This window comes from Escherichia sp. WS1450, from assembly GCF_046487395.1.
Classification (GTDB): domain Bacteria; phylum Pseudomonadota; class Gammaproteobacteria; order Enterobacterales; family Enterobacteriaceae; genus Escherichia; species Escherichia coli.
Map to the genome: position 1 here is coordinate 1 of NZ_JBJQJO010000017.1, position 57,671 is coordinate 57,671.

Consider the following 57,671-nt stretch of genomic DNA (forward strand, 5'->3'; position numbering starts at 1 on the left):
TTACAATAGCGTCAGGCCTCACCATTATAACGGAGGGCTGACGCCGGAAGAGTCAGAGAACAGATACCATTTTTACTGTAAAACCGTGGCCAGTATTACTTGACCACTACAGTTGATTACTATGCGCCGGCGTTCCGCTTTGAAGACGAAGATGATAATCCGTGGATCCCTTATCGCCAGATGAGTGAAACACCATTGCCAGAAAATCATTTACTGGATGCGCGGTTACGTAAAGAAAAAGAAGATGCAATTAATCAGATAAATCATGTCCGTAACGTACTACAACAAATCAAACAAGAGGCAAACCATCTTCTGAACCACTAATAAGTTTTAACTCATACGCAGTTAATAAAACCATTCGATATGAATGGTCGGTATCTTATTGCCTTTAAAACAGTGATTTTAAAAATCGCTTAGGGGATGTTATGCTCACGAAAAAGAAATGGGCGTTATTTAGTCTATTAACATTGTGTGGCGGTACAATTTATAAATTACCGTCGCTGAAAGATGCGTTTTATATCCCGATGCAGGAATATTTCCATTTGACCAATGGTCAAATTGGTAATGCTATGTCGGTAAACTCATTTGTCACGACAGTGGGCTTTTTTCTGTCTATTTATTTTGCCGATAAACTACCGCGCAGATACACCATGTCATTCTCACTCATTGCGACAGGATTACTGGGTGTTTATTTGACGACAATGCCGGGGTATTGGGGCATCCTCTTTGTCTGGGCGCTATTTGGCGTTACTTGCGACATGATGAACTGGCCGGTCTTGCTCAAGTCGGTAAGTCGATTGGGCAATAGCGAACAACAAGGTCGGTTGTTTGGCTTCTTCGAAACAGGGCGTGGCATTGTCGATACCGTGGTGGCATTTTCTGCGTTGGCAGTATTTACCTGGTTTGGCAGTGGCTTATTGGGTTTTAAAGCAGGCATCTGGTTCTATTCCCTTATTGTGATTGCCGTAGGCATTATCATTTTCTTTGTTCTGAATGACAAAGAAGAGGCACCGTCCGTTGAGGTGAAAAAAGAAGACGGAGCATCGAAAAACACCAGTATGACCTCGGTGCTGAAAGACAAAACTATCTGGCTTATCGCTTTCAACGTCTTCTTCGTTTACGCGGTTTACTGTGGCCTGACATTCTTCATTCCATTCCTGAAAAACATCTATCTATTGCCCGTTGCGCTGGTGGGGGCTTACGGCATCATTAACCAATACTGTCTGAAAATGATTGGTGGACCGATTGGTGGCATGATTTCAGATAAGATCCTGAAATCGCCGAGTAAATATCTATGCTACACCTTTATCATCAGTACCGCTGCGCTCGTACTGTTGATTATGCTGCCGCACGAAAGTATGCCGGTATATTTAGGGATGGCATGTACGCTGGGCTTTGGCGCGATAGTCTTTACACAGCGAGCCGTATTTTTTGCACCTATCGGCGAAGCAAAAATTGCTGAAAATAAAACAGGCGCGGCGATGGCGTTGGGTAGCTTTATTGGTTACGCCCCGGCGATGTTCTGCTTCAGTCTGTATGGCTACATTCTGGATTTAAATCCGGGGATTATTGGCTACAAAATCGTGTTTGGCATTATGGCCTGCTTCGCATTCTGTGGTGCGGTGGTTTCCGTAATGCTGGTTAAGCGTATTAGCCAACGTAAGAAAGAGATGCTGGCGGCTGAAGCTTAATTAATGGCCGGATGTGCTTAATCCGGCCAACGAAAACCGTATCAACCGTAGGCCGGATAAGGCGTTTACGCCGCATCCGGCAGTTTCACATCAGAAGAAATACTTCGTCCCGATACGAATCTGGTTTTGCTCGCGGTGGTACGGTTCGACATTACGATCTAACCAGCGTAATTCGAAATAAGGCAGCCAGTGTTCATTAATGCGATAACGGAAGGTGTTAGTGATTTCCCAGTGATGATCTTTTCCATTGCTGCTATTAAAGTCATTTACTCGCATGAAGTAATGTGGTTCAAATGTATAGGAGAATTTCTCGGTGATTTTAAAATTCCAGTAGGTGCCAACTTCATAGGTGTCGTTATTATCCAATTCGCCGTTCAAATCTGTAGAGCTGTAATTATTATGGTTATAGCGATTACGCACCGTCAGGTTAAACCACGGAGTAAATTTGTAGTTAACATCCAGATAAACGGCACCACCCGAACCGATACTCTTGTCATTAATTAAGCCACCGGGCTGGATGGTTAATTTATCGGTTGGTTTAAATAAAGGATACCAACCTTCAATTTCATTATAGCCATGTTTGAGTTCATCTTCTCGCTGAAAGGTGTAGGTATTGGTTAACATAATACCCGCGCCCATATCGAAGTTATAACCCACGCGTAGCATAACTTCGCCCTGATCGGAGGCGAGATTATATGCCTCCCTGTTTTCGACGTATGCGCCAGCAAATACCGAGGCAGAGGTCAGAGAGGATAATAGAATTATTGCATTAATCTTTTTCATAATAAGTCCATTTTTAAACGTAGGGAGGCCGCCACCCACCAGGATGGAAATAGCGGCTATTGACATTTATAACGTTACGGAAGCCGTTTTTTCTTCTGTCGCCATCTCTTTATTTTTGCGTTGGTTGATTTCCTCAATAATCAATGCAAACCGTTTTTCATTGAGTGTGTAAAAGAATCCCATCGTTAATGCAGCAATAATTGCCAGCGCACAAGGCCAGATAAAAATGAGCTGACGCAAACCCTGTAATGTCGCATCACTTTGCGCGATGTTGGGAACATAACCGATTTGCGTCAGCATAATGCCTGGCAAGAAGCCAGCAAGTGCGGCAGAAATTTTACGAAAGAAGGTATAACCGGTATAAACAGAACCTTCGGCACGAATACCGGTTTTCCATTCACCGTAATCTACGGTATCTGGTACCAGCGCCCAGTTCAGGCTGTTCACAAAGGCCGTGCCAAAAAAGGCGACACAAGAGAACATGACGAAAGTGAAAGAGTTACTTCCCCAGAAATAATTCAGGATATCACCAACCGCCCATAGCACCATGCCAGCTAAATAAACCTGTTTTTTACCAAAACATTTTACAGTTAATGGCACCAGTAATACGCCGACGAGGATACATCCCATACTGAAAAATCCCATCCACGACAATAAATTAATATCATTCAGCACATATTGGGTGTAATAGACCTGAATCGCCAGTTTGATATTAAATGCCGCCAGGGTACACAGGTTAGCAATGCACAAAACCAGCAATGGCGGATTACGAAATATCGCGCAAAAAGATTTGAGAATACTGGCTTTATGTCCGGTTGGCGTCGTGTCCACATAATGCTCTTTGACGCCTCTGTAGCACAGCATCATAAAAATAAAGCCACCAATGGAGAACATCAGTGCCGCGCAGGCATAACCGACGGTGGAGTCAGAAAAAAGCGACTGCAACGGAATAAACGCCACGGTACAAATCAATAGCCCTATGGTTGCACCACCCTGGCGGTAAGCCGCGAGCTGCGCGCGCTCATTGGGGTTTTTGGTAATTGCCGGGATCATCGCACCATACGAGCAGTTCATCAGACTGTATGAAAGTCCAAACATCATAAACAGTGCTGTGGCAATCGTCGTTTTAACCGGCAAACTAAAGGTGGTGGCGATAAACTGGAGCGTTGCAATTAACGCCGCCGGAACCGCTGCGTATAAAATAAACGGCCTGAACTTTCCTTTAGGCCCAATATTTTTCCGCGAATCGAGTAAAAATCCGGTGAGCATATCGGTAAACGCGGTAAAAAACTTCGCCACCAGAAAGATAATCCCGCCATAGTAAGCAGGCATCCCTAATTCATCGGTATAAAATTTGAGGAGATACAGAGTACCGATGCAGAGCATTAAATTCGAACCGACGTCGCCCATACCATAGGCGATTTTTTCCCGCAGATTCAGTCTTAATGTCAGTGGATTATGGTCAGACATAATCACTCCTTATAACGCCCCGCAGGGCGTTGTTTATTATAATTACGCCGTGCGTTTACGGGCTTCTATCTCTTCAACAATGCGGACGTACATCTTCTCGTTCAGACTGTAGAAGCAACCCATCGCCACAATGGTGACTACTGCCAGTGCGCTTGGGTAGATGAAGATCAGCTGGCGCAACCCTTCAATGGTGTGGTCAGCCTGTGCGACGTTCGGCACATAGCCGATTTGCGTCAGCATCCAGCCGGGGAAGAAACCAGCCAGCGCCTGAGAAACTTTGCGAAAGAAGGTGAAACCGGTGTAGACCGTCCCTTCCGAACGCACGCCGGTGCGCCATTCGCCATATTCCACGGTGTCGGAAACCAGCGCCCAGTTCAGGCTGTTAACAAACGCTGAGCCGAAGAATGCCAGGCAGGAGAACGTCACGAAGCTGACCGAACCGCCGCCAAAGAAATAGTTGAGCAGATCGCCAAGCACCCAAATCAGCAGGCCGCCGATATAGACCTTCTTCTTACCAAAACGTCTGACTGCGCCAGGCATCAGGAACACGCCGATGAAAATACAGCCCATGCTGAAAAATCCCATATATGACAACAGGATGGGATCGTTAAGCACGTACTGGGTGTAATAAACCTGAATGGCGAGCTTGACGTTAAACGCCCCTAAGGTGCAGAGGTTAGCAATACACAGAATGAACAGCGGGCGGTTACCGGCAATTGCGCGGAATGATTGCAACAGGCCAGGCTTTTGCGCCGGATTAGCAGGTTGGGTTTCGACATAACGCTCTTTCACGCCCGAGTAGCAGATCCACATAAACAGCAGGCCGAACAGTGAAAACAGCGTGGCGGCGAAGATATAGCCAAGTTGCTGATTCCCCTCGATAAGATTCATCACTGGTACGAATCCCACCGTACACAGCAGCAGGCCCAGCGTAGCGCCGCCCTGACGCCATGCCGCCAGTGAGGCGCGTTCGTTGGGGTTTTTGGTGATAGCGGGGACCATTGCGCCGTAGGAGCAGTTCATCATGCTGAAAAACAGTCCGTAAAGCATAAACAGAATAGTGGCCATCACCGTTTTACCGGTGACATCAAACGGTGTGCCGACAAAGTTGGCGATCGCCAGTAAGGTGACCGGGAATGACGCATACAGAATAAAAGGACGGAACTTACCTTTTGGACCGATCTTGCGTCGGGAATCCAACATGATGCCGGTTCCCATATCGGTAAAGGCGGTAAAGAATTTCGAGATCAAAAAGATAATGCCGCCATAGGTACCAGGTAGCCCCAGAACGTCGGTATAAAACTTCAAAAGATAAAGCGTACCAATATCCAGCAGGATGTTAGAGGCCAGATCGCCGATACCGTAAGAGAGTTTCTCTTTAAAGGGCAGGCGTAAAGTTGCTGGATCTTCCGTTGTGATGTGACTCATCGATGTTCTCCCTTTGCCCATGAGTTTCCCCACGGGCGGATGTGATTAGATGCTTTTTAACGACGCGAACAGTGCCGCCCATTCGCTATCGGCGCGATAAAAGACCGGCGGCTTGCCGATGGGCGCATTAACGGTAACTTCCCCGCCCCGGAACGCTTCACCCGTCCAGACGTGAACCCAGTTATCCTCCGGCAGATAGAGCGTCCAGTCGCTACGGCCTTCTTCATGCACCGGAGCGACCAGAATGTCGCGACCTAACAGGTACTGATATTTCAGGGTGTAAGTGTGCGCATCGTCTTCGTAATGCAGGAACAGCGGGCGCATGACCGGCAGACCGGACTTCGCATTCAGCGCGACGGCCTCTTTCAGATAAGGTTTCAGGGTGGTGAAGACGGTGGTCATACGGGCGAAATGGGCGATGGTTTCCGCGTCGCCGTCAAACTGCCAGTTGTCGCCAGGACGGTTACCTTCGTGGGTGCGCATCATCGGCGTGAAGGCGCTGAAATCGCACCAGCGCAGCAGCAGCTCTTTGCTGCGCTTCATCTCAAACAGGGTGGTGTAACCGCCAATGTCGCTGTGATGCAGGCCATGTCCGGTCATTGCCAGCGACAGCGCCGCCGGGACAACCGACGCCAGGCCATCGTCGAGACTCCAGTCGACGTTCTGGTCGCCCGCCCACATCATGGTGGAGTATTTCTGGCTACCGGTAGAACCGGCGCGCATAAAGAAAAGGATCTCGCCAAGCTTGCCCGTTTCTTCAAGGGCTTCGTAGTTACATTTCGCCCACAGTGCGGGCCAGGCGTTATGCATAATTTCCGCGCTGACGCCGTTATGCAGGTAAGTGTCGGTGGGCAGATACTCGCCGAAGTCAGCCATCCAGCCGCCGCAGCCGAGTTCAATCATGTTCTTTTTGATCACTTCCTTGAACCAGGCGTAGGCTTCCGGATTAGTGAGATCGACAACGCCGCCGTAAAACTCGCCAAACTCCACCAGATAGTCACCGCCAGAGGCATCTTTTGCCAGATAGCCGTGTTGTGCCGCTTCTTCGCAGAGATCTTTATCGCTGGCTACATACGGGTTGATATAGGCCAGGAACTGCACGCCCTCCTGGTTCCACTGCTTAATACGTGAGTCCAGTTGCGGGTAGTTTTCGCTGTTCCACTTCCAGTTCCACATTACGCGTTTGCCAAAAGAGGTCATACGGATCCCAGACCAGTCCTGCGCCCAGATGCCGTTGACCTTCACGCCCGCGTTACGCATGGTGTCCAGTTTCTTCTGGCACACTTCCGTCCCGCCCTGAATGCCGAGCGTTACCCCGTCATAAATCCAGTCGGGCAGTTCTGGCTGGCGTCCCAGCAGGGCAGTTAATTTTTCCAGCAGGGAGATATATGTGTCAGCGCATTCAAAACGTAGCGTAGCTTTGTCTTCCCACAGCGCCAGTTCATGGTATTCCGGGGCGCTAAAGTCGAAGTTCATGTAGCAACTGTTATCAACATGGCAGTAATACTTCTGCGTGCTGACAAACGTAGGCTGTGGGAAGAAAGTCCAGTAATAGTCGCCGCCCGCATTTTCTTTGCAGTCGGCCTGCCAGGTGACATAGGTTTGTTTGTTGCGACCAACGCCTTGTTCACTGGTCCATAGCGGGAACGGTTTGCCGCGCAGATCGAAGTAGGAAAACTGTTCGCCGCAGCCGTAGATATGGTCCTCTGGTTGAGCGGCAAGGCGCAGCCAGATGCGGTTGTGGTTAAGGTTGTCGTTTTGTAGTTCCAGCAATAAACGGCCCTGATCGTCGGCAGAGATATTCAGCGTGGCGCTAATGTCAGAACCACGGCTGAAATGGATTAACCAACCATCCGGTGACTGGCTGACGATGGCGTCGGTAAGCGCAATTTTCTCCTGTAGTTTATCTTTAATGCTGAAATTGCCGCGGAACATATCGATATCCGCAATACCTGAACCAATCCATAAACAAGGATTATCTTTGCTATGGGTTAAAATAAGACGCTGTTGAAAATGTAGGATAAAACTGTCGTTATTCTGATGAAACTGAAAATCTGGTAATTGTGGGCGTGGCGTATCCATAAATAATCTCCATAGAGTATAAAGCTAATATTTCATGCCATCCTGTTGTTACAGGTTTCATTAATTAAAAAATGTGTGCGGGTATAAATTAAAACCCGCATAAGTGATTATTTACTTTCTTCAGCCCGGCGGATTGCCGCCACTTTTTTACCAAATGCCAGTTGCAGTATAACTAACAAGGTAAAAGGAGGCAGAAGCGCGGCAGCAGCGGGAATTCCCAGCGCGCCTTTTATCAACATAGAACCGGAGGCAATCAGCAACAAAAAGACCATCACACGGAACACTTTGACTGAAATGCGTTTATGCACATATTGTCCAACCAGTGAACCGAGGATCATGGTGGGAATACAAAACAGCACCAGTTTAAAGATAGAAACAGTCAAAATTCCGCTGGTCGCCAGCCCGCCGATCACCGCGATGTTGTTTGCGGTGAAGAAAGCGTTCAGAGTGCCACGAAATGCCGCCGGGCCTAAGTTACGCAGCATACCGTAGATAACCATCGGCGGTCCGTTGGTTGAGAACGCCGCGCCTAATGCGCCAGCTACTGCGCCTATAGGTGCGGCGATCCAGTTACGGTCATAAATCGGCAGGCGTGGAATAAACATACTATAAAACGAGTAGAGGATAAGGAATCCGCCTAAGCCCACTTTCATAAAATGGTCGGGTAAATATGACAGCGCATATAAACCGACGGGTATTCCCAGAAACGAGAAAATAATCAGTACCATTGCCGATCGCCAATCCGTTTCTTTACGTGACAGCCAGGTGGCGTACAAGGCGGTCGCGGTGCCGACAATCACCGAGAGCGGAGTTGCCATTTTTACGGGGAGCATTAACGTGACGAGCGGCATAGTGGTTAAACCACCGCCAAATCCCGCGCATATCCCCACAAAGGTATAAAGAAACATTAACGCGATAACGATACATACCACGCTTGTTTCCACCATGGCCCCATCCGGCGAAAATAACGTAAAAAAGTCCATAATATTTCCTGTTGTGTAAATACAACCCTAAACAATGATCTCGTTCTTTTCTTAATAAAATTAATTGTGCTGCCCGTGAATATTAAAAAACAGGCGGTGCGTTTTTCCTGGTTCCAGTAATAATAAGTCGATACCTGAATTAAAGGCGTTAGGCGGGCAACTCATAGGTTCAACTGCCAGTCCCTGACGCTGTAATTTTTCACCGCTATAAACCTGCACCCAGGGTTGATCGGAACAGAGGCTCACCGAAAGCAAATGCTGTGGATGGGTAATGGTCATTTCCCACAGGTCATTAGCGGTTTTAAAGGTATGGTCTATTTTTGTCGCGGCTATTTTTGTCGCCCGCGTGAAATTTAAATTCAGCTCATCAACGTGGTGAAGCGTTGTCGGATTTGCGTGCTCATCGACGGCATAAACCTGTTCTGCCGGAAGCTGGATAAGATAGTCATCAACAGATGTTAAGTTGCAGGTTAAATAAGGATGAATACCCACACCATAAGGTGCGGTCACAGTACCAATATTCTGGCTTGCGATCTCAACGGAAAGGCCCGTGCGAGCGTTGAGCGAATAAACAACCTGCGAAGCCAGCATAAATGGATAGCCGTAACTGGGCGGCAGAAAAGCTGTCAGGGTAACGCTGGTGGCGGTTAATTCGCTAATTTGCCAGTCACGCCAGGCAAGCAGCCCGTGAATAGCGGCTTTTGAACTATGTTCATTAATGGGTAACTGATAGTCCTGCCCCTGATAGCGGTAACAGCCGTTGGCGATCCGGTTCGGCCACGGAATAAGCACTTTACCCAGATGCGCCAGCGGCATCTCTTCGGGTTTGTGCGGGATGACTAAATGACAACCCTGAAAGGTTAATTCAGCCAGACCAGCACCAACCGTCACGATAGTCGCGTGATAATCCCCCGCGGCAAGTGAAACGGTTTGTCCACTGCAATGCATGTTGGTGATTTGCATACGAGGCACCTTTATTGAATAACGACATACCCGGCATGTAGCCTGATATGCCGTTATTTCAGCTCAGTTATTTCGCGTTAACGTCCAGCAGGCCTGCGGCAACAGCCGGTGCCAGACCAGGGGCTAACGGGATACGCGGGATCACCAGGCAATGCAGCAGGTGATAAATATCCTGTTTACCGTCCCAGACTTTGGTTGTGACCTTATTGTCCGCGTCCAGCTCCTGCCACCATGAACCATTTTCATAGTCCATCAGATACTTAATGCAGTAGTCCCACCATGTCTGATACCAGGTTTCGTACTGGCGATCGCCGGTGACGGTGTAGAGCGCGTAAGCCGTACCCATCGCCTCGACGATAGGCCAACGCACACGTTCGCGGACCACCGGTTTGCCTTCCCAGTCAACGGTATAAACAATCCCGTCCGCGCCATCGGGTGCCCAGGCATCGCGCACGGTGGCGTTAAACAGACCTTTGGCATCTTCTAGCAGCCAGGCAGGCGGCTGTTCGCAGCGGGCTTCAAGTGCGGCGTGGATGTGCAGCATTAAACGGCCCCATTCGATCCAGTGGCCCGGAGTACCTCCGAACGCGCGGAAGCGGTGCGCCGGGTTATCTTTGTTGTAATCCGGCAGCGGATTCCACTGGGTATCGAAGTGTTCGTTAACGCGGTAATGATTATTTCTGGCGACGTCGTGGATAATCACGGAAGCCACGCGAATGGCGCGATCCAGCCATTTTTTGTCGTGCGTTACGTCATAAACAATCAGGAAGGCTTCCACCGCGTGCATGTTGGCATTGCCGCCGCGGTACTCTTCGGTTTTGCTGAAGGCTTCGTCCCACGACTCCAGGCACATCTGCTCTTCTTCACTCCAGAAATATTTTTCAATAATTTCAATGGTGTAATCGAGCAGCTTGCGTGCTTCCGGGTGACCGGTAGTGACGGCACTGGCGGCACCCAGCAGAGCAAAGAAGTGTTGATAGCCTTGTTTGGAGGCATCCACCACGCCCTCGTCATTCACACAGGCATACCAGCCGCCATATTTTTTATCGCGCAGTGCGCCGTTCATGGCTTTGATACCGTGATCAACCAACGAGTAAGCGCCAGGTCGACCCATCGCCGCAGCAACGGAATAAACGTGCAACATACGAGCGGTGATCCACAGATGGGTGCCCATCTCTTCTTTGATTTGCCCTTTATTGCCTAACCAGCCAAATCCGGTCGGTACTACGGAATTTTTACCAAAATCAAAGATGCGGTCGGTTTCCTGTTCCAGCCAACGGTTGTGACTTAAGGTGTTAAACCATTTCATTTTTGTATCCCCATCTTAGCGGCGTTTAGCCATCATTTCGTCGACGATATCGCCAAGTTGTTGTAATTTCGGTGCGCAAACGTCACGCAGCATCAGCTCGTTGTCTGGTAAACCGACGACCGATGCCCAGACGGCACGACCAGCCAGGAAGCCCGATGCACCCGCTGTCATTGCCACGCGTACGGCACGCGGGAACAGTTTTTCGTCGACACCGGAAGAAAGTATCACCCACGGCATATTGATATGGTCATTCAGACGTTGTGAAGCACTGAGAAGCTCTTGTTGCGGACCTTTACCGTAAAGCGGCATTTCAACTTTGTAGAGGTCAGCGCCACTGTCGCCCAGCTCTTTGGCAGCATCGATGATCGCTTGTTCGCGATCGAATTTATCGCCACGACGTGGTGGGCGAACAACCGGCTCAATGATGCTCACCAGACCGTTTGAATGGCACAGTTCGTTGAACTCTTTCACCATATTCAGGCGTTGCTGCGCATCTTCATCGCTACGCCACAGCACCAGCAGTTTTAAGGCTTTGCCACCGTCTTGTTTGATTTGTAGCGGATTGATTTTGCGGTCAATGACCACGCTATCTACCGGAATACCGTTGCCAGGAATGAACTCATCGGCGGCGACAATCATGGCGCAACTTTTGGCAATCGCGTTTTGCTCAACCACCTGGCGGTAACAGAATTGCTGATCCACCAGAATCGCCGAGGCATAAGGCGAGAGGGCCTTTGCAGCGTTAACTTTGAAATCAGTTAAAACGCTATCGGCTACTGGAGCGGGTGCCCCAGCCGCGGCAAACATCATGCGCATGGCTTCGCGTTGATCGACCGCCAGCATGGCAAAACCGCCCGATGCGCGTGTAATGTCGTTGATGGTGTACTTATTCATTCATTTATTCCTTTATCCAGTCGTTACATTTTTACTTTGGCAGTCATCCCGGCACTGACACGGACCTGTTCCAGAATGGCGGACCAGTCCTGGCGACCGCGACCCGCTGCGCGCGCCTGGCTATAAACCTCCCGTGAGGCGGCCCCCAGCGGCATTGGCACATGCAGCTGGTTGGCGACATCAAGGGCGATACCAAGATCCTTATGGGCAAGATCGATCATGAAGGCGGGAGAAAGATCCCCGCTGAGGACTTTGTTTGGCCAGGAAGTGGTGAAGTGGCCTTTACCGGCGGCGGTGCCGCTCATCACCTTGACGGCAACATCGAAGGGAAGATTCAGGGCTTCGCACAAAACAGCGGCTTCTGCCGAAAGCGCATTGAGCGCGATGCTCATGTAGTTGTTGATGAGCTTAACGCGGATCCCCATGCCCGGACCGCCCGCGTTGATCAACTCACTGCCCATCGCCATCAGGATCGGTGTGGCGCGTTCAACTTGTTCAGCGGTGCCGCCAGCCAGCAGTAACAGAGTACCGGTAATGGCATTTGCAGAAGTACGGCCTACCGGAACATCCATCATGCTGAAGCCTTTGGCTTGCATATCGGCAATCAATTTATCGGTTTGCAGCGGATGGATGGTCGACATATCGATGACCAGCGCATCGGTAGATAAGCTTTCGCAAACGCCGTTTTCACCGAACAACACGCTGCGCACCAGATCGCCATTCGGCAACATGGTAATGATAAATTCGGCATCTTTAGCGGCCTGCGCCGGGTTGGCGGCGGGAGTCGCACCTTTGTCTACCAGATGCCGCACAGCTTCGGCGTTCACATCAAAGACGCGAAGTTGATGCCCTTGCTGCAATAAATTGCTCGCCATTGGCGAACCCATTTGTCCTAAACCGATAAACGCGATTGCTGCCATAACCCTCTCCTGAATACAGTGATGTCACTTTTTGTCATTTATGACATATTTTGCTTGTCTGTTTTTGATCGTATTTGTAATTTATCGTCAAAAAATTGACAGCCGTCACTTTTTAAACAATTGGTGAAATTAAAATGAACGCATCCCAAAATGCTTAAGGAATGACCATGATTCGTGTTGCTTGTGTAGGTATTACCGTGATGGATCGTATTTATTACGTGGAAGGATTACCGACGGAGAGCGGTAAATACGTGGCGAGAAATTATACGGAAGTTGGTGGCGGGCCAGCGGCGACGGCAGCGGTTGCGGCGGCAAGGCTGGGGGCGCAGGTCGATTTTATTGGTCGCGTCGGTGATGACGACACGGGCAACAGCCTGCTGGCAGAGCTGGAATCCTGGGGCGTTAACACCCGTTACACCAAACGGTATAACCAGGCGAAATCTTCGCAATCCGCCATCATGGTGGATGCCAAAGGCGAGCGGATAATCATTAACTACCCCAGCCCGGACCTGCTACCTGACGCAGAGTGGTTGGAGGAAATTGATTTCTCTCAGTGGGATGTTGTGCTGGCAGATGTACGCTGGCACGACGGTGCTAAAAAAGCCTTCACTCTGGCCCGGCAGGCGGGCGTGATGACCGTTCTGGACGGGGACATTACGCCGCAGGACATCAGCGAGCTGGTGGCATTAAGCGATCACGCGGCCTTTTCAGAACCGGGTCTGGCGCGCTTAACGGGCGTGAAAGAGATGGCCAGTGCGCTAAAACAGGCACAAACGCTCACAAATGGTCATGTCTATGTGACCCAGGGCAGCGCAGGCTGTGACTGGCTGGAAAATGGCGGACGTCAACATCAACCGGCCTTCAAAGTTGATGTGGTAGATACCACCGGTGCGGGTGATGTTTTTCACGGCGCATTGGCGGTGGCGCTGGCAACAGATGGGGATTTAGCGGAGTCAGTCCGCTTCGCCAGCGGTGTAGCGGCGTTGAAATGCACGCGTCCCGGTGGACGAGCCGGGATCCCTGACTGTGATCAAACCCGATCTTTTTTGTCACTTTTTGTATAAAATGCCCGGGTGATGGTTTTTCGAGGAATTTTCATGAGCCTTACCGAACTAACCGGTAACCCGCGGCACGACCAACTCCTCATGCTGATCGCCGAGCGTGGGTATATGAATATTGATGAGCTGGCAAATCTGCTGGATGTCTCCACGCAGACGGTCCGCCGGGATATTCGTAAATTAAGCGAGCAAGGACTGATTACGCGCCATCACGGTGGCGCGGGTCGGGCTTCCAGCGTCGTTAATACGGCGTTCGAGCAGCGTGAGGTTTCGCAAACCGAAGAAAAAAAAGCGATTGCCGAAGCGGTGGCAGATTATATTCCTGATGGTTCAACAATATTTATCACCATTGGTACGACCGTTGAGCATGTTGCCCGGGCGTTACTTAACCACAATCATTTGCGGATAATCACCAACAGCCTGCGTGTGGCGCATATTCTTTACCACAACCCGCGCTTTGAAGTGATGGTGCCCGGCGGTACGTTGCGCTCTCATAATAGCGGGATCATTGGCCCTTCAGCGGCGTCCTTTGTGGCTGATTTTCGTGCTGATTATCTGGTAACAAGCGTTGGGGCGATTGAGAGCGATGGCGCGTTGATGGAGTTTGATGTTAACGAAGCTAACGTGGTGAAAACGATGATGGCGCACGCGAGAAATATCCTGCTGGTCGCCGATCACACTAAGTATCATGCTTCGGCGGCGGTTGAAATTGGTAACGTGGCACAGGTTACCGCGCTCTTTACCGACGAGCTGCCGCCCGCTGCGCTAAAATCACGCTTACAAGACAGCCAAATTGAAATCATCCTTCCCCAGGAAGACGCGTAGAATTTTGTGACCGTTGACCTTGCTTCATACCTGACCACATAGCCAAACCCATCCTTTCCCGCTACAGTTAATTTCTTGTGGCGCGAAAGGAGGCAAAAATGCTCTATATCTTTGATTTAGGTAATGTGATTGTCGATATCGACTTTAACCGTGTGCTGGGAGCCTGGAGCGATTTAACGCGTGTTCCACTGGCTACGCTTAAGAAGAGTTTCCACATGGGCGAGGCGTTTCATCAGCATGAGCGTGGGGAAATTAGCGACGAAGCGTTCGCAGAGGCGCTGTGTCATGAGATGGCTCTACCGCTAAGCTACGAGCAGTTCTCTCACGGCTGGCAGGCGGTGTTTGTTGCGCTGCGCCCGGAAGTGATCGCCATCATGCATAAACTGCGTGAGCAGGGGCATCGCGTGGTGGTGCTTTCCAATACTAACCGCCTGCATACTACCTTCTGGCCGGAGGAATACCCGGAAATTCGTGATGCTGCTGACCATATCTATCTGTCGCAAGATCTGGGGATGCGCAAACCTGAAGCACGAATTTACCAGCATGTTTTGCAGGCGGAAGGTTTTTCACCCAGCGATACGGTCTTTTTCGACGATAACGCCGATAATATAGAAGGAGCTAATCAGCTAGGCATTACCAGTATTCTGGTGAAAGATAAAACCACCATCCCGGACTATTTCGCGAAGGTGTTATGCTAAAAACCATTCAGGACAAAGCCAGGCACCGTACCCGTCCACTATGGGCCTGGCTAAAACTACTCTGGCAACGCATTGATGAGGACAACATGACAACCCTGGCAGGTAACCTTGCCTATGTGTCGTTGCTCTCATTAGTGCCGCTGGTTGCCGTTGTTTTTGCGCTTTTCGCCGCTTTTCCCATGTTTTCCGACGTCAGCATTCAGTTGCGTCACTTTATTTTTGCCAACTTTCTGCCTGCTACTGGCGATGTTATTCAGCGGTATATCGAACAATTTGTTGCCAATTCCAACAAGATGACCGCCGTTGGCGCGTGCGGGCTGATCGTCACCGCGTTATTGTTGATGTACTCCATCGATAGCGCGTTGAATACCATCTGGCGCAGTAAACGAGCGCGACCAAAAATTTACTCGTTTGCCGTGTACTGGATGATTTTAACGCTGGGGCCGCTGCTGGCAGGGGCCAGTCTGGCGATCAGTTCCTATTTGCTCTCCCTGCGCTGGGCGAGCGATCTCAATACTGTCATCGACAACGTGCTGCGTATTTTTCCGCTGCTGTTGTCGTGGATCTCCTTCTGGTTGCTGTACAGCATTGTTCCTACCATCCGCGTACCTAACCGCGACGCGATTGTCGGCGCGTTTGTCGCTGCACTCCTGTTCGAAGCAGGAAAGAAAGGTTTCGCGCTTTATATCACCATGTTCCCGTCATATCAGCTCATTTACGGCGTGCTGGCGGTGATCCCCATTCTCTTTGTCTGGGTCTACTGGACATGGTGTATCGTCTTGCTTGGCGCGGAAATTACTGTCACTCTCGGGGAATACCGCAAATTAAAACAAGCAGCTGAACAAGAAGAAGACGACGAACCATGATTGCATTAATTCAACGCGTAACCCGTGCCAGCGTCACCGTGGAGGGAGAAGTGACGGGCGAAATTGGCGCGGGACTTTTGGTGTTATTGGGTGTCGAAAAGGATGACGACGAACAGAAAGCAAACCGTCTGTGCGAGCGTGTGCTCGGCTATCGCATCTTTAGCGATGCCGAAGGCAAGATGAACCTCAACGTGCAACAGGCGGGCGGCAGTGTGCTGGTGGTTTCCCAGTTTACCCTCGCCGCAGATACCGAACGGGGGATGCGTCCAAGTTTCTCCAAAGGTGCATCACCGGATCGCGCAGAGGCGTTATATGACTATTTCGTCGAACGCTGCCGTCAGCAAGAGATGAACACGCAAACAGGACGCTTCGCTGCCGATATGCAGGTATCGCTGGTCAATGATGGCCCCGTGACATTCTGGTTGCAGGTATGAGCCAGCTTCCAGGGTTGTCACGGGAAACAAGAGAGAGTATCGCTATGTATCACCTTCGGGTTCCACAAACAGAAGAAGAATTAGAGCGTTACTATCAGTTTCGCTGGGAAATGTTGCGTAAGCCCCTGCATCAACCAAAAGGTTCGGAACGCGACGCGTGGGATGCGATGGCGCATCACCAGATGGTCGTCGACGAGCAGGGTAATCTGGTGGCGGTAGGCCGACTGTATATTAATGCCGACAATGAAGCGTCCATTCGCTTTATGGCCGTTCATCCCGACGTGCAGGACAAAGGGTTAGGAACGCTGATGGCGATGACCCTGGAGTCGGTGGCGCGTCAGGAAGGCGTTAAGCGCGTGACCTGTAGCGCCCGTGAAGACGCGGTGGAGTTTTTCGCCAAGCTGGGGTTTGTCAATCAAGGGGAGATCACCACGCCAACCACCACGCCGATTCGCCATTTTTTGATGATAAAACCTGTCGCCACTCTGGATGACATTCTGCATCGCGGCGACTGGTGCGCGCAGCTGCAACAGGCGTGGTACGAACATATCCCGCTAAGTGAAAAAATGGGCGTGCGCATTCAGCAATATACCGGGCAAAAATTTATCACCACCATGCCGGAAACCGGCAATCAGAATCCGCACCACACGTTGTTTGCCGGGAGTTTATTCTCACTGGCGACGCTCACCGGTTGGGGGCTTATCTGGCTGATGCTGCGTGAACGGCACCTCGGCGGAACGATTATTCTTGCGGATGCGCATATCCGCTACAGCAAGCCGATTAGCGGTAAACCTCATGCGGTAGCCGACCTCGGTGCCTTAAGCGGCGATCTCGACCGTCTGGCGCGCGGGCGCAAAGCGCGGGTACAAATGCAGGTCGAAATCTTTGGCGACGAGACGCTGGGTGCAGTGTTTGAAGGCACGTATATCGTTCTGCCCGCGAAGCCATTTGGCCCGTATGAAGAGGGCGGGAACGAAGAAGAGTAGCTGATGGAGAGGGGCGGTGCTGCCTCTCTCATTCTTTCAGGTCATTTACTTCAGTCTCTGACTATTCCGGTTATATTGAATAAGAACTCTATAAATTTTTATTCTTCGTTGGCACCATACGTGTCTTGCTACATCACTGTTCAGGAGCATTTAAATATTATTTGTAGAGCTGAGTGGCAATTATCGCTGATAATGCTTAATTCATCATCTTAGTTCATGTTTGAGCGATTTTTGATAGTCAAAACCCCCTCTGGTGCCATACTTTTCTCATAAATATTTTTAAAATCTATAGCTAACAAACATTATGCAAAGATAATGGATTGGCGTCATTGTCAGTATCATTCATTTACTGCTTCTGGATGTTGTAAATAATTATGTGGCATGTTTGCTCTTAAACCGTAGGAAGGAGGCTGTAATGGTTGCCAATATTAATCTCATTAAACAAGAAAGTTATTCTATTGTTAATTTAGAAAAACAACTAATGAGTAATGAATCACCGAAGCAAACGCTATTAAATGATTTTTCACATCGCCTTAAAATGGAAGGTGAGGAGCAACTGTGCGATTGTGTTAACGAACTTAAACTCGGGTTGTCGAGTAATAATAAATATGACCTGTTTAAAAATAAAGAAACCTCACTGTGGAAACGCAAAGTACCAGAAAGTGCAGCGCTGGCAATGACGGGAACAGTATATAAATTATTTGGTAGTCGCTTACTCAACGCCCGCAATCAGTTAGATAAAAATCTCCTCGAAATGGCTATGCAAATGGTTTATGGCAAAGATATGGTGACAAAGTCCGGGGATATATTGATTGATATACAATTAAATAAGGATGGCAGCCTCCAGAGTAAGCACTACACATTTGATGTAGGTGAAGTTATAAACAGTTATAATATTGACCTCTTTGTGAATGCTTCGAGTATTAATCAAACTTACTTACATGATAAAAATCCTGGTGACGTTATTAGCCTGTATGGCACTTTAGATAACATTCCTCTTGTAGTTAAGGAATGCACGGGTAAAAATCATCAAATTAACGTTAAAGCCAAATTGCCACAAGAACGAAGTGAAAAAGTTGAGGATATGTGTGAAAGAATGAGAGGTGGCATCTCTATGTTTAACCACACTACAAAAACAGCTGGTAATATAGAGCATAATTTGCAGCTAAGTTTTCTCGTGGATTCACGACCGTCGATCACAAATAAATACTCAGCCAAAGATGTAGGGGAAGATATACTTGCATTGCCCGTCAACGTATATCATGCAGATTTTAAAATTAAAATCAATAACGCAGTAGAGAAGGCTTCGTCAATTGTGTTATGTGCTGTGCAAAAAAATCTCCATGCAGCAAGGAAGGTTCTTAGCGGGATAATAGGAAATGTGCCAAAAAATAATAAACCAAAAACAATCATTTTTGATTTACGTTTTCTTAGTGCAATTAAGCAGAAAGTTTTTTTGGGCAGTGAAAAACCGTTGTTTGTAAAGCATACCGCAATGATGAGGGAGGCATGTAAGGAATTACCGCAGTCAGTGGAATATGTTCCTTTAGCCTGTGAAGCGCATAGCCATCGCAGCGTCGCCCTTGCCAAAACCGTAGCTGCGCCCATCATGGCGACAGGCGTGGGATCGGCTTTAATGTATGCAACATCATCAGGACCGTATTATGCGCAAAGTCTTTCTGGTTCTCCGGATATCGAGATGATAAAAAATCGCATGGCTCAATTGTTTACCCAGTTGGATGCTTCTGTGCGCAACAAATATCGCCCGGCTTTTGATAAATGGAATGAGCTGGTAGATAAATTAAATCACGAAAGAAATACAGTTCCGTTTGCGTGTTTGACCACCATTTTATCGACGGCGATAAATGAAACTCCTGAGGGGGATACGAATGTTGCCGTTGTGATGGGGTGTAAATCTGCGAAAGATCGCACGATATCCATTGTCCTTGGCAACTCGATGTTGCAAACACTCTTTGAAAAACGCCTCGCCGATGATGGAGAAATAGAAAATCTTTTTGATCAACAGGGATATTTTAACTGCGATTCATTAACAGCCAAAGAATTAATGATGTTAAAAGACCTTTTTGATATTCGAGTTCTTCATCTCTCTAACAAATTTAATGTTGGGTTGCAAGGTAATATCAACACGGATGTTTTACAAGATTCGTTTTTTAAAAATGTCGATTTCATTCATGAATCTAGCTCGTATACCGTAGGGATGGGAGTCTGACGGGTAAAACTCATTAGGATTATCAGAATTCGGACAATGCATTGCAAAAATGACATTCAAAGAGAGATGTGTGCAGGCGCTTAGCCGCGAGGGGCATAGCGAAGCCATACAGAAAGCACTAGCATTCAGAACTCCTGTGAAAGCGGCATAGTGGCCGCCTGTGCAGGAGTTTTGCTATGACCCGTATCGTGCTGACCGTTGCCACCCTATGATGCGATTAAAAAAACTCATCGTCGCGCCGATGATTGACGACAATGCTAGCGGATGATGTCAGGGGTGTTCCGGAAGGAATTCCTTGTTTCCCGAACTGTTACCCACAAAATTATAACGACGAGCAAGTAAAGACCGGTTGGTGGCAGCATTGAACGGTCTGTGATGGATGTTAAATTTCACCTTAAATCCTGGTGCTGTTAGGATGCTGACGTTTTTCGGGTACACCATTCAGATTATGCAAATAAAGATCCAATCAAAAAATAAATATCCCTGAATATAATATATTCATAGCACCCATAACTCATCTTGGGCGATAACTAAACCATTTTTGAGTAATAAATGAAACAACTGCAACGCTCTTATTATTTCTGGAAAACGCCTCGCAAAAACAAAACAACATGCAAAAATCCGCTTTTTTTAAATGATTTTCCGGCGTAATTTTCGCACATACATTAATGAGTAATATATGTAAGGTGGTGGTAATGGCGATGAATACGGTTTTTCTTCATTTATCAGAAGAGGCAATTAAACGGCTGAACAAGCTTCGGGGCTGGCGTAAGGTTTCACGATCTGCAATTTTACGCGAAGCGGTAGAGCAATATCTGGAGCGTCAGCAATTCCCGGTGCGTAAAGCAAAGGGTGGCAGGCAAAAGGGGGAGGTAGTTGGTGTTGATGATCAGTGTAAGGAGCATAAGGAATGACAAAAATTTTTCATTCTTGAATATAAAAAAACAGATGCCCTTATTCTGGTATTAATACAAGGCTGTTTTACTTGAACTTATAATAACTGCAACTGTTACATCATATCTGGAAAACGCCTCGCAAAAATAAAAAATGATGCGTAAATGAGCTTTCTTTAAAGATTCGGCAAGGGTACTTTTCTCTCCATAGATTCAAAAATGATATTGGCGAGATATTTATGAACTCTCTGGCAGGTATAGATATGGGCAGAATTTTACTCGATTTATCGAATGAGTTGTTTAAGCAACTTGATGATCTCGAGGTGCAGCGTAATCTTCCTCGTGCGGAGCTATTACGGGAAGCGGTAGATCAATACCTGGTAAATCAATCGCAAACAGCAAGAGCCAGTGCTTTTGGCATCTGGCAAGGGAGTGAGGAAGATGGTGTCGAATACCAGCGTAAGCTGCGCGAGGAATGGTAATGGCAAAAAGATTTGGCTATTTGATATCGATATTGTTATCGATTTGTTCAGTGTGAAAATTGAGGCAAAACAGGCACTGGCAGCATAGCTTGAGGTGGTAACGCGGAATAAGAGAGATGGTGTCGTCACACCCTATGAACTGTAATCCGGGCGACCTGCGCCACCCGGAAAACGTCAGAGATTACTCCCCTTCACCCGGGAACAGGAACGGGTTGATGGAACTGCGGGCGTAGCCTTCTTGCTCCATTCGCGCGTCCAGTACCAGAGAGGCGAGGTCATCTGCCACGGCTTCAACTTTCGGTTCTTTTTCCTGATAAAGAATCTTCAGGTAAGTGCCGCAGTCATCGCAGCTTTCGGCTTTAATCGCGGCCTGTTCGTCATCCAGCGACCAGTAATGCAGTTTGCCGCTCTGTTCACAGTTGCTGCATTTTACGCGCACCACGTGCCATTCGGTTTCACACAGGTTGCAGTGCAGGTAACGCAGCCCCTGAGTGGTGCCAATTTGCACCATGCTGGACACCGGCATAGAGCCACATACCGGGCAATATTGACGTTGTTCGCCGTATTCAGCGCGGGCTTTGCCGGGGATCAGATTAGCCATCTGCGCCCAGTAGAGCGACAGCGCAGCCCAGATAAACGGCGCTTTATCGCTACTGACGGATGAGAAATCAGAGGCAAACAGTGCGCTGGCCATATCTTCCAGCTCCTGGGTCGATGCCTTCTCCAGATTCTCAATCACTGCCAGCGCCGGGCCGCTCATTTCAGGTTTCAGCTCAGCAATCAGCGCCATCAGCAGCTTTTGCCAGTGCTTATCACGCGGCAGAACGTGAATATCCAGCGGGGGCTTGCCCTGTGCGCTGGCTTCTTTAATGCGTGCAGTCAGATCCATCTCCAGCGGATGGTCGTACAGCACCACTTCCTGGGCGTGGGCGATAAGCGCAGCAAAGCGCAGGTAATCACCCAGCGGATTATTTTCTGCCAGCTCGCGCAGACGCTCGGCGCGGCGGTTGTATAAATTCTTGAGCCGAGGGAACAATAACGGCGGAATCATATCCGCCGTACGTTTCTCGCTCGAACCCAGCTCATCTTGCGGGATTATGCGAATACTCATTCAGCTTTCTTTTCCGTTGTCTTGCGGACCTCACGGTACCAGCGCGGGTGATGTTTCTTCGCCCAGGCGCTGGTAACCCATCCTTCCACCATGGCGGTAATCGTGCCTTTTACCCAAAGGGCGGCGTAGATATGCACCATGATAACCACAATTAACGCCACTGCGGCAAATGAATGCAGCATTAACGCGAATCGGATCACCGGGATTGAGAAAGCAGGCGCAAAATAAGGACGCCAGATAATCACGCCGCTCACCAGCAGCAGAACCAGGAAAATAATCGCCGCCCAGAAAACGCATTTCTGACCGAAGTTATAACGCCCGGTGTCACCTACTTCCTCGTTGACGACGATCTTACGAATATTCTTCGCCCAAAAGATATCATCCCGATTGATTAGGTTGTGATGCCAGTAACGGAAAAACATGATGATGAACGAGGCAAACATAACCACGCCGACAAACGGGTGCAGAATTCGCGCCAGCTGCGGTGTGCCCATGATTTGCATCAACCAGTTGAAGGACGGGAACAAAAAGCCAAGCCCGCTCACCGCCGCCAGGATGAAGCAGAAGGCGGTGATCCAGTGGTTGATACGTTCCGGCGCGGTGTAGCGCACGATGGTGTCACGTCGTTTCATTTGCGCTCCTCGTCTTTCTCTTCGTGCAGATTATTCTCTTCCTCATCCGCACGGTTCGGACCGACACCCACGTAGTGGAAGATACTGGCTGCGAAGGTAGCCGCAAAGCCAACAGCTGCGAGCGGTTTCCAGATGCCTTTCCAGAATTTCACGGTTTCGCTGATTTCCGGGTTCTCCGGCAAGCCATGATACAGATTTGGCTTGTCAGCATGGTGCAGCACGTACATAACGTGTGTACCACCAACGCCTGCCGGATCGTACAGACCCGCATTGTCGTAACCGCGAGTTTTCAGCTCCGCCACGCGCTCGCTCGCCAGCGTTTTCATCGACTCTTTCGTACCGAAGTGAATCGCGCCCGTTGGGCAGGTCTTCACGCAGGCCGGTTCTTGCCCAACCACCACGCGGTCAACGCACAGCGTACATTTGTAGACGCGGTTGTCTTCCGGGTTGAGGCGCGGAATGTCGAACGGACAGCCCGCAATGCAATAACCGCAGCCGATGCACTGCTCGGACTGGAAGTCGACGATACCGTTGGCATACTGAATAATTGCTCCTTCCGCCGGGCACGCTTTCAGGCAGCCTGGATCGGAACAGTGCATACAGCCGTCTTTGCGGATCAGCCATTCCAGTTTGTCGTTCTGTTCCACTTCCGAGAAGCGCATCACCGTCCACGATTTGGCACTTAAATCATTGGGGTTGTCGTACACCCCAATGTTATTGCCGACGGTATCGCGAATGTCGTTCCACTCTGAACACGCCACCTGACAGGCTTTACAGCCGATACAGGTGGTGACGTCGATGAGTTTCGCCACTTCTTCCTGGAAGTCCCGCGCCTGAGGCGCGGGGGTCAGACCGTTAGTCGCGGAACGACGAATGATATCTTGAGATTGATAAGCCATATGTCGTCTCCGTTACACCTTTTCCACATTCACAAGGAAGGACTTAAACTCTGGCGTCTGCGTGTTCGCATCACCAACGAATGGCGTTAACGTATTGGCAATAAAGCCTTTTTTCGCAACACCTTCATAGCCCCAGTGAATCGGAATACCGATGGTATCGATATCTTTGCCGTTCGCTTTCAGCGTGCGAATACGTTTGGTCACCACCGCTTTGGCTTTGATATAGCCACGGTTGGAGGAGACTTTCACGGTATCGCCCTGGGCAATGCCAAGTTTATTCGCCAGCGACTCCCCGATTTCCACAAACTGCTCTGGTTGCAAAATCGCGTTCAACAGCGCGTGTTTGGTCCAGTAGTGGAAGTGCTCGGTCAGACGATAGGTGGTTCCGACATACGGGAACTTATCGGCTTTACCCAATGCTTCGGCGTCGTCTTTAAAGATTCGCGCAGCCGGGTTCGAGATAACGTTTGGATGCAGCGGGTTAGTTCCCAGCGGCGTTTCAAACGGCTCGTAGTGTTCCGGGAACGGACCTTCCGCCATCTTATCGAGGGCAAACAGACGCCCCATGCCTTCCTGCTGCATGATAAACGGCCCAACACCGCTGCCCGGAGGCGCTGCGCTGTAGTCCGGAATATCCCAGCCGGTCCACTTAGTGCCGTCCCATTTCAGCAACTGACGCTTCGGATCCCACGGGTTACCCTGCGGATCTGCGGAGGCGCGGTTATACAGAATGCGGCGGTTAAGCGGCCATGCCCATGCCCAGCCCAGCGTGTTACCGAGGCCAGACGGATCGGCGTTATCACGGCGTGCCATCTGGTTGCCCTCTGGCGTCCAGCTACCGGCGAAAATCCAGCAGCCACAGGAGGTGGTACCGTCATCGCGCAGTTGGGCGAACGAGCTAAGTTGTTGGCCTTTCTTGACGATAACCGCCCCGGTTGCCGGATCGGTAATATCGGCCAGCGCCTTACCGTTGCTCTCCATCGCCACTTCTTCTGAAGATGGCTCATGCGGAATGGCGTAGTTCCAGGTCATGTTCAGCACCTGGTCCGGGTTCGCGCCACCCTGTTCGGCATACATCTTGCGCAAGCGCAGGAAGATACCGGAGAGGATCTCGCCATCAGTCAGCGCAATCCCTGGGGCGTCCGCACCTTTCCAGTGCCACTGTAACCAGCGACCGGAGTTAACGATTGAACCGTTCTCTTCTGCGAAGCAGGTCGATGGCAGACGGAACACTTCGGTCTGGATCTTCGACGAGTCAACTTCGTTCAGCTCACCGTGGTTCTGCCAGAAGTTAGAGGTTTCAGTGTTCAGCGGGTCGATGGTGACGAGGAACTTCAGTTTCGACAGACAACCGATCACTTTGTTTTTGTTCGGGAATGAGGCAACAGGGTTAAAGCCCTGGCAGATATAGCCATTGACCTTGCCTTCTTTCATCATCTCGAAGTATTGCAGGACGTCGTAGCCTTTATCCCACTTCGGCAACCAGTCAAAGCCCCAGCTATTTTCCGCCGTCGCTTTATCACCAAAGAAGGCCTTCATCATGGAGACGAAGAATTTCGGGTAGTTGCCCCAGTAGTTTACCTGGCCTTCCAGCAGCGGTTTTGGCGTGTTGGCGGTAAGGTAGGTTTGCAGATCGGTCTGCTTCTCGCTTGGCAGCGTCATGTAACCTGGCAGGCTCTGCGACAGCAGCCCCAGGTCCGTCAGCCCTTGAATGTTGGAGTGACCGCGCAGGGCGTTAACGCCGCCGCCTGCCATCCCCATATTGCCGAGCAGCAACTGGATCATCGCCATCGTACGAATGTTTTGCGCACCAACGGAGTGTTGCGTCCAGCCGAGCGCGTAAAGGAACGAGGCAGTTTTATCGTGAGCACTGGTTTCTGCGATGTATTCGCAGACTTTCAGGAACGCGTCTTTTGGCGTACCACAGATGTTTTCAACTACATCTGGCGTGTAGCGGGAAACGTGCTGTTTCAGCAAGTTCCACACGCAGCGCGGATGTTGCAGCGTGGTATCGCGTTTGGCGAAGCCGTTTTCGTCCAGTTCGTAAGTCCAGGAGGATTTATCGTACTTGCGTTTTTCCGCGTCATAGCCGGTGAACAGGCCATCTTCAAAGCCGTAATCCTCACGCACGATCAGGCTGGCGTTGGTATAGGCTTCGGTATATTCGCGGTTGAATTTTTCATTGTTCAGCAGGTACAGCAATACGCCTGACAGGAAAGCAATGTCAGTACCGGAACGAATAGGGGCATAGTAGTCAGCCACCGCCGCCGTACGCGTAAAGCGAGGATCGATCACAATCAGCTTCGCGCCGTTGTGAATTTTGGCTTCCATCGCCCAGCGGAACCCGACCGGGTGAGCTTCAGCGGCGTTACCGCCCATCACCACGACGAGGTTGGCGTTCTTGATGTCGACCCAGTGGTTGGTCATCGCACCGCGACCAAATGTTGGAGCAAGACTTGCTACCGTTGGTCCGTGTCAGACACGCGCCTGGTTGTCGACCGCGAGCATACCCAGCGCGCGGGAGAATTTTTGCGTTAAATAGCCGGTTTCGTTACTCGACGCGGAAGCACACAGCATCCCGGTGGAGAGCCAGCGGTTAACAGTCACGCCTTCGGCGTTTTGCGCAATGTAGTTAGCATCGCGGTCTTCTTTCATCAGTTTGGCGATGCGATCAAACGCCTCTTCCCAACTGATTTGCTGCCATTTATCAGAACCTGGCGCACGGTATTCCGGAAACTTCAGACGGCTTTCGGAGTGGATGAAATCCACCAGGCCAGCGCCTTTCGGACAAAGTGCACCGCGGTTGACCGGGTGATCCGGATCGCCTTCGATATGGAAGATAGATGCTTTGGCGTTTTTTGCTCCGTCACCGAGGCTGTACATCAACAGCCCACAGCCTACGGAACAATAGGTGCAGGTATTACGGGTTTCGCGGGTGCGCAGCAGTTTATACTGCCGAGTTTCCGCGAGTGCTACGCTGGGTGCAAAACCCAGTGCCGCTGCCGTGGTGCCTGCCATACCGCCAGCGCAGATCTTAAAGAACTGCCTTCTGCTGACCTGCATGGATTGCTCCTTGTTTCGACATTGTCACGTCCCATTTACATTCGCTTGCTGCGTGTGCAGGGAGTGGGAGTTATTTTTCTTTGCGGAAGGGGCCGCAAAGGTCCAGAATTGGCTCAATTTCCCTCCATCCAGGAAGGGTTTGTAACAGAATACCATAATGTTGGTGTGTGTGTTCTTATCTGGTTAAGAGAAAGTGAAAAAAACACAGCAAAAAGAAATCGAAAATGTGACAAATATCACAGGTGTTCGTCAAATTGAGTTATGGCGGCGTGATGATTTACAACACCCACGGTTAGATGAGGTCGCGGAAGAAGTTCCCGTTGCGCTGGTCTACAACGGCATTTCGCATGTAGTGATGATGGCGTCACCCAAAGACCTTGAGTACTTTGCGCTCGGTTTTTCGCTTTCCGAGGGGATTATCGAAAGTCCACGCGATATCTTCGGTATGGATGTCGTTCCTTCCTGTAATGGTCTGGAAGTGCAAATTGAGCTTTCCAGCCGCCGCTTTATGGGGTTGAAGGAACGTCGCCGGGCGCTGGCCGGGCGTACGGGCTGCGGCGTGTGCGGCGTGGAACAGCTTAATGATATCGGAAAACCGGTGCAGCCGCTGCCGTTCACCCAGACGTTTGATCTCAACAAACTGGATGATGCATTACGTCATCTCAATGATTTCCAGCCAGTGGGGCAACTGACTGGTTGTACTCACGCCGCTGCATGGATGTTGCCATCTGGCGAACTGGTCGGCGGGCATGAAGACGTGGGTCGCCATGTGGCGCTGGACAAACTGTTAGGCCGCCGGTCACAAGAAGGGGAAAGCTGGCAGCAAGGTGCGGTGCTGGTTTCCAGTCGTGCCAGTTATGAAATGGTGCAAAAGTCGGCGATGTGCGGCGTAGAGATTTTGTTTGCGGTGTCTGCCGCGACCACGCTTGCTGTAGAAGTGGCTGAGCGCTGTAATCTGACACTGGTAGGTTTTTGTAAACCGGGTCGGGCAACGGTTTATACCCATCCGCAGCGTTTGAGCAATTAATTAAAATAAGTCCTGCGATATATATTAAATTGCAGGACTTATTCATTTCGTGAATTTTATTATTTTATTTATAAACAAAACGCGTGTAGTGGCGTTAACGCCTGCGCTGCAACCTATTGATGGCGTGGCGGTGAGTTATATTGATGCTGCCGTAGCGTTGGGTAATACCATTAACGAAATGGATAAATATTACACCCAGGAAAATTATAAAGACGATGCGTTTGCGAAAGGGACAACGCTGCACCAGACATTCTTAAAAATCTTGAAGCCTTTGAACCTGTAGCAGAATCTTATCATGCGGCGATTCAGGAAATTAACGATAAGCGCCAGCTTGCGGAATTGAAAAATATTGAAGAAAGAGAAGGGGAAACATTCCACTACTACTCTCTGGCAGTCATGATTTCAGCGAAACAAATTAATAACCTGATATCGCAAAATAAGTTTGATGCAGAAGCGGCAATGAAGAAAGTGTCTGAACTGGAAACGCTGGTGGCGCAAGCCAAAGAAGCGGATAAAAGCGGCATGAATTTCTCGTTTATTAATTCGGCAGGCCAGTATCAACTCGAGGCTAAAAAATACGTTCGCCGCATCAGAGATAAAGTTCCGTACTCTGACTGGGATAAAGAGCAACTTCAGGATGCAAACACAAGCTGGATGGTCGACGACTCATTTCCCGAGAGCATTATGCGAGTACAACGAAATGGTCGATGAAATATTTCAGTCAATTGTAATCGCGGGGCGGGTTTGTGATGAGCGCGGATATGTCACGAAGTCGTGACAATATAAAGCAGAGTGAAGGATAAATTTTTTGAATAAAGTGTCATTATTTAATGATTTTGTGAATGTTTAAATGTCTCAGATAATTTGTTTAAGCGTTATTTATATTTGTGGCTTATGAGTCAGCGTGAATCATATCTAATATTTTTTACGATATTTAGTTAAAAACGGCACTATTGTTATATTCCTCACGTTCCAGGAAATCAGCGGATTTACTCATATTATGCAGCGGGATACTATCCATCGGCCTGCTGAAGTTGGATTGAAAATTCGAAAGTGCACACCTTATATTTCTCTATATACGTATTCCTTTTGGAAAGCGTAGGGTCTCTTTTATTTCAGGGAACGTAAATAATGAAAAAATCGACATTATCTTTAGCCATCGGTTTATTATTGGCATGTAGTACCGGAATGGCAAAAACACAGCATTTAACGCTGGAACAACGCATGGCATTGCTGGAAGAACGCCTGGAAGCGGCAGAAATGCGGGCAGCAAAAGCAGAGAGCCAGGTTAAACAGCTGCAGACACAACAAGCCGCTGAGATCCGCGAAATTAAGGCTGCCCAGGGCAATACGCCGGTAAATGGACAGGCAACGGCGGAATCTGCAAAGAAAAATTCCACCTCACCTAATCTTTTGCTTTCAGGTTATGGCGATTTAAAAATCTACGGCGACGTAGAATTTAATATGGATGCGGAAAGTAATCATGGCCTGCTGGCAATGACCAACGCTGATGTGAATAGCGATCCCACTAATGAACAGTGGAATCTCAATGGTCGTATTCTGTTAGGTTTTGATGGTATGCGAAAATTGGATAATGGTTATTTCGCCGGGTTCTCCGCACAACCGCTGGGGGACATGCACGGTTCAGTAAATATCGATGATGCGGTATTCTTCTTTGGCAAAGAAAACGACTGGAAGGTCAAAGTAGGCCGTTTTGAAGCCTACGATATGTTCCCGCTGAATCAGGATACCTTTGTTGAACATTCCGGTAATACTGCGAACGATCTTTATGACGATGGCAGCGGTTATATCTATATGATGAAAGAGGGCCGCGGGCGCTCTAACGCTGGCGGTAATTTTCTCGTCAGCAAACAACTTGATAACTGGTATTTTGAATTAAACACGTTACTTGAAGACGGAACATCTTTATATAATGACGGTAATTATCATGGACGCGATATGGAGCAGCAGAAAAATGTTGCTTATCTGCGTCCGGTAATTGCCTGGTCGCCGACGGAAGAATTTACCGTTTCCGCAGCGATGGAAGCGAACGTGGTAAATAATGCTTATGGTTATACCGATAGCACGGGTAATTTTGTCGATCAGTCCGATCGTACCGGCTATGGTATGAGCGTGACCTGGAATGGCCTGAAAACGGATCCGGAAAATGGCGTCGTGGTTAATCTTAATACCGCCTATTTAGATGCTAATAATGAGAAAGATTTCACTGCCGGGATTAACGCGCTGTGGAAACGTTTCGAGCTGGGTTATATCTACGCGCACAATAAGATTGATGAATTCAGCGGTGTAGTTTGTGATAACGACTGCTGGATTGATGATGAAGGGACGTACACCATTCACACCATTCATGCGTCTTATCAGTTCGCTAATGTGATGGATATGGAGAACTTTAATATTTACCTCGGGACGTATTACTCCATTCTGGATAGCGACGGTGATAAAAAACACGGTGATGATACTGATGACCGTTACGGCGCACGCGTTCGCTTTAAATACTTCTTCTGATGAAGGCGCGGTGCTGGATATTTTCCGGCACCGCAACTCATTAGGGCAGGTAAAACACTTCTTGCAGCTCGCTACTGACTGGGCTGTTATCCGGGTTAGCTGGCATAACGTCGGTCATATATTTCCACCAACGTTGGCAGATTTCAGTGCTGGCAACCGCATTCCACCGTTCTTCAGATTCAATCTCTACCGTGGCAAACAGCAGATTACGCGCTTTGTCGAGGTAAATGGCGTAGTTATGCGCACCGTGAGATTTCAACACTGCTTCCAGTTCCGGCCAGATTGGATTATGCCGACGCTGATACTCTTCGTGGGCGTCGGGGTTAACCTGCATGACAAAGGCTTTGCGGATCATGTTTGCTCCTTACAGCGCCAGCGCACTGGCGAGTGGTGTAACGCCGAAACGCTGGCCGAGTGCTATCAACTCTTCACGACTGATGGTCTGTTTCATGCCGCCCATCGAATAAACCTTCACTAATACTTGTGCTGATTTTTCTGCGGTGTCGATTAAACCGAATGTTTCATCCAGTGTCGGACCGCTGCCGAAGACGCCGTGGAAGGGCCACAACACCAGCGAATGTTTTTGCATTTCCTGTGCGGTCGCCTGGCCGATTTCGTCGGTGCCGGGCACCATCCACGGCAAAATGCCGACGCCATCCGGGAACACTACCAGACATTCGGTGCTGCCTTCCCACAGTTGGCGAGTGAAGACCGCGGTGTCGTTTTCCAGTACGTAGGTAAGGGCGATCAGGTTGGTGGCATGGCAGTGCATGATCACCCGATCTTTACCGTTGGTGGCTTTAATGCGTTCGCAGTGGGAGAGGAAGTGCGCCGGGAGTTCAGAGGTTGGAACGGCTTCGTGAGTTAGCCCCCAGAGAATGTGGTAGCCCGCGCCGTCGCTGTCGACTTTTACGACGCCTAAGTTAGCCGCAGGATCAAGCTGGACGTTGCGGAAGAATTTGCCGGAGCCGGTGACAATAAACGGTGTATTTGCCAGTAAAGGCATGGGCTGGCTGAGCGGGATATAGCGCGGTTGTTGGTGGAAGTTGTCGTGATACGGTGCGATATCGGCGTCATCCAGGCGCAGTGTCAGGTTACCACCATTGCGCTCGTCCCAGCCTTTCAGCCAGGCGTCGGTGGTGGCTTTGATCATTCCCTGGACAAACCAGGACTGGGTAATGTTTTGCATGTTCTGTGTTCCTGTAAATTCGGTGTTGTCGGATGCACGACCCGTAGGCCGAATAAGGCGCTCGCGCCGCATCCGGCAGTGTTTACCCGCGGCGACTCAAAATTTCTTTCTCATAAGCCCGCACGCTCTTCAACCATTCGCTACCCGCTGGGGTATCGTGACGTTGGCAATACATTTCCCAGACCGCCTGCCACGGCAACGATTTCTGCTCTTCCAGCAGTGCCAGACGCGCAGTGTAATCGCCCGCCGCTTCCAGCTTGCGCAGCTCAGCGGTAGGTTCCAGCAACGCACGCAGCAGGGCTTTTTTCATATTGCGTGTACCAATGACCCACGCGGCAATGCGGTTGATAGAGGCATCAAAGAAATCGAGACCGATATGCACACGGTCGAACAGATCGTGACGAACAATCTCACTGGCAATCGCCTGGGTTTCATCATCCAGCAGCACTACGTGATCGCTGTCCCAGCGAACCGGACGGCTGACGTGCAGTAGCAACTGCGGTACATACAGCATGGCGGCGGAAATCTTGTCGGAAATCACTTCAGTCGGGTGGAAATGCCCGGCGTCCAGGCACAGCGCCGTCTGGCGGCTGGTGGCATACCCCATGTAAAACTCATTGGAGCCAACCGTGTAGCTCTCCGCGCCAATACCAAACAATTTGCTCTCAACGGCGTCGATATGGTGCGCCGGATCCAGCTTCTCGCTGATCACCTCATCCAGTGCTGCCAGCAAACGCTGGCGCGGAGCGAGACGGTCAACGGTGATATCTTTCATGCCATCCGGGATCCAGATGTTCATCACCGATGGCGTGCCAAGTTGCTCGCCAAAATAGGCTGAAACACGGCGGCTGGCTTTGCAGTGATCAATCCAGAACTGGCGAATACTGTCGTCGGCATGGGAAAGCGTAAAGCCATCGGCGCTTAGCGGATGCGAAAAACAGGAGGGGTTAAAATCCAGACCGAGCTGATTGGCTTTCGCCCATTCAACCCAGTTTTTGAAGTGCTCTGGTTTGATCTGGTCGCGCGCGACGGGCGTATCGGATTCCAGATAGATGGCATGTAAATTAAGCCGTTTCGGCCCCGGAATCAGCCGCATAGCTTGTTCCAAATCGGCACGTAGCTCGCTGCCATTACGCGCTTTGCCCGGATAATTGCCAGTAGCCTGAATCCCCCCGGTCAGCGAACCTTCCGGGTTTTCAAAACCGGAAACATCATCGCCCTGCCAGCAGTGCATTGAAACGGGTAAACGATCAAGTTGGCGCAGCGCCTCCTCGACATCAATCCCCACCGCCGCGAAACGCTGTTTCGCCAGCTCCCAGGCCTGTTCCAGTTGAGTGGTCATGCGCAAAGCTCCTTTGTCTGTCGTGTAGAGTGAATCTGCGCCACATAGTGGGCAATTTCACTGTCAGGATTAGGGGTAAAGGTGGTCAGATTCGCGGTGGTGCTGACGACCTGACGGAAATCATCCACATTGTTGAGTTCATCCAGCGTCATTAACTGGATGCCGATATTGCCGAGCGTCGAGGCTTCAACAGGCCCGGCGATCACCCGAATACCGCAGGCATCAGCACATAACTGGTTGAGCAGCGCGTTCTGGCAGCCACCGCCGACAATATGCAGTTGCGAGAAATCTTCACCGCGTAGCTGCGCCAGTTCATGCAACACATCGGCATACAGCAGCGCCAGACTGTCGAAAATACAGCGCGCCAGTTCAGCATCACTTTCCGGGATCGGTTGCGCCGTTTCCCGACACGCAGCCTGAATTTCGCTGCACATCTCGTCAGGATTAATAAAGCGATCGTCATTGGGATTGATGGTGAAGCGGCAAGCCGGCAGTGCCTGTGTCGCGGCGATAAGCGCCGGAAGATCGTTGATTTGCCGCTCCTGAAGCACCCGCTGAAGCAGCCATAAGCCCATAATATTTTTCAGCACCCGATAGCGACCTTCCGCCCCGCCTTCGTTGGTGATATTGGCTGCCAGCGCCGTGTCATTGGTAAATGGCGTCTGGCTTTCGAAGCCCATCAATGACCAGGTGCCAGAAGAGAGATAAGCGGCGCGTGAACCGCTTAACGGCGAGGCGATAACCGCGCTGGCGGTATCATGGCTGGCAACGGCGACCACCGGAATCTCATTACCCTGCGGGCAAATCCAGTGACCTATGACATTACCCGGATGCGTCGGGCGACCAAACCAGGCTTTGTTGGCACCGCTCCACGCCAGTAGCGACTCGTCCCAGTCGTCGCTATTGATATTGACCAGTTGCGTGGTCGTGGCGTTGGTGTACTCCCAGTTCATCTCGCCGGTCAGGCGATAACTAAAGTAATCCGCCATCAGCAGAGCGTGAGCAATGTGTGGAATAAGTTCAGGTTGTTGCTCCGTCAGCGCACGCAACTGATAGATCGTATTGAAGGGTAGAAATTGTATGCCGCTACGCTGATAAATATCGCGTTTGCCGAGTTGCTGTTGTGCCTGCGCCATCAGGCCATTGGTGCGGCTATCGCGATAAGCAACGGGCAGGCCCACACGCTGACCCTGTTGGTCGAGCAGCACAAAGTCCACGCCCCAGGTATCAATCCCAATGCTATCGATACGAATCCCTTCCTCGCACACCTTGTTTAATCCAAGGCGAATGGCACTTTCCAGGCTATCCACATCCCAGGTGACATAACCGTTCTGGCTATGCAGCCCATTGTTAAAACGATGGATTTCACGCAGCGTCAGGCTGCGGCATTCACGCTCGTAACGCGCCAGCATCACGCGCCCACTGGATGCGCCGAGATCGACGGCGACACAATTGCGAAAGGTCATAATGTGATCCTGCTGAATTTCATTACGACCAGTCTAAAAAGCGCCTGACTTCGCGACCTTCTCGTTACTGACAGGAAAATGGGTCATTGGCAACCAGGGAAAGATGAACGTGATGATGTTCACAATTTGCTGAATTGTGGTGATGTGATGCTTACCGCATTTCCTGAAAATTCACGCTGTATCTTGAAAAATCAACGTTTTTTACGTGGTTTTCCGTCGAAAATTTAAGGTAAGAACCTGACCTCGTGGTTACTATTTCGCCGTGTTGACGACATCAGGAGGCCAGTATGACCGTATTACATAGTGTGGATTTTTTTCCGTCTGGTAACGCGTCCGTGGCGATAGAACCCCGGCTCCCGCAGGCGGATTTTCCTGAACATCATCATGATTTTCATGAAATTGTGATTGTCGAACATGGCACGGGTATTCATGTGTTTAATGGGCAGCCCTATACCATCACCGGTGGCACGGTCTGTTTCGTACGCGATCATGATCGGCATCTGTATGAACATACCGATAATCTGTGTCTGACCAATGTGCTGTATCGCTCGCCGGATCGATTTCAGTTTCTCGCCGGGCTGAATCAGTTGCTGCCACAAGAGCAGGATGGGCAGTATCCGTCTCACTGGCGCGTTAACCACAGCGTGTTGCAGCAGGTGCGACAGCTGGTTGCACAGATGGAACAGCAGGAAGAGGAAAATGATTTACCCTCGACCGCCAGTCGCGAGATCTTATTTATGCAATTACTGCTCTTGCTGCGTAAAAGCAGTTTGCAGGAGAACCTGGAAAACAGCGCGTCACGTCTCAACTTGCTTCTGGCCTGGCTGGAGGACCATTTTGCCGATGAGGTGAATTGGGATGCCGTGGCGGATCAATTTTCTCTTTCGCTGCGTACGCTACATCGGCAGCTTAAGCAGAAAACGGGACTGACGCCTCAGCGTTACCTGAACCGCCTGCGACTGATGAAAGCCCGACATCTGCTACGCCACAGCGAGGCCAGCGTTACTGACATCGCCTATCGCTGCGGATTCAGCGACAGTAACCACTTTTCGACGCTTTTTCGCCGAGAGTTTAACTGGTCACCGCGTGATATTCGTCAGGAACGGGATGGTTTTCTGCAATAACGCGAATCTTCTCAACGTATTTGTACGCCATATTGCGAATAATCAACTTCGTTCTCTGGCCGAGGTAGCCACGGTGGCGCATCAGTTAAAACTTCTCAAAGATGATTTTTTTGCCAGCGACCAGCAGGCAGTCGCTGTGGCTGACCGTTATCCGCAAGATGTCTTTGCCGAACATACACATGATTTTTGTGAGCTGGTGATTGTCTGGCGCGGTAATGGTCTGCATGTACTCAACGATCGCCCTTATCGCATTACCCGTGGCGATCTCTTTTACATTCATGCTGACGATAAACACTCCTACGCTTCCGTTAACGATCTGGTTTTGCAGAATATTATTTATTGCCCGGAGCGGCTGAAGCTGAATCTTGACTGGCAGAGGGCGATTCCGGGATTTAGCGCCAGCGCAGGGCAGCCACACTGGCGCTTAGGTAGCATGGGGATGGCACAGGCGCGGCAGATTATCGGTCAGCTTGAGCATGAAAGTAGTCAGCATGTGCCGTTTGCTAACGAAATGGCAGAGTTGCTGTTCGGGCAGTTGGTGATGTTGCTGAATCGCCATCGTTACACCAGTGATTCGTTGCCGCCAACATCCAGCGAAACGTTGCTGGATAAGCTGATTACCCGGCTGGCGGCCAGCCTGAAAAGTCCCTTTGCGCTGGATGAATTTTGTGATGAGGCATCGTGCAGTGAGCGCGTTTTGCGTCAGCAATTTCGCCAGCAGACTGGAATGACCATCAATCAATATCTGCGGCAGGTCAGAGTGTGTCATGCGCAATATCTTCTCCAGCATAGCCGCCTGTTAATCAGTGATATTTCAACCGAATGTGGCTTTGAAGATAGTAACTATTTTTCGGTGGTGTTTACCCGGGAAACCGGGATGACGCCCAGCCAGTGGCGTCATCTCAATTCGCAGAAAGATTAATTCGCCATGCCCATGCCGACGATGTTGGCGGCAACAATAATCACCACACAACCGAGGCTCAACACCGTTACCGGACGGCGACCTGCATTGTTCCACTCTTTCAGCACCAGCCCGACGATACCGCCGCACAATACATAGAAGCTCATATGCAGCATCCAGCTGATGTAGTCATACTGCGCCGGAATACGCGCGTGGCCCCAGGCATAGAAAAAGAATTGCAGATACCACATCAACCCGCCCAGTGCTGAGAGTAACACATTGTGAAAGATCAGCGGTTTTGCCAGCGAGAAGTCGGCTTTTAGCGACAAATCCTTCACTTTTGCCAGACGAATGAAGCAGAAACCGAGGTTGATGATCGCGCCGCCGCCCATGATGACAACATAGCTTGGCAGAGCGACATACAGTGGATCGACGCCCAGTGCAGCAGCGGCTTCATGCATCGGTTTTGCGGCGTTCATCGCAAAGGACATCCCGGCAGAGAAAATGCCGCACATCACCGCCAGCACCAGCCCTTTTTTCAGGTTGAACTCTTCGGCTTTAATGCCCATCTTGCGCTCTTTCAACTGCCCGGCGCGAGTCACAATCCCTACACCAATCAGCGCCACCAGAACGCCGAGCAATGTCATGCGTCCACCTTCGGTATTGATCAACACATCGAAATTGCCGTTGATAATTGGCGTCATCAGCGTACCAACAATCAACGTGATACCAATGGCGATACCAATCCCCATCGACATGCCGAGATAACGCATGGTCAGGCCGTAGTTGATATTACCGATCCCCCACATAGCGCCGAACAGAAAAACAGGCAGCAGTGTAGAGAGACTAAACGAGCTGTAATACGCCCAAAAATTCGGTAGTAACAGGGCGCTGATGGCCCACGGCAGAATAATCCACGAAACAATCCCACCGACTGACCACATGGTTTCCCATGACCATTTTTTTACTTTTTTGAACGGAGCGTAAAAACAGGCTGCACTGGCCGCGCCGATCAAATGCCAAAATATCCCCATCGTAATCGCGTTACTCATCTTCTTATCCTCATCATTTTTCGTCGCGTCACATCTCCGACGAGATGAGTGTAAAAATCGTGCTGTCGATTAACCTTTCGCCTGTTGCCGCCGTTGTCGATTTGCTGGCAATCACGGCATTAAGTGGGTGATTTGCTTCACATCTCGGGCATTTTCCTGCAAAACCATACCCTTACGAAAAGTACGGCATTGATAATCATTTTCAATATCATTTAATTAACTATAATGAACCAACTGCTTACGCGGCATTAACAATCGGCCGCCCGACAATACTGGAGATGAATATGAGCTATACCCTGCCATCCCTGCCGTATGCTTACGATGCCCTGGAACCGCACTTCGATAAGCAGACCATGGAAATCCACCACACCAAACACCATCAGACCTACGTCAACAACGCCAATGCGGCGCTGGAAAGCCTGCCAGAATTTGCCAACCTGCCGGTTGAAGAGCTGATCACCAAACTGGACCAGCTGCCAGCAGACAAGAAAACCGTACTGCGCAACAACGCTGGCGGTCACGCTAACCACAGCCTGTTCTGGAAAGGTCTGAAAAAAGGCACTACCTTACAGGGTGACCTGAAAGCGGCTATCGAACGTGACTTCGGCTCCGTTGATAACTTCAAAGCAGAATTTGAGAAAGCGGCAGCTTCCCGCTTTGGTTCCGGCTGGGCATGGCTGGTGCTGAAAGGCGATAAACTGGCGGTGGTTTCTACTGCTAACCAGGACTCTCCGCTGATGGGTGAAGCTATTTCTGGCGCTTCCGGCTTCCCGATTCTGGGCCTGGATGTGTGGGAACATGCTTACTACCTGAAATTCCAGAACCGCCGTCCGGACTACATCAAAGAGTTCTGGAACGTGGTGAACTGGGATGAAGCAGCGGCACGTTTCGCGGCGAAAAAATAATCATTTGCCGCCTGCTGCAATGAGGCGTTTACGCCGCATATCAGCTTAAAAAATGAACCATCGCCAACGGCGGTGGTTTTTTTGTGATCAATTTCAAAATAAAAACAATGATCCGATAAAAATAAAACAGTGTTTCAATTGATGTGGTTTTGATCACTTTTATTGATTAAATGAATGTCTATCTTCGTTTCCATCAACACTGATGCTCCGTTGAGGAATTACGCATCAGCCCTTAAAAATATGCCGACAGGTGATGGAAATGCAGATAAAACGCTCGATTGAGAAAATCCCGGGGGGGATGATGCTCGTCCCGCTATTCCTTGGCGCACTGTGCCACACCTTCTCGCCGGAGGCGGGGAAATATTTTGGATCATTCACCAACGGGATGATTACCGGTACGGTGCCCATTCTGGCGGTGTGGTTTTTTTGCATGGGGGCGTCAATAAAATTAAGCGCGACGGGAACGGTATTACGTAAATCCGGTACGCTGGTGGTAACAAAAATTGCCGTCGCGTGGGTGGTTGCGGCAATTGCCTCACGCATTATTCCGGAACATGGTGTTGAAGTTGGATTCTTTGCCGGACTTTCAACGCTGGCGCTGGTGGCGGCGATGGATATGACCAACGGCGGACTTTACGCTTCCATCATGCAACAGTACGGCACAAAAGAAGAAGCTGGGGCATTTGTGTTGATGTCATTGGAGTCCGGGCCGCTCATGACGATGATTATTCTGGGCACTGCCGGGATTGCCTCATTTGAACCGCATGTTTTCGTCGGCGCAGTATTACCGTTCCTGGTGGGCTTTGCCCTTGGGAACCTTGACCCTGAATTACGAGAATTTTTCAGCAAAGCGGTGCAGACGCTGATTCCATTCTTTGCCTTCGCGCTGGGCAATACCATTGATTTGACTGTAATTGCCCAGACAGGTTTGCTGGGGATCCTGTTGGGTGTGGCAGTAATTATCGTGACCGGTATTCCGTTGATTATCGCCGATAAATTGATTGGCGGTGGCGATGGCACTGCCGGAATTGCCGCTTCCAGTTCCGCAGGGGCCGCGGTAGCGACACCTGTGCTGATTGCTGAAATGGTGCCTGCGTTTAAACCGATGGCTCCGGCAGCAACTTCGCTGGTTGCGACGGCGGTCATTGTGACTTCGATTCTGGTGCCAATTCTTACCTCTATCTGGTCACGTAAAGTCAAAGCCAGAGTGGCGAAAATCGAAATTTTAGGCACGGTAAAATAAACCTGCTTCCTTAATCCCCACAGCCGGATGAACTAACGTTCGTCCGGTTTGCTATTGAGCTCCTGCCTGGATACATACCGCGAAAACAGCACGCCTGACATAAAATAAATATGGTCTAATGGGGAAATTTCTCGTGGAGAGGGAACAGATGCGATATCCGGTTGATGTATACACAGGCAAGATTCAGGCTTATCCCGAAGGCAAACCCAGCGCAATTGCCAAAATCCAGGTTGATGGTGAGTTGATGCTGACGGAGCTGGGGCTGGAAGGTGACGAGCAGGCGGAGAAAAAGGTTCACGGCGGGCCAGACAGAGCGCTGTGTCATTATCCTCGTGAGCACTATCTCTACTGGGCGCGGGAATTTCCGGAACAGGCGGAGTTGTTTGTTGCGCCTGCGTTTGGCGAAAATCTCTCAACCGACGGCCTCACGGAAAGTAATGTTTATATTGGCGATATTTTCCGCTGGGGAGAGGCATTAATTCAGGTCAGCCAGCCACGCTCCCCTTGCTATAAACTCAATTACCATTTTGATATCAGCGACATAGCGCAGTTGATGCAAAACACGGGTAAAGTGGGGTGGTTGTATAGCGTGATTGCGCCAGGGTTGGTATCTGCTGATGCGCCGCTGGAGTTGGTTTCCCGTGTCAGTGATGTGACCGTGCAGGAGGCTGCCGCCATCGCATGGCATATGCCGTTTGATGACGAGCAGTATCACCGTTTACTCTCCGCCGCCGGGTTATCGAAAAGCTGGACGCGGACGATGCAAAAGCGCCGACTGAGCGGCAAGATCGAAGATTTTTCCCGCCGGTTGTGGGGAAAATAACCCCCGGAGTGTAGGCCTGATAAGACGCTATCAGCGTCGCATCAGGCATCCTGCTCAAATGCCGGATGCGGCGTAAACGCCTTATCCTGCCTACAATGCGGAGTTTAACTCCGCTTATACAGCGGCAACCAAATCACCAGCCGTAAACCGCCAAGCGGGCTGTCTTCTGCCTTCACCCAGCCACGATGCTGCTGGATGGCGGTTTCAACAATCGCCAGCCCCAAACCTGTACCGCCAGATTCACGATCGCGTGCTTCATCGGTACGATAGAACGGGCGGAAAATCTGCTCGCGATCTTCCGGGCTAACGCCAGGACCATCGTCATCCACCGTAATGGAGATGCCGTCTTTATCTACCGCGAAGCCTACTTCAATCTTCGTATTGGAATAACGCAGGGCATTACGAACAATGTTTTCCAGCGCACTTTCCAGAGCGTTCGGGTTGCCATACAGCGGCCACGGCCCAGGCGGGAAGTTAACCGTCAACGACTTGCCCATCTGCTCGGCTTCGAACGCCGCGTTATCCAGCACTTCACTCCACAACTGGTTGGCTTTGATGGTCTCACTCACCAGCGCGTTTTTCTGCTGATTACGTGACATCACCAACAGATCGTTGATCATGCTGTCCAGACGTTGCGCTTCGGTTTCAATACGCTCCAGTTCCTTGCTTTCACCACTACGACGGCGCAGTAACGCCGTACCCAGTTGCAGACGCGTCAGCGGGGTGCGCAGCTCGTGAGAGATATCAGAAAGCAGACGCTGCTGAGAGGTCATCATGCGCTCCAGCGCGGTGACCATCTGGTTAAAACTGGCACCAGCGGCAAGGAATTCCTGTGGCCCCGCTTCCAGTTCCGGGTGCTGGCGTAAGTTTCCCTGGGCAACTTCATCGGCAGCGTTTTTCAGCTTACGCGCCGGTTTTGCCAGACTCCAGGCCAACCACAACAGCAGCGGCGTACTGACCAACATGGTGACAATCAGCAGTAATAGCGGGCGGTCAAACAGTAAGTTAATGAAATCGGATTGAGAACTGCTGGCCGGACGAATCAGATAAAGTTGGTAATTATCTTCGCCATCACGCACTGAGAACGGACCGACCAGTTCCACGCGGCCATACTTTTTCTTCTGCGGATGATCGGCGTTATCGGCCTGACCAATAAAATTACGAATGATCTGCATTTCGCTGCGTTCAGCGCCGATCACGCGGCCTTCGGTGGTCACCAATAACAAACGCTGTCCTGGCGGTGCCCACTTATCAATCGCCCGGAACAGACGCCGCCACCACATTAAATCGTTGGGCGGATCGTTCGCCAGCTCCGCTTCGACATGCTGCTCAATCATCAGACCCTGACGCTGTTCGCTATCCAGAAGCTCGGTCATCTGGCGTGAATCGAGCTTGGGTAACATTAAAACTAACATCAACACCAGCGCCAGCGTCAGCCAGAAGATGGCGAAGATGCGCGCGGTTAAGCTGCCTATCATGAAGCAGAAACCATCAGATAGCCGCGACCACGCAAGGTTTTAAACCACGGGTGACCATCTTTACGATCCGGCAGTTTACGACGCAGGTTGGAAATGTGCATATCAATAGCGCGGTCGAAAGGCGTCAGGCGTTTGCCCAGCACTTCCTGGCTTAAATGCTCACGGGAAACCACCTGACCCAGATGCTGTGCCAGCAAATAGAGCAGGGTAAACTCAGTACCGGTTAACTCCAGCGTTTGCCCGTCGAAGCTGGCTTCCTGACGGCCTGGATTCAGCACTAAGGCATCAACTTCCAGTGTCGGTGAACCGTTGTCGTTGTTTTGCTGTTGTTCGCTCCAGTGCGAACGGCGCAGGATCGCGCGAATACGTGCCACCAGCTCACGATCATTAAACGGTTTCGGGAGATAGTCATCTGCGCCCAGCTCAAGGCCGAGAACGCGATCAAGTTCACTGCCGCGCGCCGTCAACATAATGACAGGCGTCTGGTGTGTCTGGCGAAGTGCTTTTAATGTGTCGATACCATTTTTCTTCGGCATCATTACGTCAAGCAAAAGTAAATCAATGCTGTCGTCCAGAAGATCAAGCGCCTGTTCCCCATCGTGGGCAACAATCACGTTGAAGCCTTCCATCTCGAGCAGCTCCTTTAATAGGGAAGTCAGCTCTCGGTCATCATCAACTAACAGGATTTTATTCATTGTTTAAATACCTCCGAGGCAGAAATTACGTCATCAGACGTCGCTAATCCATGACTTTACGTTGTTTTACACCCCCTGACGCATGTTTGCAGCCTGAATCGTAAACTCTCTATCGTTGAATCGCGACAGAAAGATTTTGGGAGCAAATGATGCGCATAGTTACCGCTGCCGTCATGGCCTCAACGCTGGCAGTCAGTTCATTAAGCCACGCTGCTGAAGTCGGTTCAGGCGATAACTGGCATCCGGGTGAAGAACTTACGCAGCGCAGTACGCAGAGCCATATGTTCGACGGCATAAGTTTAACCGAACATCAGCGTCAGCAGATGCGAGATCTTATGCAACAGGCCCGGCACGAACAGCCTCCTGTTAATGTTAGCGAACTGGAGACAATGCATCGCCTTGTCACCGCAGAAAATTTTGATGAAAACGCTGTGCGCGCACAGGCAGAAAAAATGGCGAATGAGCAAATTGCTCGTCAGGTTGAGATGGCAAAAGTCCGCAACCAAATGTATCGCCTGTTAACGCCGGAGCAGCAAGCGGTTTTAAACGAGAAACATCAACAACGAATGGAGCAGTTGCGCGACGTGACGCAATGGCAAAAAAGTTCATCGTTGAAGCTATTGAGTAGTAGCAACTCACGTTCCCAGTAGTAAACCCTGTTTTCCTTGCCATAGACACCATCCCTGTCTTCCCCCACATGATGTGGGGTTTTTTTTTATCCTCAATTTGCCTGCTGCTTAATGCATTGCAGATGATTTGCTTCCGTTATACTAGCGTCAGTTGATAGCGGGAGTATTTATGAATCAATCTTATGGACGGCTGGTCAGTCGGGCGGCGATTGCTGCAACGGCGATGGCTTCACTGCTATTGCTGATTAAAATTTTTGCATGGTGGTATACCGGGTCGGTGAGTATTCTCGCCGCGCTGGTGGATTCGCTGGTGGATATCGGCGCGTCGTTGACGAATTTACTGGTGGTGCGATATTCCCTGCAACCTGCCGACGATAATCACTCGTTTGGTCACGGTAAAGCTGAGTCCCTCGCGGCGCTGGCGCAAAGTATGTTTATCTCCGGTTCGGCACTATTCCTCTTTTTGACGGGTATTCAACATCTGATATCTCCAACACCGATGACAGATCCAGGCGTCGGGGTTATCGTGACAATTGTGGCGCTAATTTGTACGATTATCCTTGTCTCGTTTCAGCGGTGGGTGGTGCGCCGGACGCAAAGCCAGGCGGTGCGGGCTGATATGCTACATTACCAGTCTGATGTTATGATGAACGGCGCAATTCTGCTGGCGCTGGGGTTGTCCTGGTACGGCTGGCATCGCGCCGATGCTCTGTTTGCATTGGGAATCGGCATCTATATTTTATATAGCGCGTTACGCATGGGATATGAGGCGGTACAGTCATTACTGGATCGCGCATTACCTGATGAGGAACGGCAAGAAATTATTGATATCGTGACTTCCTGGCCGGGTGTTAGCGGCGCTCACGATCTTCGCACGCGGCAGTCAGGGCCGACCCGCTTTATTCAGATTCATTTGGAAATGGAAGACTCTCTGCCTTTGGTTCAGGCACATATGGTGGCGGATCAGGTAGAGCAGGCTATTTTACGGCGTTTTCCGGGATCGGATGTGATTATCCATCAGGACCCCTGTTCCGTCGTACCCAGGGAGGGTAAACGGTCTATGCTTTCATAATCAGTATAAAAGAGAGCCAGACCCGCATTTTGTGTATAAAATACCGCCATTTGGCCTGACCTGAATCAATTCAGCAGGAAGTGATTGTTATACTATTTGCACATTCGTTGGATCACTTCGATGTGCAAGAAGACTTCCGGCAACAGATTTCATTTTGCATTCCAAAGTTCAGAGGTAGTCATGATTAAGAAAATCGGTGTGTTGACAAGCGGCGGTGATGCGCCAGGCATGAACGCCGCAATTCGCGGGGTTGTTCGTTCTGCGCTGACAGAAGGTCTGGAAGTAATGGGCATTTATGACGGCTATCTGGGTCTGTATGAAGACCGTATGGTACAGCTAGACCGTTACAGCGTTTCTGACATGATCAACCGTGGTGGTACGTTCCTCGGTTCTGCGCGTTTCCCGGAATTCCGCGACGAGAACATCCGCGCCGTGGCTATCGAAAACCTGAAAAAACGTGGTATCGACGCGCTGGTGGTTATCGGCGGTGACGGTTCCTACATGGGTGCAATGCGTCTGACCGAAATGGGCTTCCCGTGCATCGGCCTGCCGGGCACTATCGACAACGACATCAAAGGCACTGACTACACTATCGGTTTCTTCACTGCGCTGAGCACCGTTGTAGAAGCGATCGACCGTCTGCGTGACACCTCTTCTTCTCACCAGCGTATTTCCGTGGTGGAAGTGATGGGTCGTTATTGTGGCGATCTGACCCTGGCTGCGGCCATTGCCGGTGGCTGTGAATTCGTTGTAGTTCCGGAAGTTGAATTCAGCCGTGAAGACCTGGTAAACGAAATCAAAGCGGGTATCGCGAAAGGTAAAAAACACGCGATCGTGGCGATTACCGAACATATGTGTGATGTTGACGAACTGGCGCATTTCATCGAGAAAGAAACCGGTCGTGAAACCCGCGCAACTGTGCTGGGCCACATCCAGCGCGGTGGTTCTCCGGTGCCTTACGACCGTATTCTGGCTTCCCGTATGGGCGCTTACGCTATCGATCTGCTGCTGGCAGGTTACGGCGGTCGTTGCGTAGGTATCCAGAACGAACAGCTGGTTCACCACGACATCATCGACGCTATCGAAAACATGAAGCGTCCGTTCAAAGGCGACTGGCTGGACTGCGCGAAAAAACTGTATTAATGATTTCGGAAAAAGGCAGATTCCTTTAGCCTGAAACCGATGACAGAAGCAAAAATGCCTGATGCGCTTCGCTTATCAGGCCTACATGAATTCTGCAATTTATTGAATTTGCAAACTTTTGTAGGCCGGATAAGGCGTTCGCGCCGCATCCGGCATGGACAAAGTGCACTTTGTCAGCAATATGAGGCGGATTTCTTCCGCCTTTTTAATCCCCCAACATATACCCGCAAGTTATAGCCAATCTTTTTTTATTCTTTAATGTTTGGTTAACCTTCTGGCACGCTTTGCTCATCACAACACAACATAAGAGAGTCGGGCGATGAACAAGTGGGGCGTAGGGTTAACATTTTTGCTGGCGGCAACCAGCGTTATGGCAAAGGATATTCAGCTTCTTAACGTTTCATATGATCCAACGCGCGAATTGTACGAACAGTACAACAAGGCATTCAGCGCCCACTGGAAACAGCAAACTGGCGATAACGTGGTGATTCGTCAGTCCCACGGTGGTTCAGGCAAACAAGCGACGTCGGTAATCAACGGTATTGAAGCTGATGTTGTCACGCTGGCTCTGGCCTATGACGTGGACGCGATTGCGGAACGCGGGCGGATTGATAAAGAGTGGATCAAACGTCTGCCGGATAACTCCGCACCGTACACTTCCACCATTGTTTTCCTGGTACGTAAGGGCAATCCGAAGCAGATCCATGACTGGAACGATCTGATTAAACCGGGTGTTTCGGTGATCACGCCTAATCCGAAAAGCTCTGGTGGCGCGCGCTGGAACTACCTGGCAGCCTGGGGCTACGCGCTGCATCACAACAACAACGATCAGGCAAAAGCACAGGATTTTGTTCGGGCACTGTATAAAAACGTCGAAGTTCTGGATTCTGGCGCGCGCGGCTCCACTAACACTTTTGTCGAGCGCGGAATTGGCGATGTACTGATCGCCTGGGAAAACGAAGCTCTGCTGGCAGCGAATGAACTGGGGAAAGATAAATTCGAAATCGTCACGCCGAGTGAGTCTATCCTCGCAGAGCCAACCGTGTCGGTGGTCGATAAAGTGGTCGAGAAAAAAGGCACCAAAGAGGTGGCGGAAGCCTACCTGAAATATCTCTACTCGCCAGAAGGTCAGGAAATTGCCGCGAAAAACTACTACCGTCCGCGCGACGCTGAGGTAGCGAAAAAGTACGAAAATGCGTTTCCAAAATTGAAGTTATTCACCATTGATGAAGAGTTCGGCGGCTGGACGAAAGCGCAAAAAGAGCATTTTGCTAACGGCGGTACGTTCGATCAGATCAGCAAACGCTGATTTCCCCAGGATAATTATCAAACCCGGTGGTTTCTCGCGACCGGGTTTTTTATTTGTCACGATTTTGCGTTACCCTTGCATCTCTTTGAGGTACAGGGAAAAAAAGATGAAAAAAGCGGGTCTTCTTTTTTTGGTGATGATAGTTATCGCCGTTGTGGCTGCCGGTATTGGTTACTGGAAATTAACCGGTGAAGAGTCGGATACATTACGTAAGATTGTCCTTGAGGAATGTTTGCCCAATCAACAGCAAAATCAAAATCCTTCGCCATGTGCGGAAGTCAAACCCAATGCCGGATACGTGGTTTTAAAAGATCTTAATGGCCCACTGCAATATCTGTTGATGCCAACGTATCGTATTAACGGTACTGAAAGTCCTTTGTTGACCGATCCTTCAACGCCGAACTTCTTTTGGTTGGCCTGGCAGGCGCGTGATTTTATGAGCAAAAAATACGGCCAGCCGGTTCCCGATCGCGCGGTTTCTTTGGCGATCAACTCTCGCACCGGGCGTACGCAAAACCATTTTCATATTCATATCTCTTGTATTCGTCCTGATGTGCGCGAACAACTGGATAACAATCTGGCGAACATCAGCAGCCGCTGGTTGCCACTGCCAGGTGGTTTGCGCGGGCATGAATACCTGGCGCGTCGGGTAACGGAAAGCGAACTGGTACAACGCAGCCCATTTATGATGCTTGCAGAGGAAGTGCCTGAGGCGCGGGAACATATGGGAAGCTACGGGCTGGCGATGGTGCGGCAGAGTGATAATTCGTTTGTGTTGCTGGCGACACAACGAAATCTACTGACGCTGAACCGTGCTTCAGCCGAGGAAATCCAGGATCATCAGTGTGAGATTTTGCGTTAAGGCGAGGAGTTAAGGAAAGTAAGTGCCGGATATGAAATCCGGCACCTGTCAGACTTAAGCCTGTTTAGCCGCTTCTGCAGCTTTAACGATCACTGCGAAAGCGTCAGCTTTCAGAGAAGCACCGCCAACCAGCGCGCCGTCGATGTCTGGCTGAGCAAACAGTTCTGCAGCGTTAGACGCGTTTACAGAGCCGCCGTACTGGATGATCACTTGTTCAGCGATGTTAGCGTCAACTTTAGCGATGTGGTCACGGATGAATTTGTGAACAGCCTGTGCCTGCGCCGGAGTTGCAGATTTGCCAGTACCGATTGCCCATACGGGTTCGTAAGCGATAACCGCACCTTCGAATGCCGCAGCACCCTGAGTTTTCAGTACCGCGTCGATCTGACGTGCACAAACTTCTTCTGTTTTGCCCGCTTCGTTTTCAGCTTCGGTTTCACCGATGCACAGAACCGGAGTCAGACCCTGCTCTTTCAGCACCGCGAATTTTTTCGCGATCAGTTCGTCAGACTCTTTGTGGTAAGTACGACGTTCAGAGTGGCCGATGATGATGTACTGTGCGCCGATGTCTTTCAGCATAGCAGCAGAGGTTTCACCGGTGAATGCGCCGGACAGGTTCAGGTCCACGTTTTGCGCACCCAGCATGATGTGGCTGCCTTCAGCTTCGCGCTTCGCCATATCGATGTACATTTCCGGTGGTGCGATTGCAACCGCACAGCCAGCAACACCTGCCAGCTCTTTACGCAGGTTAGAAACCAGCTCGTGAACCATGTGGCGGCTGCCGTTCAGTTTCCAGTTACCCATCACTAAAGGATGTCGCATTTTAATTCTCCACGCTTATAAGCGAATAAAGGAAGATGGCCGCCCCGCAGGGCAGCAGGTCTGTGAAACAGTATAGAGATTCATCGGCACAAAGGCTTTGCTTTTTGTCATTTATTCAAACCTTCAAGCGATTCAGATAGCGCCAGCTTAATCGGTTCAACAGCGAAGGTCAGCCCCTTTTCGCCGTTGTCCGCGACAACATAACGCAGTGCACCTTCTGTCTCGGTGTAATAACGTTTGTTTTTCCCCGCCGTTAGTAGCGACTGCAGTTTTTTCTGGCTTTGTGTTTTGGTCATTAATGGGGTGAGTGTGCGGATCACCGCTGCCATGTATTCCTGAGCTTTCGCTTTCGCGGCTTTTTGCTCTGGCCCCTGGATGGGTAGCCAGGTCATTTGAATGCTTTTGATTTTTAAGGTACCGCGCTCCAGCGCTGTAGAAGCATACAAGTTCTCGTTAATTTTACTGGCAGCACGAGTGAGATTGGCTTTGTCGGGACTGCTGTCGATGGCACGAAATTCGTTCAGTGGCAGGCTGGGATTCTGGCTGTTAAAGTCTTCTCGAAACTGGCTGATGGAGAGATCGAAAGTAGGGGCTCCAGCCAGCAAATAAGGCGCGGTCGTTGCCGTATCTGGTGTTTGTGCATGCGCCGTTGTTGTAACGGTTAATGCAGAACATAAGAGAAAAAACAGCGTACACCCTGGCTTCATTGACAGTACCTTTTGTTATGACTGGCTCCGATTAAAACGATATCTGTCGCCCTTGTCAAAAGGGTAGAATCCTGGAAAAGACAACCATCAAGGAACTTACATGACCATACAGCAATGGTTATTCTCATTTAAAGGGCGTATTGGACGCCGTGATTTCTGGATTTGGATAGGCCTGTGGTTCGCAGGCATGCTGGTGCTTTTCTCACTGGCGGGTAAAAATTTACTCGATATTCAGACTGCGGCGTTTTGCCTTGTGTGCTTGCTCTGGCCAACAGCGGCAGTAACCGTTAAGCGCTTGCATGATCGCGGGCGTTCCGGCGCATGGGCATTTCTGATGATTGTGGCGTGGATGCTGCTGGCGGGTAACTGGGCGATTTTACCGGGTGTCTGGCAATGGGCGGTGGGGCGTTTTGTCCCGACGTTGATTCTGGTGATGATGCTTATCGATCTTGGTGCGTTTGTTGGCACACAAGGCGAAAATAAATATGGTAAAGATACCGAGGATGTGAAGTATAAAGCCGACAATAAATCAAGTAATTAACCTTTAATATATCTCTTACTGCTATTTTTTTCCGGGATTGTTATTTCCACGATGCAAATGACAATACCCGGAAAATCCTTCTGAACTCTTCACATTAAGCAATATCAAAAAAAATGGTAATCCATAAGATCATTACTTGTTTGTTCTTCCCTTAACGGCGCATTATTCTTAAGTCGTAATCGACAGAGAGGCGAATATACAGAGGTGCCCTATGAAAGATGTCGTAGATAAATGCAGTACTAAAGGATGTGCGATTGATATCGGTACGGTGATTGATAACGACAACTGTACCAGTAAGTTTTCGCGCTTTTTTGCCACCCGCGAAGAAGCAGAGTCCTTTATGACCAAACTGAAAGAGCTTGCCGCCGCTGCATCCTCTGCAGATGAAGGGGCCAGCGTGGCCTATAAGATTAAGGATCTGGAGGGGCAAGTTGAGCTTGATGCGGCCTTCACCTTCTCATGCCAGGCCGAGATGATTATTTTTGAGTTATCACTGCGTTCGTTAGCTTGATGGAGTTGCTTTAGAAGGAGTTAAACATGGCTTATAAACACATTGGCGTGGCAATTTCCGGGAATGAAGAAGATGCCTTACTGGTGAATAAAGCCCTGGAGCTCGCCAGACATAATGACGCTCACCTGACGTTAATTCATATTGATGATGGCTTAAGCGAGTTGTATCCGGGTATCTACTTCCCTGCAACAGAAGATATTCTTCAATTGTTGAAGAATAAGTCGGATAACAAGCTGTATAAACTGACGAAAAATATTCAATGGCCGAAGACAAAACTGCGTATTGAACGCGGAGAAATGCCGGAAACACTGCTGGAAATTATGCAAAAAGAGCAGTGCGACCTCCTTGTCTGTGGTCATCACCACTCATTTATCAACCGTTTGATGCCGGCATATCGCGGGATGATCAATAAGTTGAGTGCGGATTTGCTCATCGTGCCGTTTATCGATAAGTAACCGCTTACCAGTAATGCTCCGCTGTCATATGGCCCGGTCGGCGACGTAAATGTTTCGTCATCTGCCGGGTCTCTTTCAGTAACTGTTGCGTATCGCGCACCATCTGTGGATTGCCGCACAGCATCACATGGCTGGTTTCTTTATTCATCGGCAGGCCAACCGCGCTTTCCAGTTCACCACTTTCAATTAATGCCGGTATCCGTCCGGTGAGCGACCCCGCTGCCGTTTCCCGACTGACCACCGTCTGAATGCGCAGTTTGCCTTCGTAGCGTTTTTCCAGTTCTTGCATCAGTGGCAAATAGCTTAAGTCGGCGGCATAACGTGCGGCGTGAACCAGGACCAGATTTTTGAAGCGATCTAAATCTTTGCCCAGTTGCAGAATCGATAAATAAGGGCCAATCGCTGTACCGGTTGCCAGCATCCATAGCGTTTCGCAATCTGGTACTTCATCCAGAACAAAGAAGCCAGCTGCTTCGCTAACCACCTGCACTTCATCGCCCGGTTTCAGTGCCGCCAATCGTGGGCTTAATTTGCCATCGGGGACGGTGACCAGGTAAAACTCCAGATCGGGATTATCGGGCGAGTTAACATAGGAGTAGGCGCGCTGGACGCGTTCGCCGTCAATTTCAAGGCCAAGCTTGGTGAATTGCCCGGCGGTAAACGGAAGCACGGGGGCGTGAACGGTGAGACTAAACAGGGCGTCGGTCCAGTTCTGCACTTTAGTGACTTTGCCTGTTACCCAATCAGCCATGTTTTTCTCCTGTTTTGATTGACTTGCCTTATCTTCGTTCTCCGAACAAAAAAATTCCAGTCCCGAAGGACTGGAAGGCTCAATCGATCAAATCAATCAGAGGATGTGCACCTGCATTTCCGGGTCTTTGCGATCCAGATAGTGGATGGACTGAATGCGGCGAATAGTGCGTGACTTGCCGCGGATCAGCAGCGTTTCGGTAGTCGCGATATTGCCTTTGCGGCTAATGCCTTCCAGCAGATCGCCTTTGGTAATACCGGTGGCAGAAAAGATGACGTTATCGCTGCGTGCCATATCGCCCAGACGCAATACTTTACCGGCTTCGATGCCCATTGCTTTGCAGCGTGCCAGCTCCTGCTCGCCAATGCGACGATTCTCTTCGTTGTCGCCTTTGACGTCATGACGCGCCAGCAGACGACCGTTCATGTCACCATCTAATGCGCGGATCACCGCCGCAGAAACCACGCCTTCCGGCGCGCCACCAATACCGTACAGCACGTCAACTTCGCTGTCTGGCATACAGGTGAGAATTGAGGCCGCAACGTCGCCATCCGGAATAGCAAATACGCGTACGCCGAGTTGCTGCATTTCAGCGATAACGGCATCGTGGCGTGGTTTAGCCAGAATCGTTACCGTCAGTTCGCTCAACGGTTTGCCGAGCGCCGCCGCTACATTGCGCAGGTTATCCGCCAGCGGCAGGTTCAGATCAATGGTGCCTTTGGCTCCCGGTCCGACGATCAGCTTCTCCATATACATATCTGGCGCGTTGAGGAAACAGCCTTTATCGCCTACTGCCAGCACCGCCAGCGCGTTAGCCTGGCCCATCGCCGTCATGCGCGTGCCTTCAATCGGATCAACAGCAATATCTACCGCGTCGCCGCGACCGGTACCGACTTTTTCACCAATGTAGAGCATCGGTGCTTCGTCGATTTCACCTTCACCAATGACGATGGTGCCGTCAATGTTGACCTGGTTGAGCATAATACGCATGGCGTTTACCGCCGCGCCGTCCGCGGTGTTTTTATCGCCGCGTCCTAACCATTTGTAGCCAGCCAGCGCCGCTGATTCGGTGACGCGGGAAAATTCGATGGCAAGTTCTCGTCTCATAGCAAACTCTAAGCAGTAAGGAATGGCGCGAAGTGTAGCACAGGGGAAGGGCGGGATTATTGATGTGTGCGGGGTTGCCCCCGCACGATTCAGGACTACCGGATGCGGCATAAACGCTTCATCCGGCATTTACATTACTCGTCGTGTTCCTCCCACGCCATCGCGCGTTTGACCGCTTTTTTCCAGCCTGCGTAACGGTAATTACGCTCAGTGGTTTCGATGCCTGGACGGAACTCGCGTTCAATCACCGCTTTCTCTTGCAGCTCGTCGAGGTTCTGCCAGAAACCGACCGCCAGACCAGCAAGATAGGCCGCACCCAACGCAGTCACTTCGCGCACTTCCGGGCGCTCAACGCGCGTACCGAGAATATCGGACTGGAACTGCATCAGGAAATTGTTTGCTACTGCGCCGCCATCCACGCGCAGGGCGTGCAGACGAATACCGGAGTCGGCCTGCATTGCTTCCAGTACGTCACGCGTCTGATAAGCAATAGACTCCAGCGTCGCGCGGATAATGTGGTTAGCGTTCACTCCACGCGTTAAGCCGAAAATCGCCCCGCGCGCATACGGATCCCAGTATGGCGCACCCAGCCCGGTAAATGCCGGAACCACATATACACCATTGGTGTTTTGCACTTTCGTGGCGAAATATTCGGAATCGTACGCGTCGTTAATCAACTTCATCTCATCGCGCAGCCACTGAATGGATGCGCCCGCCATAAACACCGCACCTTCCAGCGCATAGTTTACTTCGCCAGTTGGGCCACAGGCGATGGTGGTCAGCAGGCCGTTTTCTGATTTCACCGCTTTCTCGCCGGTGTTCATCAGCATAAAGCAGCCAGTGCCGTAGGTATTCTTCGCCATCCCTTCTTTCACGCACAACTGACCAAACAGCGCCGCCTGCTGGTCACCGGCGATCCCGGAGATTGGAATACGCGTGCCGCCTTTGCCGCCAATGTTAGTCTGACCGTACACTTCGGAAGAACGACGCACTTCTGGCAGCATCTCGCGCGGAATATCCAGCACCTCCAGCATTTTGTCGTCCCAGTCCAGGGTATGGATGTTGAACAACATGGTACGAGAGGCGTTGGTGTAATCGGTCACATGGACACGGCCCTGAGTCATTTTCCAGATAAGCCACGTATCAACCGTACCAAACAGCAATTCACCACGACGCGCACGCTCGCGAGAGCCTTCCACATGGTCGAGGATCCACTTCACTTTGGTGCCAGAGAAGTACGGGTCAATCACCAGACCGGTATTGCTGCGGATATAATCTTCTAAACCGTCACGTTTTAAATGCTCGCAGATTTCTGCGGTACGACGGCACTGCCAGACAATGGCGTTATAGATAGGCTTGCCGGTTTCTTTTTCCCAGACAATAGTGGTTTCACGCTGATTCGTAATACCGATAGCTGCAATTTGATCGGAACTGATATCGGCTTTCGCCAGCACTTCTACCAGCGTGGAGCTTTGGGTGGCCCAGATTTCCATTGGGTCGTGTTCTACCCAGCCTGGTTTTGGGTAGATTTGCTCAAATTCGCGCTGCGACACGCTAATGATATTGGCATCGTGATCCATTACGACCGCGCGGGAGCTGGTGGTGCCCTGGTCGAGCGCAACGATATATTTTTTTTCAGTCATGTTTAATTGTCCCGTAGTCATATTACAGCGAAGCTTTTTGTTCTGAAGGAGTTGTGGTCTCCTTTTCTTCCACAACACAGATATCGCAAGGCAAATGGCGACCAATCAGTTTGCGGTAGGCAAATGCACCTACAATCGCGCCAACGATAGGGCCAAAAAGCGGCACCAGGAAGTAAGGAATGTCTCTGCCGCCAGTAAAGGCGACATTGCCCCAGCCCGCCAGCCAGGCAAAGACTTTCGGACCGAAGTCACGCGCTGGGTTCATGGCAAAACCCGTCAATGGGCCCATAGATGCGCCAATGACCGCAATCAGTAGACCAATCAGCAAGGGAGCCAAAGGGCCGCGTGGTACACCGTTGCCATCATCCGTTAACGCCAGGATCAGCCCCATCAGAATAGCGGTAATCACCATCTCAACTGCGAAAGCCTGCACAAAATTGATATGAGGATTCGGGTAAGTAGAGAAAGTGCCAGCCAGATCAACACTTTCAACGCTGCCGCGAACAATGTGATGAGTCTGTTCGAAGTCGAAAAATAAATTGTAGTAAAGCCCGTAAACTAAAGCCGCAGCGCAGAAAGCGCCGGCAACTTGTGAAACGATAAAAGGAATAACTTTACGCTTGTCGAAACAGGCAAACAGCCACAATGCAATGGTAACAGCGGGATTAAGATGCGCGCCGGAAACCCCTGCGGTCAGGTAGATAGCCATTGCCACCCCCAGTCCCCAAATGACACTGATTTCCCACTGACCAAAAGACGCACCAGCGACTTTTAGTGCTGCAACGCAACCCACCCCGAAAAAAATCAACAACCCGGTACCGAGGAATTCAGCAATGCACTGGCCTTTCAAGGTTGATGTTTGACTCATAATCGGATCCTGAAGAGTTAATGTTTGTTGTATGCGTGAAAGTCACGGACCTCCACGATGCTTGTAGGCATGCTGTAAACTTATCGTTAACGAGCAAAAACGAGAAATATCGAACTTAAAATGTGTGTGCTTCGTCATAAAATGAGCGTTATCGCGCCATTTATTCCATCTGATTGTACATGATGCATGTTTGTTAGATCATTCGCGCAACAAATTTATTAACATTTTCGATTGATGTGGATTATGTCACCAGGAGAAGGATGAAAAGTGTGGCAAACCGTAATCTGCAAGGCGTGCCGCTGGACAGCGATGGCGCGGCTTCATACAATCGGAGCTAACTAAAGTGCGCTCGTATTTATTAAGGCGTCACCGGTAATCGGGACGAGGATTTTTATCCATCAACGCCTTGCAATTCAGGAGAGGTATGACAATGTCATTAGAAGTGTTTGAGAAACTGGAAGCAAAAGTACAGCAGGCGATTGATACCATCACTCTGTTGCAGATGGAAATCGAAGAGCTGAAAGAAAAAAACAACTCACTGTCGCAGGAAGTTCAAAATGCCCAGCATCAGCGCGAAGAGCTGGAGCGTGAGAACAACCATCTGAAAGAACAGCAGAACGGCTGGCAGGAACGTCTGCAGGCCCTGCTGGGTCGCATGGAAGAGGTCTGATTACGCTTCATCTTTCGCGTAATTTCTTTACTGTGTAGGCCAACAGGTAACGCAGAAAAAAGGCACCTTGCGGTGCCTTTTCTATCATTCAATATCCAACGGATCTTCAGAAAGAATAATCCCGGTATTGTCGGCATAAAGATGGTCGCCGGAGAAGAAGGTTACACCGCCAAAATTGACGCGGACATCGCTTTCGCCAATGCCTTCGCCAGCGGCACCAACCGGAATTGCGGCCATTGCCTGGATGCCGATATCCAGCTCTTCCAGGTCATCTACCTGACGCACCGCGCCGTAAATGACCAGACCTTCCCATTCATTTTGTACTGCCAGACGCGCCAGTTCAGCATTGACCAGTGCGCGACGAACAGAACCACCGCCATCGACGACAAGAACACGACCACGGCCATTCTGTTCGAGCAGATCGTACAGCAACCCGTTGTCCTCGAAACATTTTACCGTGATTATTTGTCCGCCAAACGACGCCCGTCCGCCAAAGTTGGAGAACAGCGGTTCCACGACGTTAACATCTTCTTGATAGATGTCACAAAGCTCGGAAGTATCGTATTTCATAGGCTTAACATTCAGTTGCTGCGAGAATTTTCAGTATATCGCGCTATGTGGGCTGTTGGCAAAATCATCAATTGTTAATTGATATTTGTCAGTTATGCTGCCCACTGGCTTAGGAATATCCCTAAAACAAACAGCAGGTTAGTCAGTAACGCTCCCTTGACAGTGCGTTCCAGCATCGGTCGCATCGCTACCGGGTCCATTTCCCGCATCACATAACGGGCTTGCTTCACCAGTAATGGTGCCGCCAGCAGGAACAGCCAGCCCCACAGGCTATGCAGCGAAAAGAGATTAAACAGCGCCAGGCACACCAGAGAGCCCATCAGCAGGCAGGCATGATAACGACGCGCGTTCACTTCACCTAAGCGCACCACCAGCGTGTTTTTGCCATTTTCGCGGTCGCTATTGATATCACGCAGGTTATTAATGTTCAGTACTGCCGTTGCCAGCAGGCCGCATGCGGTCGCTGGAAGGATCAGTGCCGGAATCAATGTATGAGCCTGTAAATACCAGCTCCCCATGACGCTTAACCAGCCAAAGAAAACCAGTACGGAAATATCACCCAGACCGATATAACCATAAGGACGATTGCCCACGGTGTAGGTGATAGCGGCAATGATCGACAACCCGCCAAGAATCAGGAAGCCGACAAAATCGGCCAGCGTATGGCACGCCACTGCAACCAGTGCCAGCCCGGAGAGACAGATGAGCACGACGGTAATAATGAGCGCCCGTTTCATCTCTTGCTGGGTAATGACCCCTTTTTGCATGCCGCGTAGCGGTCCGATACGGTCAGGTTTATCGCTGCCTTTTACCGCATCGCCGTAATCATTGGCGAGGTTAGAAAGGATCTGTAATAGCCCGGCGGTAATCAGTGCCAGCAGGGCGACCAGCGGATCGAAGTGACCTTGCCACCATGCCAGCGCCGTCCCGACGATAATTGCAGCAAAGGCGAGGGGGAGGGTTTTAGGTCGTAAACTTTCCAGCCACGCCTGAGTTCGGCTAATTTGTTGTTCAGTCATAATACGCGCCAATAAAAATGGGGCCTTTCAGCCCCATCAAACAATGATGAAAATGATTGAACGCGATTATAGGATAAAACGGCTCAGATCTTCATCTGCCACCAACGCATCCAGATGTTTGCTCACATAATCTGCGTCAATAGTGATGGTTTGACCGCTTAAATCGCTGGCGTCGTAGGAAATCTCTTCCATTAAACGCTCCAGAACGGTATGTAAACGACGAGCACCGATGTTTTCGGTAGATTCGTTCACCTGCCATGCCGCTTCCGCGATGCGCTTAATACCGGAGTCGGTAAACTCGATATTTACGCCTTCAGTCGCCATCAGTGCTTTGTACTGCACGGTAATAGAGGCATTCGGCTCGGTCAGAATACGCTCGAAGTCGCTGGTGGTCAGTGCCTGCAGCTCAACGCGGATTGGCAGACGACCTTGCAGTTCCGGGATCAGGTCAGACGGTTTCGCAATCTGGAACGCGCCAGAAGCGATAAACAGAATGTGGTCAGTTTTGACCATCCCGTGTT

General features: G+C 50.3%; 55 protein-coding genes and 3 pseudogenes (1 of these 58 running past the window's edge). 29 read left to right on the forward strand and 29 right to left on the reverse strand.

What is annotated here, in order from left to right; all coding sequences use genetic code 11:
• Positions 1-93: 93 nt before the first annotated feature.
• Positions 94-324 (forward strand): annotated as a pseudogene (locus ACJHYR_RS18295) (hypothetical protein); the annotation flags it as partial.
• Positions 325-425: 101 nt separating this feature from the next.
• Positions 426-1,691 (forward strand): MFS transporter, encoded by a 1,266-nt coding sequence (locus ACJHYR_RS18300; RefSeq protein WP_000956312.1) that lies wholly within the window; start codon positions 426-428, stop codon positions 1,689-1,691.
• A 90-nt stretch (positions 1,692-1,781) separates the two neighbouring features.
• Here ACJHYR_RS18300 and ompL read toward each other — a convergent pair whose 3' ends face one another.
• The 9 genes from ompL to yihU form a co-directional block, all read right to left on the reverse strand.
• A complete protein-coding gene (ompL, locus tag ACJHYR_RS18305; protein ID WP_001309878.1) occupies positions 1,782-2,474 on the reverse strand; it encodes a porin OmpL in 693 nt (230 codons plus the stop codon).
• 66 nt (positions 2,475-2,540) lie between these two features.
• Complete coding sequence (locus ACJHYR_RS18310; RefSeq protein ID WP_001521793.1) at positions 2,541-3,944, reverse strand: MFS transporter; 1,404 nt, start codon at positions 3,942-3,944, stop codon at positions 2,541-2,543.
• Positions 3,945-3,986: 42 nt separating this feature from the next.
• Positions 3,987-5,372: an MFS transporter gene (locus tag ACJHYR_RS18315; protein ID WP_001590955.1), complete on the reverse strand. Its 1,386-nt coding sequence runs from the start codon at positions 5,370-5,372 to the stop codon at positions 3,987-3,989.
• A gap of 45 nt (positions 5,373-5,417) precedes the next feature.
• A complete protein-coding gene (gene yihQ, locus ACJHYR_RS18320; protein WP_059327827.1) occupies positions 5,418-7,454 on the reverse strand; it encodes a sulfoquinovosidase in 2,037 nt (678 codons plus the stop codon).
• Positions 7,455-7,561: 107 nt separating this feature from the next.
• Positions 7,562-8,437: a sulfite exporter TauE/SafE family protein gene (locus tag ACJHYR_RS18325; RefSeq protein WP_000345433.1), complete on the reverse strand. Its 876-nt coding sequence runs from the start codon at positions 8,435-8,437 to the stop codon at positions 7,562-7,564.
• A 60-nt stretch (positions 8,438-8,497) separates the two neighbouring features.
• Positions 8,498-9,400, reverse strand: a complete 903-nt coding sequence (locus ACJHYR_RS18330; protein ID WP_059327826.1) for an aldose-1-epimerase — start codon at positions 9,398-9,400, stop codon at positions 8,498-8,500.
• A gap of 67 nt (positions 9,401-9,467) precedes the next feature.
• Entirely contained in the window at positions 9,468-10,709 is a 1,242-nt protein-coding gene (gene yihS, locus ACJHYR_RS18335; protein ID WP_000870914.1) for a sulfoquinovose isomerase, read from the reverse strand.
• Positions 10,710-10,724: 15 nt separating this feature from the next.
• Positions 10,725-11,603: a sulfofructosephosphate aldolase gene (gene yihT / locus ACJHYR_RS18340; protein WP_042002952.1), complete on the reverse strand. Its 879-nt coding sequence runs from the start codon at positions 11,601-11,603 to the stop codon at positions 10,725-10,727.
• A 23-nt stretch (positions 11,604-11,626) separates the two neighbouring features.
• Positions 11,627-12,523 (reverse strand): sulfolactaldehyde 3-reductase, encoded by an 897-nt coding sequence (yihU, locus tag ACJHYR_RS18345; protein WP_000718901.1) that lies wholly within the window; start codon positions 12,521-12,523, stop codon positions 11,627-11,629.
• Positions 12,524-12,690: 167 nt separating this feature from the next.
• Here yihU and yihV point away from each other — a divergent pair, with 167 nt between their 5' ends.
• From yihV to ACJHYR_RS18395, 10 genes and pseudogenes are all read left to right on the forward strand, one after another.
• Positions 12,691-13,587, forward strand: coding sequence for a sulfofructose kinase (gene yihV, locus ACJHYR_RS18350; protein ID WP_000621642.1), 897 nt, complete (start codon positions 12,691-12,693; stop codon positions 13,585-13,587).
• Between the two features lie 33 nt (positions 13,588-13,620).
• Positions 13,621-14,406, forward strand: coding sequence for a DeoR/GlpR family DNA-binding transcription regulator (locus ACJHYR_RS18355; RefSeq protein ID WP_000059678.1), 786 nt, complete (start codon positions 13,621-13,623; stop codon positions 14,404-14,406).
• Between the two features lie 98 nt (positions 14,407-14,504).
• Positions 14,505-15,104, forward strand: a complete 600-nt coding sequence (yihX, locus tag ACJHYR_RS18360; protein ID WP_001315111.1) for a glucose-1-phosphatase — start codon at positions 14,505-14,507, stop codon at positions 15,102-15,104.
• The gene (locus ACJHYR_RS18365; protein WP_000920762.1) at positions 15,098-15,970 is read left to right on the forward strand and encodes a virulence factor BrkB family protein; all 873 of its coding nucleotides are present in this window, start codon (positions 15,098-15,100) and stop codon (positions 15,968-15,970) included. Before yihX ends, ACJHYR_RS18365 begins: the two co-directional genes overlap by 7 nt.
• Positions 15,967-16,404: a D-aminoacyl-tRNA deacylase gene (gene dtd / locus ACJHYR_RS18370; RefSeq protein WP_000560983.1), complete on the forward strand. Its 438-nt coding sequence runs from the start codon at positions 15,967-15,969 to the stop codon at positions 16,402-16,404. The genes ACJHYR_RS18365 and dtd overlap by 4 nt, the downstream gene beginning before the upstream one ends.
• A 44-nt stretch (positions 16,405-16,448) precedes the next feature.
• The gene (gene fabY / locus ACJHYR_RS18375; protein ID WP_001377153.1) at positions 16,449-17,390 is read left to right on the forward strand and encodes a fatty acid biosynthesis protein FabY; all 942 of its coding nucleotides are present in this window, start codon (positions 16,449-16,451) and stop codon (positions 17,388-17,390) included.
• Positions 17,391-17,805: 415 nt separating this feature from the next.
• Positions 17,806-18,693: pseudogene (locus tag ACJHYR_RS18380) on the forward strand (hypothetical protein); the annotation flags it as partial.
• Positions 18,694-18,705: 12 nt separating this feature from the next.
• A complete protein-coding gene (locus ACJHYR_RS18385; protein WP_077688679.1) occupies positions 18,706-19,620 on the forward strand; it encodes a transposase in 915 nt (304 codons plus the stop codon).
• Between the two features lie 695 nt (positions 19,621-20,315).
• Entirely contained in the window at positions 20,316-20,534 is a 219-nt protein-coding gene (locus ACJHYR_RS18390; protein WP_001295676.1) for a CopG family transcriptional regulator, read from the forward strand.
• Positions 20,535-20,752: 218 nt separating this feature from the next.
• Positions 20,753-20,995, forward strand: coding sequence for a CopG family transcriptional regulator (locus ACJHYR_RS18395; protein ID WP_001086386.1), 243 nt, complete (start codon positions 20,753-20,755; stop codon positions 20,993-20,995).
• A gap of 181 nt (positions 20,996-21,176) precedes the next feature.
• On the opposite strand, the gene fdhE is transcribed toward ACJHYR_RS18395, so the two are convergent.
• The 4 genes from fdhE to fdnG are packed head-to-tail and all read right to left on the reverse strand — an operon-like array spanning position 21,177 to position 26,700.
• The gene (gene fdhE, locus ACJHYR_RS18400; RefSeq protein WP_000027708.1) at positions 21,177-22,106 is read right to left on the reverse strand and encodes a formate dehydrogenase accessory protein FdhE; all 930 of its coding nucleotides are present in this window, start codon (positions 22,104-22,106) and stop codon (positions 21,177-21,179) included.
• Positions 22,103-22,738, reverse strand: coding sequence for a formate dehydrogenase cytochrome b556 subunit (gene fdoI / locus ACJHYR_RS18405; protein WP_000829013.1), 636 nt, complete (start codon positions 22,736-22,738; stop codon positions 22,103-22,105). The genes fdhE and fdoI overlap by 4 nt, the downstream gene beginning before the upstream one ends.
• Positions 22,735-23,637 (reverse strand): formate dehydrogenase O subunit beta, encoded by a 903-nt coding sequence (gene fdoH, locus ACJHYR_RS18410; protein ID WP_000331377.1) that lies wholly within the window; start codon positions 23,635-23,637, stop codon positions 22,735-22,737. The genes fdoI and fdoH overlap by 4 nt, the downstream gene beginning before the upstream one ends.
• A gap of 12 nt (positions 23,638-23,649) precedes the next feature.
• A complete protein-coding gene (gene fdnG / locus ACJHYR_RS18415) occupies positions 23,650-26,700 on the reverse strand; it encodes a formate dehydrogenase-N subunit alpha (protein WP_010723259.1) in 3,051 nt (1,016 codons plus the stop codon).
• A gap of 193 nt (positions 26,701-26,893) precedes the next feature.
• Here fdnG and fdhD point away from each other — a divergent pair, with 193 nt between their 5' ends.
• From fdhD to ACJHYR_RS18430, 3 genes and pseudogenes are all read left to right on the forward strand, one after another.
• Complete coding sequence (fdhD, locus tag ACJHYR_RS18420) at positions 26,894-27,727, forward strand: formate dehydrogenase accessory sulfurtransferase FdhD (RefSeq protein ID WP_000753589.1); 834 nt, start codon at positions 26,894-26,896, stop codon at positions 27,725-27,727.
• Between the two features lie 88 nt (positions 27,728-27,815).
• Positions 27,816-28,505 (forward strand): annotated as a pseudogene (locus ACJHYR_RS18425) (YiiG family protein); the annotation flags it as partial.
• 353 nt (positions 28,506-28,858) lie between these two features.
• Positions 28,859-30,253, forward strand: coding sequence for a carbohydrate porin (locus tag ACJHYR_RS18430; RefSeq protein ID WP_059327823.1), 1,395 nt, complete (start codon positions 28,859-28,861; stop codon positions 30,251-30,253).
• A 40-nt stretch (positions 30,254-30,293) separates the two neighbouring features.
• On the opposite strand, the gene rhaM is transcribed toward ACJHYR_RS18430, so the two are convergent.
• From rhaM to rhaB, 4 genes are all read right to left on the reverse strand, one after another.
• A complete protein-coding gene (rhaM, locus tag ACJHYR_RS18435; protein WP_000619508.1) occupies positions 30,294-30,608 on the reverse strand; it encodes an L-rhamnose mutarotase in 315 nt (104 codons plus the stop codon).
• Between the two features lie 9 nt (positions 30,609-30,617).
• On the reverse strand, positions 30,618-31,442 hold the full coding sequence (rhaD, locus tag ACJHYR_RS18440) for a rhamnulose-1-phosphate aldolase (protein WP_001179749.1): 825 nt from the start codon (positions 31,440-31,442) through the stop codon (positions 30,618-30,620).
• Between the two features lie 82 nt (positions 31,443-31,524).
• On the reverse strand, positions 31,525-32,784 hold the full coding sequence (rhaA, locus tag ACJHYR_RS18445; RefSeq protein WP_001586512.1) for an L-rhamnose isomerase: 1,260 nt from the start codon (positions 32,782-32,784) through the stop codon (positions 31,525-31,527).
• Positions 32,781-34,250: a rhamnulokinase gene (gene rhaB / locus ACJHYR_RS18450; protein WP_000144068.1), complete on the reverse strand. Its 1,470-nt coding sequence runs from the start codon at positions 34,248-34,250 to the stop codon at positions 32,781-32,783. Before rhaB ends, rhaA begins: the two co-directional genes overlap by 4 nt.
• Before the next feature lie 287 nt (positions 34,251-34,537).
• On the opposite strand from rhaB, the gene rhaS reads away from it, so the two are divergent.
• Positions 34,538-35,374: an HTH-type transcriptional activator RhaS gene (gene rhaS, locus ACJHYR_RS18455; protein WP_072837528.1), complete on the forward strand. Its 837-nt coding sequence runs from the start codon at positions 34,538-34,540 to the stop codon at positions 35,372-35,374.
• A gap of 73 nt (positions 35,375-35,447) precedes the next feature.
• Positions 35,448-36,296 (forward strand): HTH-type transcriptional activator RhaR, encoded by an 849-nt coding sequence (gene rhaR, locus ACJHYR_RS18460; RefSeq protein WP_001309887.1) that lies wholly within the window; start codon positions 35,448-35,450, stop codon positions 36,294-36,296.
• Here rhaR and rhaT read toward each other — a convergent pair.
• Entirely contained in the window at positions 36,293-37,327 is a 1,035-nt protein-coding gene (gene rhaT, locus ACJHYR_RS18465; RefSeq protein ID WP_000063505.1) for an L-rhamnose/proton symporter RhaT, read from the reverse strand. The genes rhaR and rhaT overlap by 4 nt on opposite strands.
• A 284-nt stretch (positions 37,328-37,611) precedes the next feature.
• On the opposite strand from rhaT, the gene sodA reads away from it, so the two are divergent.
• From sodA to yiiM, 3 genes are all read left to right on the forward strand, one after another.
• A complete protein-coding gene (gene sodA, locus ACJHYR_RS18470; protein WP_001297064.1) occupies positions 37,612-38,232 on the forward strand; it encodes a superoxide dismutase [Mn] in 621 nt (206 codons plus the stop codon).
• Between the two features lie 259 nt (positions 38,233-38,491).
• On the forward strand, positions 38,492-39,475 hold the full coding sequence (gene kdgT, locus ACJHYR_RS18475; protein WP_001166045.1) for a 2-keto-3-deoxygluconate transporter: 984 nt from the start codon (positions 38,492-38,494) through the stop codon (positions 39,473-39,475).
• 148 nt (positions 39,476-39,623) lie between these two features.
• Positions 39,624-40,298, forward strand: a complete 675-nt coding sequence (gene yiiM, locus ACJHYR_RS18480) for a 6-hydroxyaminopurine reductase (RefSeq protein WP_001270252.1) — start codon at positions 39,624-39,626, stop codon at positions 40,296-40,298.
• A gap of 104 nt (positions 40,299-40,402) precedes the next feature.
• On the opposite strand, the gene cpxA is transcribed toward yiiM, so the two are convergent.
• Together cpxA and cpxR are read right to left on the reverse strand one after the other, a co-directional pair.
• Positions 40,403-41,776, reverse strand: coding sequence for an envelope stress sensor histidine kinase CpxA (gene cpxA / locus ACJHYR_RS18485; RefSeq protein ID WP_072837527.1), 1,374 nt, complete (start codon positions 41,774-41,776; stop codon positions 40,403-40,405).
• Positions 41,773-42,471 carry an envelope stress response regulator transcription factor CpxR gene (gene cpxR / locus ACJHYR_RS18490; protein WP_001033722.1) on the reverse strand — a complete coding sequence of 233 codons (699 nt, stop codon included), beginning with the start codon at positions 42,469-42,471 and terminating at the stop codon, positions 41,773-41,775. The genes cpxA and cpxR overlap by 4 nt, the downstream gene beginning before the upstream one ends.
• A 149-nt stretch (positions 42,472-42,620) precedes the next feature.
• On the opposite strand from cpxR, the gene cpxP reads away from it, so the two are divergent.
• From cpxP to cdh, 5 genes are all read left to right on the forward strand, one after another.
• The gene (gene cpxP, locus ACJHYR_RS18495) at positions 42,621-43,121 is read left to right on the forward strand and encodes a cell-envelope stress modulator CpxP (protein ID WP_001223800.1); all 501 of its coding nucleotides are present in this window, start codon (positions 42,621-42,623) and stop codon (positions 43,119-43,121) included.
• A 148-nt stretch (positions 43,122-43,269) separates the two neighbouring features.
• Positions 43,270-44,172, forward strand: a complete 903-nt coding sequence (gene fieF, locus ACJHYR_RS18500; protein WP_001076742.1) for a CDF family cation-efflux transporter FieF — start codon at positions 43,270-43,272, stop codon at positions 44,170-44,172.
• 180 nt (positions 44,173-44,352) lie between these two features.
• On the forward strand, positions 44,353-45,315 hold the full coding sequence (gene pfkA / locus ACJHYR_RS18505) for a 6-phosphofructokinase (RefSeq protein WP_000591795.1): 963 nt from the start codon (positions 44,353-44,355) through the stop codon (positions 45,313-45,315).
• A gap of 319 nt (positions 45,316-45,634) precedes the next feature.
• Positions 45,635-46,624 (forward strand): sulfate/thiosulfate ABC transporter substrate-binding protein Sbp, encoded by a 990-nt coding sequence (gene sbp / locus ACJHYR_RS18510; protein ID WP_001045689.1) that lies wholly within the window; start codon positions 45,635-45,637, stop codon positions 46,622-46,624.
• A 106-nt stretch (positions 46,625-46,730) separates the two neighbouring features.
• Entirely contained in the window at positions 46,731-47,486 is a 756-nt protein-coding gene (gene cdh, locus ACJHYR_RS18515; RefSeq protein ID WP_000708998.1) for a CDP-diacylglycerol diphosphatase, read from the forward strand.
• A 54-nt stretch (positions 47,487-47,540) separates the two neighbouring features.
• On the opposite strand, the gene tpiA is transcribed toward cdh, so the two are convergent.
• Both tpiA and ACJHYR_RS18525 read right to left on the reverse strand, forming a co-directional pair.
• Positions 47,541-48,308, reverse strand: coding sequence for a triose-phosphate isomerase (gene tpiA / locus ACJHYR_RS18520; protein WP_001216325.1), 768 nt, complete (start codon positions 48,306-48,308; stop codon positions 47,541-47,543).
• Between the two features lie 107 nt (positions 48,309-48,415).
• The gene (locus tag ACJHYR_RS18525) at positions 48,416-49,015 is read right to left on the reverse strand and encodes a YiiQ family protein (protein WP_000802226.1); all 600 of its coding nucleotides are present in this window, start codon (positions 49,013-49,015) and stop codon (positions 48,416-48,418) included.
• Between the two features lie 100 nt (positions 49,016-49,115).
• Here ACJHYR_RS18525 and ACJHYR_RS18530 point away from each other — a divergent pair, with 100 nt between their 5' ends.
• The 3 genes from ACJHYR_RS18530 (at position 49,116) to uspD (ending at position 50,522) form a co-directional block, all read left to right on the forward strand.
• Entirely contained in the window at positions 49,116-49,556 is a 441-nt protein-coding gene (locus tag ACJHYR_RS18530) for a DUF805 domain-containing protein (protein WP_000155255.1), read from the forward strand.
• A 211-nt stretch (positions 49,557-49,767) separates the two neighbouring features.
• Positions 49,768-50,067 (forward strand): DUF406 domain-containing protein, encoded by a 300-nt coding sequence (locus tag ACJHYR_RS18535; RefSeq protein WP_000655986.1) that lies wholly within the window; start codon positions 49,768-49,770, stop codon positions 50,065-50,067.
• Positions 50,068-50,093: 26 nt separating this feature from the next.
• Entirely contained in the window at positions 50,094-50,522 is a 429-nt protein-coding gene (uspD, locus tag ACJHYR_RS18540; RefSeq protein WP_000323555.1) for a universal stress protein UspD, read from the forward strand.
• A gap of 4 nt (positions 50,523-50,526) precedes the next feature.
• Here the strand turns inward: uspD and fpr are convergent, their stop codons facing one another.
• The 4 genes from fpr to glpF all read right to left on the reverse strand — a co-directional run bounded on the left by fpr (position 50,527) and on the right by glpF (position 54,891).
• Entirely contained in the window at positions 50,527-51,273 is a 747-nt protein-coding gene (gene fpr, locus ACJHYR_RS18545; protein ID WP_000796322.1) for a ferredoxin--NADP(+) reductase, read from the reverse strand.
• A 96-nt stretch (positions 51,274-51,369) separates the two neighbouring features.
• Positions 51,370-52,380, reverse strand: coding sequence for a class II fructose-bisphosphatase (glpX, locus tag ACJHYR_RS18550; RefSeq protein ID WP_001250644.1), 1,011 nt, complete (start codon positions 52,378-52,380; stop codon positions 51,370-51,372).
• A 134-nt stretch (positions 52,381-52,514) separates the two neighbouring features.
• The gene (gene glpK / locus ACJHYR_RS18555) at positions 52,515-54,023 is read right to left on the reverse strand and encodes a glycerol kinase GlpK (RefSeq protein WP_000136788.1); all 1,509 of its coding nucleotides are present in this window, start codon (positions 54,021-54,023) and stop codon (positions 52,515-52,517) included.
• A gap of 22 nt (positions 54,024-54,045) precedes the next feature.
• Positions 54,046-54,891, reverse strand: coding sequence for a glycerol uptake facilitator protein GlpF (glpF, locus tag ACJHYR_RS18560; protein ID WP_000084268.1), 846 nt, complete (start codon positions 54,889-54,891; stop codon positions 54,046-54,048).
• 424 nt (positions 54,892-55,315) lie between these two features.
• Here glpF and zapB point away from each other — a divergent pair, with 424 nt between their 5' ends.
• Positions 55,316-55,561 (forward strand): septal ring assembly protein ZapB, encoded by a 246-nt coding sequence (gene zapB, locus ACJHYR_RS18565; protein ID WP_001296623.1) that lies wholly within the window; start codon positions 55,316-55,318, stop codon positions 55,559-55,561.
• A gap of 84 nt (positions 55,562-55,645) precedes the next feature.
• Here the strand turns inward: zapB and rraA are convergent, their stop codons facing one another.
• The 3 genes from rraA to hslU all read right to left on the reverse strand — a co-directional run.
• The gene (gene rraA / locus ACJHYR_RS18570) at positions 55,646-56,131 is read right to left on the reverse strand and encodes a ribonuclease E activity regulator RraA (RefSeq protein ID WP_001590974.1); all 486 of its coding nucleotides are present in this window, start codon (positions 56,129-56,131) and stop codon (positions 55,646-55,648) included.
• A gap of 92 nt (positions 56,132-56,223) precedes the next feature.
• A complete protein-coding gene (menA, locus tag ACJHYR_RS18575) occupies positions 56,224-57,150 on the reverse strand; it encodes a 1,4-dihydroxy-2-naphthoate polyprenyltransferase (RefSeq protein WP_000139496.1) in 927 nt (308 codons plus the stop codon).
• A gap of 66 nt (positions 57,151-57,216) precedes the next feature.
• On the reverse strand, positions 57,217-57,671 hold the 3' portion of the coding sequence (gene hslU, locus ACJHYR_RS18580; RefSeq protein WP_001293344.1) for an HslU--HslV peptidase ATPase subunit. Its footprint extends 877 nt past the window's final position; 455 of the gene's 1,332 nt are visible here — the last part of the coding sequence; its start codon lies beyond the right edge, outside the window — the gene reads right to left on this strand; its stop codon occupies positions 57,217-57,219.

Coding starts and splice junctions, on each gene's coding strand:
- rhaM (WP_000619508.1), bottom strand. CDS start 30,608: ATGATCCGCAAAGCCTTTGTCATGCAGGTTAACCCCGACGCCCACGAA.
- ACJHYR_RS18365 (WP_000920762.1), top strand. CDS start 15,098: ATGCTAAAAACCATTCAGGACAAAGCCAGGCACCGTACCCGTCCACTA.
- yiiM (WP_001270252.1), top strand. CDS start 39,624: ATGCGATATCCGGTTGATGTATACACAGGCAAGATTCAGGCTTATCCC.
- cpxP (WP_001223800.1), top strand. CDS start 42,621: ATGCGCATAGTTACCGCTGCCGTCATGGCCTCAACGCTGGCAGTCAGT.
- glpK (WP_000136788.1), bottom strand. CDS start 54,023: ATGACTGAAAAAAAATATATCGTTGCGCTCGACCAGGGCACCACCAGC.
- glpX (WP_001250644.1), bottom strand. CDS start 52,380: ATGAGACGAGAACTTGCCATCGAATTTTCCCGCGTCACCGAATCAGCG.
- yihQ (WP_059327827.1), bottom strand. CDS start 7,454: ATGGATACGCCACGCCCACAATTACCAGATTTTCAGTTTCATCAGAAT.
- ACJHYR_RS18355 (WP_000059678.1), top strand. CDS start 13,621: ATGAGCCTTACCGAACTAACCGGTAACCCGCGGCACGACCAACTCCTC.
- fdoI (WP_000829013.1), bottom strand. CDS start 22,738: ATGAAACGACGTGACACCATCGTGCGCTACACCGCGCCGGAACGTATC.
- tpiA (WP_001216325.1), bottom strand. CDS start 48,308: ATGCGACATCCTTTAGTGATGGGTAACTGGAAACTGAACGGCAGCCGC.
- fdoH (WP_000331377.1), bottom strand. CDS start 23,637: ATGGCTTATCAATCTCAAGATATCATTCGTCGTTCCGCGACTAACGGT.
- rhaA (WP_001586512.1), bottom strand. CDS start 32,784: ATGACCACTCAACTGGAACAGGCCTGGGAGCTGGCGAAACAGCGTTTC.
- fpr (WP_000796322.1), bottom strand. CDS start 51,273: ATGGCTGATTGGGTAACAGGCAAAGTCACTAAAGTGCAGAACTGGACC.
- ACJHYR_RS18315 (WP_001590955.1), bottom strand. CDS start 5,372: ATGAGTCACATCACAACGGAAGATCCAGCAACTTTACGCCTGCCCTTT.
- rhaD (WP_001179749.1), bottom strand. CDS start 31,442: ATGCAAAACATTACCCAGTCCTGGTTTGTCCAGGGAATGATCAAAGCC.
- yihX (WP_001315111.1), top strand. CDS start 14,505: ATGCTCTATATCTTTGATTTAGGTAATGTGATTGTCGATATCGACTTT.
- sodA (WP_001297064.1), top strand. CDS start 37,612: ATGAGCTATACCCTGCCATCCCTGCCGTATGCTTACGATGCCCTGGAA.
- rraA (WP_001590974.1), bottom strand. CDS start 56,131: ATGAAATACGATACTTCCGAGCTTTGTGACATCTATCAAGAAGATGTT.
- ACJHYR_RS18525 (WP_000802226.1), bottom strand. CDS start 49,015: ATGAAGCCAGGGTGTACGCTGTTTTTTCTCTTATGTTCTGCATTAACC.
- yihU (WP_000718901.1), bottom strand. CDS start 12,523: ATGGCAGCAATCGCGTTTATCGGTTTAGGACAAATGGGTTCGCCAATG.
- rhaB (WP_000144068.1), bottom strand. CDS start 34,250: ATGACCTTTCGCAATTGTGTCGCCGTCGATCTCGGCGCATCCAGTGGG.
- pfkA (WP_000591795.1), top strand. CDS start 44,353: ATGATTAAGAAAATCGGTGTGTTGACAAGCGGCGGTGATGCGCCAGGC.
- ACJHYR_RS18330 (WP_059327826.1), bottom strand. CDS start 9,400: ATGCAAATCACCAACATGCATTGCAGTGGACAAACCGTTTCACTTGCC.
- fdhE (WP_000027708.1), bottom strand. CDS start 22,106: ATGAGTATTCGCATAATCCCGCAAGATGAGCTGGGTTCGAGCGAGAAA.
- cdh (WP_000708998.1), top strand. CDS start 46,731: ATGAAAAAAGCGGGTCTTCTTTTTTTGGTGATGATAGTTATCGCCGTT.
- cpxR (WP_001033722.1), bottom strand. CDS start 42,471: ATGAATAAAATCCTGTTAGTTGATGATGACCGAGAGCTGACTTCCCTA.
- sbp (WP_001045689.1), top strand. CDS start 45,635: ATGAACAAGTGGGGCGTAGGGTTAACATTTTTGCTGGCGGCAACCAGC.
- kdgT (WP_001166045.1), top strand. CDS start 38,492: ATGCAGATAAAACGCTCGATTGAGAAAATCCCGGGGGGGATGATGCTC.
- glpF (WP_000084268.1), bottom strand. CDS start 54,891: ATGAGTCAAACATCAACCTTGAAAGGCCAGTGCATTGCTGAATTCCTC.
- rhaS (WP_072837528.1), top strand. CDS start 34,538: ATGACCGTATTACATAGTGTGGATTTTTTTCCGTCTGGTAACGCGTCC.
- ACJHYR_RS18310 (WP_001521793.1), bottom strand. CDS start 3,944: ATGTCTGACCATAATCCACTGACATTAAGACTGAATCTGCGGGAAAAA.
- menA (WP_000139496.1), bottom strand. CDS start 57,150: ATGACTGAACAACAAATTAGCCGAACTCAGGCGTGGCTGGAAAGTTTA.
- yihS (WP_000870914.1), bottom strand. CDS start 10,709: ATGAAATGGTTTAACACCTTAAGTCACAACCGTTGGCTGGAACAGGAA.
- zapB (WP_001296623.1), top strand. CDS start 55,316: ATGACAATGTCATTAGAAGTGTTTGAGAAACTGGAAGCAAAAGTACAG.
- yihT (WP_042002952.1), bottom strand. CDS start 11,603: ATGAATAAGTACACCATCAACGACATTACACGCGCATCGGGCGGTTTT.
- fieF (WP_001076742.1), top strand. CDS start 43,270: ATGAATCAATCTTATGGACGGCTGGTCAGTCGGGCGGCGATTGCTGCA.
- ompL (WP_001309878.1), bottom strand. CDS start 2,474: ATGAAAAAGATTAATGCAATAATTCTATTATCCTCTCTGACCTCTGCC.
- fabY (WP_001377153.1), top strand. CDS start 16,449: ATGTATCACCTTCGGGTTCCACAAACAGAAGAAGAATTAGAGCGTTAC.
- cpxA (WP_072837527.1), bottom strand. CDS start 41,776: ATGATAGGCAGCTTAACCGCGCGCATCTTCGCCATCTTCTGGCTGACG.
- ACJHYR_RS18395 (WP_001086386.1), top strand. CDS start 20,753: ATGAACTCTCTGGCAGGTATAGATATGGGCAGAATTTTACTCGATTTA.
- ACJHYR_RS18300 (WP_000956312.1), top strand. CDS start 426: ATGCTCACGAAAAAGAAATGGGCGTTATTTAGTCTATTAACATTGTGT.
- rhaT (WP_000063505.1), bottom strand. CDS start 37,327: ATGAGTAACGCGATTACGATGGGGATATTTTGGCATTTGATCGGCGCG.
- ACJHYR_RS18430 (WP_059327823.1), top strand. CDS start 28,859: ATGAAAAAATCGACATTATCTTTAGCCATCGGTTTATTATTGGCATGT.
- ACJHYR_RS18535 (WP_000655986.1), top strand. CDS start 49,768: ATGAAAGATGTCGTAGATAAATGCAGTACTAAAGGATGTGCGATTGAT.
- dtd (WP_000560983.1), top strand. CDS start 15,967: ATGATTGCATTAATTCAACGCGTAACCCGTGCCAGCGTCACCGTGGAG.
- ACJHYR_RS18325 (WP_000345433.1), bottom strand. CDS start 8,437: ATGGACTTTTTTACGTTATTTTCGCCGGATGGGGCCATGGTGGAAACA.
- uspD (WP_000323555.1), top strand. CDS start 50,094: ATGGCTTATAAACACATTGGCGTGGCAATTTCCGGGAATGAAGAAGAT.
- ACJHYR_RS18530 (WP_000155255.1), top strand. CDS start 49,116: ATGACCATACAGCAATGGTTATTCTCATTTAAAGGGCGTATTGGACGC.
- yihV (WP_000621642.1), top strand. CDS start 12,691: ATGATTCGTGTTGCTTGTGTAGGTATTACCGTGATGGATCGTATTTAT.
- ACJHYR_RS18390 (WP_001295676.1), top strand. CDS start 20,316: ATGGCGATGAATACGGTTTTTCTTCATTTATCAGAAGAGGCAATTAAA.